Genomic DNA, 57,671 nt, shown 5'->3' on the forward strand with positions numbered 1-57,671 from the left:
CCGATGTAAAGAAATCGACCCAGAAGGGGTCATATGCTTATAAAAAACCAACAGAATAGTCAGTATTCGACCCCGAAGGAGTCATATGTTTATATAAATCCAACAAATTAGTCAGTATTCGACCCCGAAGGGGTCACATGTTTATAGAAATCCATCACAATAGTCAGTATTCGACCCCGAAGGGGTCGTACATTTACATCAAAATTCTCTTTTTATAAAATAAAATTCCTTCGGAATGGGAATCGACAAAGTGATATAAAAAAGACCTTGAAAAAAGTGTCAAATGTTTATGATAAAACAATCCAATGTAAAGAATTCGACCCCGAACGCGTCATATAAAAAAAAATTCCTTCGGAATGGGAATCGACAAAGTGATATAAAAAAGACCTTGAAAAAAGTGTCAAATGTTTATGATAAAACAATCCAATGTAAAGAATTCGACCCCGAAGGGGTCATATGTTTATAAAAATCCACCAGAATAGTCAGTAATCGACCCTGTAGGGGTCGTACATTCACATCAAAATTCTCTTTTTATAAAAATCAAATTCCTTCGGAATTAAAAAGAACAAAACAAAAACCTTGAAAGGGTCACATCAGTCTGCATATACTCACTCGCATAAAAATTGCAATCCTTACAATTATAATGGATTTACAAATTCATCATTTCTATTATGGAAACATCAAATTGTTTATTTTAACCACCAAAATCTTACACCGAACAAAAATAAATAAATGAAATCACGCAATTCTACAAATAGATTTCGGAAATTGACAATAGCTTACTATTTTTGTCAAGCAATTGGGGTCTTTGCCCAAAATTAAATTATTTATAAGCCAAAAATGAGAGAAATTCAATTTAGAGATGCTGTAAAGGAAGCGATGTCAGAAGAAATGCGTCGTGATGAAACAATATTCTTAATGGGTGAAGAAGTAGCTGAATACAATGGAGCCTACAAAGCCAGTCAAGGAATGTTGGATGAATTTGGACCCAAAAGAGTTATCGACACGCCAATTGCTGAACTAGGTTTTGCTGGTATAGGTGTTGGTGCTGCTATCAATGGTTGTCGTCCGATTATTGAATTCATGACTTTCAACTTTTCACTTGTTGCTATAGATCAGATTATCAACAGTGCAGCCAAAATAATGGCCATGTCTGCTGGTCAATATTCTTGCCCAATCGTGTTTAGGGGTCCAACTGGTAATGCTGGACAATTAGGAGCTCAACACTCTCAAAACTTCGAAAATTGGTTTGCCAATACGCCAGGTCTTAAAGTTGTGGTACCATCTAGCCCATATGAATGTAAAGGACTTTTGAAAGCATCTATTCGTGACAATGACCCCGTTATTTTCATGGAGTCTGAACAAATGTATGGTGACAAAGGAATGATTCCAGATGGCGAATATATATTGCCAATTGGGAAAGCCAACATAATTCAGGAAGGAAAAGATGTTACGATTGTATCGTTTGGAAAAATGATTCCTAGAGTGGTTTTACCAGCAATCGAGCAACTTGCCAAAGATGGAATCAGTGTTGAATTGATAGACCTTAGAACAGTAAGACCTATTGATTATCAAACAGTTGTAGATTCTGTAAAGAAAACCAACAGATGTGTAGTTGTAGAAGAAGCTTGGCCATTGGCTGCTATTTCATCAGAAATAACTTATCATTTGCAGCGATATGCTTTTGACCATTTGGATGCTCCGGTTATCAGAGTTAACAACATGGATATTCCTTTACACTACGCTCCTACGCTAATTGAGGCTACTTTGCCAAACGTGGCTAGGACGATTGACGCTGTAAAAAAGGTTTTATACAAAAAATAATATTTACGATAAATACTATAAAAAAAGGAGCATTCGCTCCTTTTTTTTATTTTAGTGGATTAAAAATCAAATCCCTGTAATCTTCCATTGATTTTTTAATGACTTCTCCAGCTCCTTGTTTACCATATTCATATGCTATTTCGCAATGTTGAGGTTCTCCTGGCAGATTTTTGTAGGTTAGAAAATAATGCTTTAGCTTTTCAATAACACCACCAGGCAATTCAGAAATATCGTTAAAGTTGCCGTAAATCTGGTCGCCTGTTAATACTGCTATTATCTTATCGTCGGCCTCACCTTTGTCAATAAAACAAAATCCGCCAATTGGCTTAGCTTGTAATAATATATCGCCATGAGGTATATGATGCGACGATAACACACAAATATCTAAAGGATCCCCATCACCCACTTTAATGCTTGTTGCACCCTTTTCTCTTGCAAACTCTGCCACTTTATCACCACAATAGGTCTGCGGAATAAATCCATACAAAGCTGGAACGATATTAGAATATTTTTGTGGTCTATCTATTTTTAAGAATCCTGATTCTTTATCAATTTCGTATTTAATGGTATCTGAAGGTACTATTTCTATAAACGTCGTTACGACTTCAGGGGCGTCTGGTCCAACCGAAATACCATGCCAAGGATGTGCTTTATATACTGGTTTCATTCTGTATTTTTTTTTGCAAATATAATCTTCAATCAGGCTAAAATCAGGAATTAAAAATATAAATATTAAAACCAAAACAACTTTTTTACGGTTTTGAACGTAAACTCAATTAAAAATTGAAAAATATTTGGACTTAAATTAAATTTTGCACGATTTTAGTGTTTGAATTGAACTGTAAGATTTATTTGAATGTAATATTTCTTGAGACTTTAATCCAATCTAACGTTTTTCTAAAACTAAAAATATGAACAAACCTAAGGCCATCAAAGATTATTCGAAGCTTTCAGATGATATGCAAGAAAGAATAAAATTGTTCTATCCAAATGGATTTTCAGAGCATTTGATAAGATTCACAGACAAAGATGGCAAGTATGTGAGTGCTTTGCCATTCGAAACGGATGATAAATATTATCTAATTAGAATGACCAATGTACAAGCTCAGAAAATCATTAAGGATGACACCGATTATGACGAAGAGGGCAATCTGAAAGAAGACATTAAAGATGACTATGAGGATAAATACACCGACTTAGACACCATGAGAGTAGGTGGTTCAAAAAGATCTGATGAAGATGAAGACTATGATTAAAGTTAATAAAGTGTTAACAAATCAAATATTGGTTTAATTTTTGCCTGATTAGCGTTTTAGAAATAGAAATTTAAAAATTAACGATGAAAAACATTTTTGTATTGGTATTCTTGGGATTGTCAGTTTCTGCATTTTCTCAAGAGTCTGGAATAAAGTTTGAAAAAACCTCTTGGAATCAAGCACTTCAGAAAGCAAAAGCTGAAAACAAAATAATATTTATGGATGCTTACACCAGCTGGTGTGGACCTTGTAAATCTATGCAAGCAAGGGTTTTTCCAGATAAAAAGGTAGGAGAGTTTTTTAATGAAAACTTTATTAATGTAAAAATTGATATGGAGCAAGGTGAAGGGCCTGCCTTGGGTATGAAATACCCTGTAAGAGGTTATCCGACGCTTTTCTTTATTGACCCTAAAACTGGAAAAATTGTAAATCAGGCCTTGGGTTATAAAAGCACTGAACAATTAATTCAAATTGGTGAGCAAACGCAACAAAAGAAGAAATCATCTATTTGATCTATATTGTTAAGAATATTGAAGGAGTAAGCTAAAGTTTGCTCCTTTTTTTGTGTTCAATTTGGTGATTTTACTATTCAACTAGAGAGATTTTCTTTAAATATTAACATCTGCATTCAAAAAACTAAGTACGTAGCTTATATTTGGGTCAAATTAAAAGAAATATGAAGGAGGTATATATCGTAGCCGCCAAACGCACACCCATCGGTAGTTTCGGAGGAGTTTTTTCAAATGTTTCAGCTGTAAAACTCGGAGCTGATATTGTTAAAAATACTTTAAATGATTCTAAAATAGCTGCAGCAGAAATTGATGAGCTATACTTTGGATCTGTTGTCCAAGCAAATCTAGGCCAAGCTCCCGCCACTCAAGTAGCATTAGGAGCTGGTTTGCCCAATTCAGTCCCAACAACACTCATTAATAAAGTTTGTGCCTCTGGAATGAAAGCTACCATGTTGGGAGCTCAGAGTATAGCTTTGGGGCAAAATAATGTAGTCATTTCTGGTGGCATGGAAAATATGTCACAAATTCCGTTTTATCTAGAAAAAGCAAGATATGGTTATGGATATGGAAATGGCGTTTTGATTGACGGTCTTGCAAAAGACGGTTTAACAGATGTCTATCAACAAAAAGCAATGGGTTGTTTTGCAGATGCAACGGCTTTGGCCTACAACATTTCGAGAGAAGAGCAAGACGAGTTTGCTATAAATTCCTATAAAAAGGCTGCTTTAAATACCTCAAATGGAAATTTTGCCATTGAAATCTCTCCTATTGAAATTACTGATAAGAAAGGAAATGTATCTTTAATAACTGAGGATGAGGAATTTAAAAAAGTGAATTTTGAGAAAATTCCAAGTCTAAAACCTGTTTTTAGTAAGGATGGAACTGTTACTGCAGCCAATGCATCAACGATTAATGATGGAGCCGCCGCATTGATTCTTGTATCGGAGGATTATTTAAAAGAACATAACCTTGAGCCATTGGCTAAAATTGTATCCTATGCAGATGGGGCAAGAGAGCCTGAATGGTTCACTACAGCACCAATAATTGCAGCCGAAAAAGCCCTTAATTCAGCAAATCTAAGCATAACTGACATAGACTTCTTTGAAGTAAATGAAGCGTTTTCAGTCGTTCCAATGGCATTTGCCAAGCATTTTAACATAGACAGTGACAAATTGAATATTTTTGGAGGAGCAGTAGCCATTGGCCATCCACTTGGCTGCTCCGGAGCGAGAATCTTGGTTACGCTACTCAACGTTTTACAAAATCAGAAAGCCAAATATGGTATGGCGGCTATATGTAATGGAGGTGGCGGTGCGAGTGCAATTATTGTTGAGAATCTACGATTCTAATCGAACAGTCACTGCATTTTTATGAGCAAACAATTGTTCTGCTTCAGCCATTATTTCTACGATAGGACCTAGGTTTTTAATACCCTCTTTACTTATTTGTTGGAGGGTAATTTTTTTGACAAAACTATCCAAAGAGACTCCGCTATAAGCTTTTGCATAGCCGTTGGTTGGCAAAGTATGGTTTGTCCCAGAGGCATAATCTCCGCAAGATTCTGGTGTATAATCACCCAAAAATATAGAGCCAGCATTGATAATTTTCTCAGCAATATCTTCTGGATTTTCCACTTGAAGTATCAAATGCTCTGCTGCATATTCGTTGAGTATATCTACCGCTATTTCCATATTTTCAACCAAAATAGCCTTTGAGTTTTCAAGAGCAAGTTTTGCTATTTCCTTTCTTGGAAGATTTTCTAATTGCTTTTTTACCTCTATCAAAGTTGATTTAATGATAGCTAAATCATCTGCAACAAGGATTACCTGGCTATCAGGGCCATGCTCAGCCTGTGACAACAAATCAGAAGCAATGAAAGCAGGATTTGCTCTATAGTCAGCTAATACAGCTACCTCTGACGGTCCAGCCGGCATATCAATGGCTGTTCCGAACTGATTAACCAATTGTTTGGCTGAGGTTACATATTGGTTTCCTGGTCCGAAAATTTTGTACACCTTTGGCACGGTATCAGTTCCAAATGCCATGGCTGCTATGGCTTGTGAACCACCAACTCTGAAAACATCGATAATTCCGCATTTATGGGCAGCGTAATAAATAGCGGGGTGATTGCTAGGCGAACACAACACCACTTGTTTACAACCAGCTATAAAGGCGGGAATACCCAACATCAAAACTGTAGAAAACAAAGGAGCTGAGCCACCAGGAATATATATGCCCACTTTTTCAATACCCACGCTTTTCCTCCAGCATTTTACGCCTGGCATGGTTTCTAATACACTTTCTGTAATTTGTTGGGCTTTGTGAAAAGTATAAATGTTTTCAAATGCTTGATCTATGGCATTTTTAAGCTCCGCATCTAGCAATTCACCCGCATTTTGAATTTCAGGTAAGTCAACTCTAAAATTATCGATAAGAATATTGTCAAATTCTAGAGCATATTTCCTCAACGCTTCATCACCTTTATTTTTAACTTCGAGAATGATGGGTCTAACTTTTTGCTCTATTTCATCGAACGCTAAAGTTGGTCGTTTGAGAATATCGGCATACTGATCTTTACTTGGAAACTCAAAAATATTCATTTATTAAAGTATCATTTTTTCAATTGGAATCACCAAAATTCCTTGTGCACCAGCATTTCTCAAAGCCTCAATTTTTTCCCAAAACGCCTTCTCTTCCAATACCGAATGTACTGAACTCCAGCCTTCTACCGCTAATGGCATAACAGTTGGACTTTTCATACCAGCTATGATGTTAATAATTTCAGGTAGTTTTTCGTTGGGAGCATTCAACAATATATATTTGTTGTCTTGTGCTTTTTGTACTGCATTAATTCTGAAAAGAATCTTTTCTAAGATGCTTTTATTTTCTACAGAAAGATTTTTATTCCCAATCAATACAGCCTCAGACTTGAATATCTCTTGAACTTCTTTTAAGCCATTGCTCAATAAAGTACTTCCAGAACTCACAATGTCGCAAACGGCATCAGCTAAACCTATGGATGGAGCTATTTCAACCGAACCGCTGATTTCATGAATATTGGCTTTAATGCCATTTTCTTTTAGGTATTTACCCAAAAGTTTTGGATAAGACGTTGCAATACTTTTATCCTGCAAAGACATAGGACCATCAAAACTATCCTCTCTTGGAATAGCGATTGAAAGTCTGCATTTCGAAAAACCTAGTCTTTTCACAAGGTTAACTTTTTTGGCAGATTCCACCAAAACATTTTCTCCAACAATTCCTAAATCAGCTACCCCGTCTTCTACATAACCTGGAATATCATCGTCTCTTAAGAACAAAAATTCTGCATTAAAGTTGGAAGAAATGGATTTGAGCCTACCCTTGCCCATGTCCAGTTTTATGCCACATTCTTTAAATAAATCTATTGAATCTTCACTCAATCTACCAGATTTCTGTATGGCTATTCTTATATTCTGCATTAAAATCCCCTGTAATGTTATATTCTGGCACAAAATTAGTTCTGAATTGTCAAAGTAATTTATAAAAAAGAAAATATTTTCTTTCAATTATTTTTGAAAATTCAAATAGTATAAATATCTTTAACGCAAGTTGTGCATCCTAATAAAATATAATGAAATGAAAGACCTTAAATTAAACTATCACAAGGCAAAAACGCCTAGTTCAATTATCAATCACTGGTGGTTCAAAATCCTTAATCTAATGCTCATTCTTAGCCTAGTTTTTTTTGGCATAATGAATTTCTAAAAAGCCCAAGTTCAAGCTATCTGGATATTGGATTGAGTTTATGTTAATTTTTGTTCATTTACATCGATTAATTATTATTTTTGGATAATTAATTTAGATTTGAATGAAGAATATTATTTTCTTTTGTTTTCTCAATCTCCTTTCCACTTCTTTTGTAAATAGCCAAAATCGCTATTTTGTTTATCTGAAAGATAAATCGAATTCTACTTTTAGTATATCCGCTCCAGAGAAATTCCTCTCCAAACGCTCCATAGATAGACGTAAAAACCAAAATATAGCTATCAATTCTTTAGATATTCCTGTCAACCTAAATTATATCAATCAATTAAAAACGGCTGGTGCAAAAATAATTGGCACATCCAAGTGGCTCAATGCAGTTTTGATTGAAACAAATCCTGAAATTTTAGCTAAGATTAGCAAACTAGATTTTGTAAAAAATATAGATGGCAACCAAGACATCAGAGGTGCCAAAGTGGCTACAATTTCCAAGATGACGGGTACAATCGATAAATTTGGCAGCTATGAAGAATTTAACTATGGAAACTCACTGAACCAAATACAACAATTGGGTGTGGAGGAAATGCATAAAAAAGGTTTTACAGGAAAAGGCGTTTTGGTTGCAGTTTTTGATGCTGGATTCGACAAAGCCCAAACGATGGATGCTTTTAAACATCTATTTTCGGCAAAAAAAATCGTAAAAACTTATGATTTTGTTTCAAACGATACAACTGTATTTGAATCCCACTGGCATGGAACAGCTGCTATGAGTTGTATTGGAGCTAAGTTAAATGCTCAGTTAGTAGGAACTGCACCAGATGCTGATTTTGCTCTTTACAAAACTGAAGATGTAGGTTCTGAAACAAGGATAGAAGAAGTTTACTGGTTATTTGCAGCTGAAAATGCCGACAGCTTAGGTGTAGATGTAATAAACTCTTCCCTAGGGTATTATTCTTTTGACAACCCGTCAACAGATTATAAGTTCGAAGACCTCAACGGTGACAAAACAATTTCAGCCCGTGCTGCTGACTATGCTGTAGCAAGAGGCATTATTGTGGTCAATTCTGCTGGAAATGAAGGTAATAATAGTTGGAATCACATTGTTACGCCCGCTGATGCGGACTCCGTAATTTCGGTTGGAGCTGTGGATGCGATAGGAAATACGGTAGGTTTCAGTTCTCCCGGACCCAACGCAAAGAATACCTTAAAACCAGAAGTCTCAGCTCGTGGGTCTCAAACTACTGTTGCAATTTCCAACCCGAATGCAAGTTCTTCTTCAGGAACTTCATTCTCCTCACCACTAATTGCTGGCATGGTTGCAAGTTTAAAGCAACAGTTTCCTCAATATAGTGCGATGAAAATTAGAGAGTTATTGATAAAATCGGCTAGTAAATACGAAACACCAGATAATAAAATCGGGTACGGAATTCCAAGTTATAAACGTTTTGTGGAACTTGCTCAAAACCTATTGGCTATTGAAAATTATTCTGAAGAAACAGTCATTTTTCCAAACCCGATAAATAATGAGCAAGCCATTAAAATTAAAATTAATGGGATTGAAATTTCTGATAATCAGCATATAGAAGTATTTGACCTGAATGGAAGACGTATTTTTGAAAATACAATTACAATGGACGAGTTTAGGACAAACCTGTCCAAATTTGGCTCGGGAACATACAGTATAAAAGTCCAGGTTGCAGATAAAATGCATACTAAGAGGTTTATTAAACTCTAGGCAGCCAATAAAATCAAAAAAGCTCCAATGATGAAGCTTTTTTGATATCCAGAACATTACTTAATTCTTTCCTTGATCTTGTTTTTCCTGTTCCTTCAGATGGTTGGTCATTTGCTTACATGCATCTTCCAAAATAGATATCATCTTTGGGTCTTGGGTGGAATCTTTTAGCATTTGTGAAAGATTACCTACAATATCAACTGCAAAATGTCCCATTTCGTCCACCGGCATATCTTTTGTCCAAAGATTTATACCTAAAAGACCTTTGTGATAATGATCCCAAATGCTGATAAATATCGCTTTTGTTTCGTTTATTCCTTCGTTTGGATTTTCAGTAGCGTCCCAAAAAATTTTCTCGGGAATCCTACTTTGGTCCAAGTCTATCGTAAAATTAATTTCTGATTTTAACATTTTATTTCTATTCTGATTAATAAATACTGATTATTGGTTACTTCCAAAAACTCTTTTAAGTAGCTCTGAGGTTCTTGCTAGTGGATTTTCTCTAATTTTGGCTTCTTCTTCTGCCACCAGCAAAAACAAACCGTCTACAGCTCGCTGAGTGGCATACCCTTTGAGGTCTGGATTGATTTTTGAAACAAATGGCACTTTATTATACACATTTGCTAGATCACTATAATATTTAGTGGCATTGGTATTTTCCAACGATTTGAGCATGTGAGGTTCGAAAGCTTGTATTAGTTGAGCTGAAGTAGTTCTTTTCAAAAACTGTGTTGCAGCATCTTTCTCCCCTCTAAGAATATTTATGGCATCTCTAATGGTTAGCTGCTTAATGGCGGAAATAAAAATAGGCTTGGCCTGTTGGGCGGCATTTTCAGCACCTCTGTTTAGAGCCAAAATAAACTTATCTACCTCTCCTCCAAGGCCAATTCCTCTCAAGGTAGTCTCTACTTTTTGAACTTCCGGAGGAAACGGAATTCTAATTTTTGGATTTTTAAAGTAGCCATCGATGGCAGAGGCTTTGTCGGCTCCCAAATTTATCCCTACAGAAAGAGCCTCCTTTAGTCCCTCTCCTACCTCTGCTTCGGTAAGGGGGGCACCTGCTAATACAGAATTTACGATTTTCCCAAAATTTAATTTCTGACCACAAGAAATCAAACCGAATAAAAAGAAAATCGAAAGCAATGCAAATTTTTTCATTTATGTAAATTTTATATAATTGGATTTGTCCTTTTATTTGGAGAAATTCGGACGTCTTTGTATTTGAACGCAAAATTAATGAATTTTGTAACAGCAAATAATAAACTTTTTTAGATGAAAATAATTTATGCCGAAGTAATAACCATTGGTGATGAAATACTTTATGGGCAAATAACTGACACCAACTCAAAATGGATATCGGAAGAATTAGATAAAATCGGTATAAAAACAATCAGAAAATCTTCGGTTGGCGACCAAAAACAACAAATCCTGAACATTCTCGACGAAAGTCTTCAGAGAGCTGACATTGTGCTGATTACTGGTGGTTTAGGGCCAACTAAGGACGATATTACAAAAAAAACATTGGCAGAATATTTCAATGATGAGTTGGTAATCAACCCCCATGCTGAAGAGTTTATTAGAGGCTTTTTCGAGAAAAGAGGAAGGCCATTTACCGAACTTAATAGACAACAAGCAGCAATACCTTCTCAATGCACTTATTTGCACAATGCCACAGGTACAGCCCCTGGAATGTTGTTTGAACACAATGGAAAAGTGATTGTCTCCATGCCAGGAGTTCCGCTGGAAATGAAATATTTGATAAGTAATGAAGTTATACCAAGAATAAAATCAAAATTTGAATTACCCGAAATTGTTCATAAAATAATCAGGACGATAGGTCTGGGAGAATCATTTTTAGCAGAAAGAATAGAGAATTGGGAAGATAGCTTACCAGAACATATCAAACTGGCCTATTTACCGAGCTTTGGGGAGGTAAAATTGAGATTGACTGGAATGGGTGAGAACAGATCAAAAGTAGAAGAACAAATACAGCTCGAAGTTAATAAGCTAATTCCATTAATAGAAGAACACATTTTTAGTTTTGAAAATGAAGAGATTGAGAAATCTGTTGGAAAAATATTAAATGAAAGTGGAACGTCGCTTAGTGTTGCGGAGAGTTGCACTGGAGGCTATTTGTCCCATTTGTTAACCTCTATTCCTGGAAGTTCGGCTTATTTTATGGGGGGAGTAGTGAGCTATTCAAACGAAGCAAAAATGGATGTTTTAAAGGTAAAACAAGAAACATTAACTAAATTTGGGGCAGTAAGCGAACAAACTGTTATTGAAATGGCCGAAGGCGTTAGAAATGTTATGAAAACGACCTATGGAATTGCAACAAGTGGAATAGCTGGACCTGATGGGGGAACAGATGAAAAACCAGTCGGAACAGTTTGGTTAGCAGTCACTGACGGAAAACAAACATTAACAAAAAAACTAAGCCTAGGCAAAATCAGAATTGTAAATATAGAATACAGTGCCAAAGCTGCTCTTAATTTTTTAAGAATATTAACCAAAGGTAAGTAAAGATATTTATGGCAAAAGTAGAGATATTAATGCCCAGCATGGGTGAAAGTATTTTTGAATGTACGGTTCTGAAATGGTTGGTCAACGAAGGCGACCATGTGGAAATTGACGATATGATTTTGGAAGTTGCCACCGATAAGATTGACACTGAAATTGGTTCTTCGCACAGTGGTTACATTACCAAATTCTTGGTTAACGATGGTGACGTGGCACTAATAGGTAGGCCAATTTGTGAAATAGAGACCGAAAGCGATGCTGTTGTTTCGAAACCTACAGAAAAAGCTCCTGCTATTATTGAGGATGAATATGTGGAGCAAATAGAAAAAGCCTTTGAGGAAGTCATTACTTCTCCAAGCCTAGTGGCCAGCACTAATACCAAATTTTATTCTCCTTTGGTACTAAATATTGCAAAAAAAGAAAATATTTCCCAAGCTGAACTAGATAATATCAAAGGTACTGGATTCGAAAAGAGAGTTACCAAAGATGATATTCTTAATTTTCTGAATTCCAAAAAGCAACCAAAAACATTTGTATCTGAGGCTCCTGTAATTAGTAGAACGGGCGAAGATCAGATTGTAGAAATGGACAGAATGCGAAAAATGATTTCGCAAAGAATGCTGGAGTCGAAAGCCATTTCTCCGCATGTGACCTCATTTATGGAGACTGACATGACGTCAGTGGTAAATTGGAGATTGAGAATCAAAGACAGTTTCATAAAAGAATTTAAAGAAAACCTCACTTTCACCCCTATTTTAATTGAGGCTGTGGTCAATGCCATCAAAAAATATCCAGGCATAAATATTCAGGTTAGCGGCGAAAATATCATTTACAAAAAAGACATTAATATAGGTATGGCAGTGGCTTTACCGAATGGAAATTTGATTGTACCTGTCATCCATCAAGCAGATAAATATTCTCTCAGCCAATTGGCAGTAAAAGTCAATGATTTGGCTAAACGAGCAAGAAACAACCAACTCAAGCCAGAAGAATTATCTGGCGGAACTTATACCATTACCAATATTGGAACATTCGGAAATTTATCTGGCACACCCATAATTATGCAACCACAAGTGGCCATAATGGCATTTGGTGTTATCAGAAAGTTGCCATCGGTAATTGAAACACCAGAAGGCGACTTAATCGGCATTAGACAAAAAATGGTGATTTCTCATTCGTTTGATCACAGGGTGGTTGATGGCTCTTTGGGTGGTTTATTTCTGAAAGAAGTGTCTGACTTTTTTGAAAACTTTGATACCAAAAGAGTCTTAAATTAAGAGATATGCTTTTCAACTCGTTCGAATTCATACTTTTCTTCCCAATAGTAACTTTCCTTTTTTTTGTATTTCCATACAAATACAGATGGATGTTATTGTTGACTTCAAGTTGTGTTTTCTACGCTTTTTTTAAGTGGGAATACATATTTATTCTTTTATTTACTATCATAATCGACTATTATGCAGGTATTTGGATACACAAAACACAGGGAGTAAAACGAAAATGGGCTTTGGCAACGAGTTTAGTTGCCAACATAGGTGTACTGGCTCTTTTTAAATATTACTATTTCATAATTGACAATTTTAATGCGGTTAGTTACAAAATAAACCAAACGCATTATGATCCACTTTGGCATTTTATTTTGCCGATAGGACTTTCTTTTCACACTTTCCAGGCTATGTCATATACCATTGAAGTGTATAGAGGCAATCAAAAAGTAGAACGAAATTTTGGTATATATGCCTTATATGTAATGTTTTATCCACAGTTGGTAGCTGGGCCAATTGAACGCCCTCAGAATGTGTTGCACCAGTTTTATGAAAAGTTTGACTTTGACTATGATCGTGTAAAATCTGGTCTGAGACTTATGCTTTGGGGAATGTTTAAAAAAGTTGTCATTGCAGATAATTTAAGTGTATTTGTAGATCAGGTCTATGGCGATTTGGGCAAATACCAAGGTACACCGCTTTTGATAGCCACCTTATTTTATTCTATTCAAATATTCTGCGATTTTTCGGGCTATTCGGACATTGCTTTGGGTTCTGCTAGAGTGATGGGATTTAAACTCATGAAAAACTTTGATAGGCCTTATGCAGCAAAGAGCATTTCTGAATTTTGGAAAAGGTGGCACATTTCTCTATCTACTTGGTTTAGAGACTATTTATACATTCCGCTCGGAGGAAACCGAGTGAATACCTTTAGAAAATATTTTAATCTTTTTCTGGTATTCATGGTCAGCGGACTTTGGCATGGGGCCAGCTGGAATTTCGTCATTTGGGGAGCATTACATGGATTTTACCAGATAATGGGACAATTGACAAAGAATTTTCAAACCAAATTTTTTGGACTATTTGGAAATAAACTCAGTGCCATATTACAAAATATCATAACAATCGCCCTGGTTGTATTTGCGTGGATATTTTTCAGAGCCACCAAGTTTTCCGATGCTAAATATGTTATCAAAAACATTTTTGCTAGCAGCAGTCACAGTTTTAAAGAAATCATCGCACTTATCGGTACTCAAAATCTAATCGTGGTTCTAATAGGAATATTGATTCTAGAGTTCGTTCACAGAATGCAAAACAAACAAGGTATGGGTCGTTGGGTTGAAAATAGACCTAAATGGCAGCGTTGGAGCATCTATTATTTCTTTTTGTTCTTTATAATTACTTACGGTTATTTCGGGGAGGTTCAATTCATCTATTTCCAGTTTTAAGGCATGCAATTCACTTTTAAACAATTCATTATAAGACTTTTAATTTTCGGGAGCCCAATTTGGTTTTTGATAATAACTTATATTGTTTTTGATCCATTTCATGTAATCTACAGCTATGATGCCTACGGAAGTAACTATCTGAAAACCTACAATAGGAATAAAATCAGTACGGAAACCTTCTTAAAAAACAACCAAAAATATAATTTCAGCTCATTTATTTTCGGCAGTTCTAGATCAAGTGCATTTCTCACTCAAGATTGGTCTAGTTTTATAAATGACCCAAAACCTTATCATTTTGATGCTTTCAATGACAACATTTCTGGAATAGCCGGGAAAGTTAAATATATTGAGAAGCAAGGAAACAAAATATCAAATGCCATTTTAGTAGTTGATAATGACACTTTTAACGAAAGTTTCGAAAAGTCTGAATCCATCGTTCACCTAAAAGATTATCGGTGGGAAGATTCTTCGAATGTCTTTCAATATCACTTGATTTTTTTTAAAGCGTTTTTTAAAAAGCAGTATTTCGTTTCATTTTTCGATTTGAAAATATTCAAAACATTTCGTCCTTACATGGATGAATTTTTTAAGTTTAAGTACTTTTATACCACACCAAATAATGATTTTCTTTTTCCAGAAAACATCGAGTTGCTGAAGAAAGACTCTTTGTCCTATTATAAAAATGATTGGTTTCCACATAAACCAGAAAATCCTAAAATGTATGAGAAAAGTATCAAGGAGCATCATTTAAAGGATTTGGAGCTTGTAGCAGACGCCTTTAAAAGAAATAAAACCAACTACAAAGTTATTATTGCACCACTTTATGATCAAAGGGTTTATAACTTAAAGGATAAAGCTTTATTAGAGAAATATTTCGGCAAAAACAATGTCTATGACTATTCAGGCAAAAACGAATTGACCAACTATTTGGGTAATTATTATGAAGGATCTCACTTCAAACCTGTAGTTGGCAAGAAAATAATGCAGGAAATTTATCAGTAATTTGAGAAAGCAAATTGAACCAAATTAGCTCCCATTTTTAATGCTTCTTGTCTTACACTCTCAGAATCATTGTAAACCGATGCATCTTCCCAGCCATTTCCTAGGTCACATTCATAGCTGAAGAAGCAAACCAATTTACCTTCGTGAAATATACCAAAGCCCTGTGGTGGTTTATTATCGTGTTCATGAACTTTAGGTAAACCCTTGCTAAACTGGTATTTCTGGTGATAGATAGGGTGAGAAAATGGAATTTCGACAAAATCATGTTCTGGAAAGACCTTTTTCATTTCCCTTCTGATAAACTGATTCAGTCCATAATTGTCATCAATATGTAGAAAACCACCCGATAATAAATAATTTCTAAGATTTTTTGCTTCGCCTTCATTAAATATCACATTACCATGGCCTGTCATGTGAACGAACGGATATTGGAAAATTTTTTTATCTCCAGGTTCAATGATATCTTCCTCTGGAAACAGATTAGTCTTCAGATTTTTATTACAAAAATTTATCAGATTAGGCATGGAGGTTTTGTTAGCATACCAGTCGCCACCACCGCCATATTTCAATTTAGCCACTTTGACAGTATACACTTGCGAAAATGAGCTAAATGATATCAAAATCACTATTACTAAAAAAACATTCTTTCTTATCATAATAAATTCAAAATACTTACTGCTACGACTCCTGCAGTCTCAGTTCTTAATCTGTTTTCACCTAACGTAACGGTCTTAAAGTTATTTTCTTTGGCCAATTTAAGTTCTTCCTTGGAAAAATCACCTTCAGGGCCAATTAATATCAATAATTCAGCATTCAAGTCTGTTTTGGTGATTTCCGTTGCTTGATTATCCAAATGTGCAATCATCTTTTGAGAAAAACGACTACTTTCTTTCAAAAAACTATTAAAACTGACCATTTCACTTATTTCAGGCATATATGCTTTCAGAGATTGTTTCATTCCTGAAATGGCTATTTTCTTAAAACGCTCTAAGTTGATTTTTTTAGGGTAGGTATGTTGTGTTTTTATGAAAAATATACCACTAATGCCGATTTCAACACTTTTTTCGATAAAATATTCTATTCTATCTGCGTTTTTTGTCGGACATATCCCAACAAATATTCTTCTTTTAGGAGCTTTATAATCTTTCTCGAAGTCAATAATATCGAATTTACAAGCTTTAGGATTGGGGTCTGATATCGAACATCGATACCAACCCCCAATTCCGTTGGTTACTTGAATAATATCACCTTGTTTTTTCCTGAGAACCTTTACTGCATGCAAGGAATCTACGGAATCAAGACATTTACTTTTTTCAATTTCTGGACTGTAAAACAAAAAATCAATCTTCGTCGAATCCATGCTTAAAGCTGTAGGCTGTCTTATCTAATTTTAAAGTACCATTGTTAAAATCATTGATAAATTTCTCAATAACCTCAACCGTAATTTCCTCAACATTTAATGCAACATCTAAACCAATACCATACTCAAAGTCCATATCAATCTCACAGAATTCGGCCACTTTCACAGTTTCCTCGTCTTCCATTTCTTCAATAAGTTCTTCAATCATCTGCTCGGCTTCCTCATTTACTTTCGAGCCTTCTACCCGATCTTCAAAAGGCACATAGTCTTTGTAAAGTTTAGCCACTTTTGTCTCAGCCTCTTCATACAACAAACTACTGTGATGCAACGACAATGTGCTCAAAAGTGCATCATAAATCACTTCCTTGCCTTCGTGCTTACCAACAAACTGAAAATGAGCAAACTCATTTTCATCGGACATATCTTCTTCGTCTTCTACCAAGACAAAAATTTGTTCCTCTTCTTCACATTCAGCTTTTAGCTGTTCGATTTCCTCTTCTTTGTATCCGTCGTTCATTATCTTATGTATAAAAGTTCCCTATATTTGGTTAATGGCCAATCCTCATCGTCAATGATGAGTTCTAATTTATCTACACTCTTTCTAATCACGTCAAAAAACGATCTCACTTCATTGGAATAAATATTCGCTTTTTCTTTTATTTCCTCTTCATTATTCGCTTTTTTACGAGCCTCAGTCATATCTTTTACATTCTTCGAAATTACATTTACATGCTTAGATATTTCCCTGATTATATTCAAAATAGGTTCCGCTTCTTCTTTCATCTCCATGTCTATCAATGACTTAGCCGTTTGCACAAGTCTAGTCTGATACTTTATGGCTGTAGATACCACATGATTTTGAGCCAAATCTCCGATAACTCTTGATTCTATTTGAATTTTCTTGATGTAATTCTCTAGTCTAATCTCATACCTTGCATGCAACTCTCTTTTATTCAGCACTTTCATGTTTTCAAAAAGCTCCACGGTTTGGTCAGAAATATAGGCTTCAAGAGCTTTAGGAACATCTTTAATGTTTGATAAGCCTCTTTTTGCGGCCTCGTCTTCCCACTCTTTTGAATAGCCATTTCCTTCGAAAAGAATATTTTTCGATTCTTTGATATATCTTTTAAGAATCTTCAAGATGATTCCTTCTTTTTTAGATGGATCCTTTTCTCTTTCTAAATCATATTCTTTTCTGAAAGATTCCAATTGTTTAGCCACAATGGTATTTAAAACCATCATGGGAGTTGCAGAGTTCGCAGAAGAACCCACTGCTCTAAACTCAAACTTATTTCCTGTAAAAGCAAAAGGAGAAGTTCGGTTTCTATCCGTATTGTCTAACAAAACAGATGGAATTCGATTCAAACCGAGTTTGATGTAGGCATTTTCACCTTTTTCAATTTCTATAATCTCCTTGTTTTCAATATCTTCCAAAACTTTCGTCATGGCGGTGCCTAAAAACACAGAAATAATGGCTGGAGGAGCCTCATTCGCTCCAAGTCTGTGCTCATTTCCTGCTGTGGCAACAGTTGCACGCAACATGTCTGCATGATCATGAACGGCCTTAACGATATTTACCAAAAATGTCACAAACCTCAGACTTTCTTTTGGCTTTGTACTAGGCCCTAATAGGTTGACTCCGGTGTCCGTTTTTATCGACCAGTTGTTGTGTTTTCCACTTCCGTTTATACCTGCAAATGGTTTCTCATGAAACATCACCTCAAAATTGTGTTTCTGAGCTGTCTTTTTCATTACATCCATCAAAAGAATATTGTGATCGCAAGCGAGATTTATTTCTTCGAAAGTCGGAGCCACTTCAAACTGCCCAGGAGCCACTTCATTGTGGCGAGTTCTAACAGGAATGCCTATTTTTAGAGCTTCAATTTCAAAATCAACCATAAAAGCGTTGATTCTTGGAGGGATAGAACCAAAATAGTGATCTTCAAGCTGCTGACCTTTAGCTGGTGAATGGCCAAAAACTGACCTTCCACACATGATTAGGTCTGGGCGAGAGTGATAAAGAGCTTTGTCAACTAAAAAGTATTCCTGCTCAATGCCACAAGTTGCCGTTACTTTCTCCACATTTCTATCAAAAATATTGGCTACGGAAGTGGCCGCCTTATCTAATACAATAGAGGAGTTCAATAATGGTGTTTTGGCATCTAAAAGCTCTCCTGTGTAAGAGAAATAAATAGAAGGAATACAAAGTGTACCTGTTCCGGAGCTGTTGTAGCTAATAAAAGCAGGTGAGTTTGGATCCCAAACTGTGTAACCACGTGCCTCAAAAGTTTCTCTTATTCCACCATTTGGAAGAGAAGAGGCGTCTGATTCTTGCTGAACCAAAGCACTTCCTTTAAATTTTTCTATGGCGTGACCATCAAACGAAATATCAAAGAAGGCATCGTGTTTTTCGGCAGTTCCACCCGTGAGCGGTTGAAACCAGTGGGTATAATGTGTTGCACCTTTTGAGATTGCCCAAGACTTCATAGCCGAAGCAACTTCGTCTGCTACATTGCCTTCTATATTGTCGCCTGTTTTAATTGCATTAGATACCTTTTTATAAGCATCAGGCGAAAGAAGTGTTTTCATGGCTTCATCTGTAAAAGTATGAATACCGTAGAAATCAGTTACTTTGCCTTCGGGAATTTGGATAACTGGAATGACGCGGTTTTGTGCCACATCAATCGCTTTCCATCTTAGTTCTGACATATTTGTTAATTTATGAGCTGTACCTTTTATATTTGAAGCAAAATAAGCATTTGTTTTTTTCTTTTTAAATAAAAACCCAAAATAAATGAGAGAGCGGTTAAGATTTATGTTAATATATTTCGCGTTTTGGTCTATATATTTTCTTGCAGCAAGAGTTATTTTTCTTTCTTACCATATTGAGGATTCCAAAACCCTAACATTAGAAACTGTTTTTGGTATATTTTGGCATGGCTTCCGCATGGATTTGTCAATGGCCGCCTATTTGTGCATTTTTCCGTTTTTGTGGGTTACCCTTTCTAATTTCCTTAACAAAAGCCTGTTTCAAAGTACCATATTTTCTTACACTTTCTTTCTGATCTTTATTATAACACTCATAATTGTAGTTGATTTAGAAGTTTATAACATTTGGTCATTTAGATTAGATGCTACCCCCCTAGCCTATCTAAAATCACCAAAAGAGGCCTGGGCCTCTGTTAAGAATTCCCCAGTTATTCCGCTTATAATCAGCACTATATTATTGGTAATTGTGGCCAGTTCGATAGTTTACAGAATTATAGCCAACAAAATTTATGACTGGAAACACATCAAAAACTTTCCATTCATTATTTATGGGATATTAATGGTCGTCGTTTTGATCATACCTATTCGTGGTGGTTTTGGGATTGCACCAATGAACCACAGCACTGTATATTTCTCCAAAGTAAATTTTGCGAATATCTCAGCCATAAATGCTCCTTGGAACTTTTTTAGCTCTATAATTCACAATTCGTCAAATAAAGTTAATCCTTACACTTATTTGCCAAAAGAAAGCTTGGATACGACCATTGCAAATCTTTATAAAAACGCGTTACCAAGAAAACAAATACTGAATTTTAGCGGTAAAAAACCAAACGTTTTAATCATCATCTGGGAGAGTTTTACCAAAAAGGTGGTTGATCAAAAACACAAGGAGATTGAAATAACACCTAATTTCAATAAACTGAAGACTGAAGGCATTTATTTTTCTGATTTTTATGCCATGGGAGATCGTACCGACAAAGCCATCACGAGTATTTTGAGTGGATTTCCAACGCAACCAACGGAGTCTATCATAAAATATCCAACTAAAACTGCAAGCCTTCCCGTTTTGAGTAAGGAATTCGGTAAAAATGGCTTTTCTACTCAGTTTTATTACGGCGGCGATACAGAATTTGCAAATATCAAATCGTATTTGTTTAATGCCAATTTTGAAAAAATCGTAGACATGAATGACTTTCCAGCCGAACTTTCTACTTCGAAATGGGGTGTGCATGACGAATATATATTTGAAAAATTTCTAGAAGACCACAAAGTACCCGCTGCTAAACCTTTCTTTTCAAGTTTATTGACTTTGAGCAGCCATGAACCATTCGAAACTACCGAAGAACCAAAAATTAAAGGAGATGCTACAGTAGATTTGTTTATGAATTCGCTAAACTATTCAGACCAATGTTTAGGTAATTTTATAGAAAAAGCAAAAAAAACAGATTGGTGGCAAAATACACTAGTCATAATTGTGGGAGACCATGGCCACAAACTTCCTGAAACCGGAAATCGTGTGGACGATTTCAAGATTCCGATGTTGTGGATTGGAGGTGCTGTAAAAACGAATTGGGAATATAAAAATATAGCTTCACAAATTGACATTTCAGCCACTTTACTTGGTCAAATGAACTTTGATGCTTCTGCATTTTATTGGAGTAAAGACTTATTTAAGACCAATACCCAACCTTGGGCATTTTTTGTATTTAATGATGGGTTTGGCTTTATAAAACCAAAAAAACAAATCCTATTTGATAACAAAGGTAGAGTTTTGATCCAAAATCAGGAATTGCTGAAATCAAAAGAACTTATGGAAGGCAAAGCTTTGCAACAAAAAAGTTATCAAGATTTCTTGGCAAGATAATTACCAACCTTATTGATTATTTAATTGAATATTTACGAAAAGGGTTTCACGTAATTCAAGAATCAACTTGAATGTGGCTGTTTTCGAAACTAGTAATTTGCATTATCTCAAATGAGAATAATGCAATTTCTTAAAAAATAGCAAAATCCAAATATTATGTTTGAATTTAACCCAAATATGCCTCAAAAAATATAAATCAATAGATTTTGGATTCGATTTTATAGAAATTATTAACACAAAATCATTTTTTAGCCAATTTTTAGTGAATTGTGCACCTCAAAAGGAACTCAAATCTCATTTTTTTTACAAATAGTTGTATTTTTCAAATAAAATAGAATAAAATCGATACTTTTTTTTGATTAAAGAAATAATATTTTGATTTCGCCAATATATTTGTAACATAATTCTTTAAGAAAAACAGAATCAATATAAAATTATTACAACAATGGCAAAAGCGAAATTAGAGTACATTTGGCTAGACGGTTACAAACCAACTCAAAGCCTAAGAAGCAAAACCAAAATAGAAAACGATTTCTCTGGAAAGTTAGAAGACTGTGATATGTGGTCTTTTGATGGTTCATCAACTGAGCAAGCACCAGGCGGTTCATCTGACTGTCAACTTAAGCCAGTATATATTTGTAAAGATCCTGAGCGTTCGTTATTAGGAACTCCTTCATACCTAGTTATGTGTGAGGTTTTAGACGCAAACGGAGATCCTCATGAGTCTAACGGTCGTGCTACAATCGAAGACGATGACAACGATTTCTGGTTTGGCTTTGAACAAGAATATTTCCTTTATGACTGCGATACCAACCTTCCTTTAGGATTCCCTACAAACGGATATCCACGTCCTCAAGGACCTTACTACTGTTCAGTTGGTGCTAAAAATGCATACGGTCGTCATATCATCGAAGAGCATTTAGAGTACTGTTTACAAGCTGGATTAAATGTAGAAGGTATCAACGCCGAGGTTGCCGCTGGACAATGGGAATTCCAATGTTTTGCAAAAGGAGCTAAACAAGCTGGTGACGAAATTTGGGTAGCTAGATATTTATTAGAAAGAACTTGTGAGAAATATAATGTTTGGATCAACTACCACTGTAAGCCATTGGGCGACACTGACTGGAATGGTTCAGGTATGCATGCTAACTTCTCAAATACTGCATTAAGAACAGCTGGAGACAAAAATGTTTATGATATCATTTGTCAGTCATTTGCTCCATTTGTAAAAGAGCACATTGCAGTATACGGTGCTGATAACCATTTAAGATTAACTGGAAAACACGAAACTCAATCTATCGATCAATTCTCTTACGGAGTTTCTGACCGTGGTGCTTCTATCCGTATTCCAATAGCTGCAGTACAAAAAGGATGGAAAGGATGGTTAGAAGACAGACGTCCTAACTCTGCTGCTGATCCTTACAAAGTAGCGGCTAGAATTATCAAAACTGTAAAAACAGCAAAATTGTAATTCTATTTTTAATAGATAAATAGCTTATTTATTGATATTGAACCCTCAGAACTTTTGTTCTGGGGGTTTTTTGTTCGTAATTTTATGGCTTAATTGATTCTTAATGAAGAAAGTTGCATTTTATACTTTGGGTTGTAAGCTCAATTTCTCGGAAACTTCTACAATTTCCCGAACTTTTGAGGACAAAGGCTTCAAAAAAGTAGGTTTTCAAGAAAAGCCTGATATTTTCATAATAAACACCTGCTCAGTTACTGAAAATGCTGATAAGAAATGCAAGAAAATTGTCAAAGAAGCTCAAAAAATTAATCCAGATGGATATGTGGCCATCATTGGATGCTACGCACAGCTGAAACCACAAGAAATAGCTGAAATAGAAGGCGTTGACGCTGTACTAGGTGCAGCAGAGAAATTTAGATTACATGAATTACTGGGTACTTTTGAGAAGTCTCCTTCGACGTTAAAACCTGTGGATAAAGTTTTTGCAACTAATATTAACGAAACTGTAGATTATCATACTTCATTTTCTTTAAATGACAGAACTCGGACATTTCTAAAAGTTCAAGACGGCTGCGATTATCCTTGCTCCTACTGTACTATACCTCTGGCTCGTGGTGCTAGCCGCTCGGACACCATCGAAAATATCGTAAAATCGGCTCAAGAAATAGCTAGAAACGAAGTAAAAGAGATTGTTCTCACCGGAGTTAATATTGGTGATTTTGGTATAATTAAAGGCGAAAGAAAAGAAAGTTTCTTAGATTTAATAAAAGCCTTAGACGAAGTTGAAGGAATAGAACGGTTCAGAATATCGAGTATTGAACCTAATCTACTAACCAATGAAATTATTGAATTTGTTGCCCAATCTAAGCGTTTTGTGCCTCATTTTCATATTCCATTACAATCGGGCTCTAGCAAGGTTTTGGCACTTATGAAACGCCGATATAAGCGAGAATTGTATCAAGAAAGAGTGCAGAAGATAAAAGAGATTATGCCGAATTGCTGTATAGGTGTGGATGTAATTGTGGGGCATCCGGGCGAAACTGACGAAGAATTCAAAGAAAGCTATAACTTCATAAATGACTTAGATATTAGCTATTTGCACGTATTTACTTATTCTGAAAGAGAAAACACTTCAGCTTTGACGATTAAGCCGATTGTGCCTCAAAACAAACGTGCGGAAAGATCTAGAATGCTTCATATATTGTCTGACAAAAAAAGAAGATATTTTTACGAAAAACACCTTGGCACAATACAGGATGTTCTGTTTGAATCTGAAGAAAACGAAGGTTTTATGACTGGCTTTACTTCCAATTATATTAAAGTTTCTTCCAAATACGACCCATTGTTAATCAATGACATAAAGAGAATCAAACTTAGCTCTATCAATGCTGAAATGCTCGTGGAGATTGAAGAACAGGAAGAAGAATTGGCACATTAAAATAAACCTAATTTGTTTCTCATAAAAAAAGCAACGACCTCAAATCGTTGCTTTTTTTGGTTTTTGCTCAAAAGAAAATACCCATCAAAAGACGGGTATTTTACCAATTGGAGTACAACAAAACCACAATAAATTGTGATTTTTTTGTAAATATAATAAGTTTTAGGCTTCTAATAGTTGTTCATCGTGTTGACTAATATCCAATCCCATCGCTTCGTCTTCTTCCGAAACTCTCATTGGAACCAAAATATCAGTCAATTTCAAGATGATAAATGACATAATAAACGCAAAAGCTGAAACCAATACCAATGCAACTAGATGCTTGATAAATAGTGTAGTTTCACCAAAAAATAAACCTTGGTTGGTAACTGCTCCATTGATAGCTGATGAAGCAAAAATACCTGTGAACAACATACCTACCATACCACCAACACCGTGACAAGGAAATACATCTAATGTATCATCCAAGGCAGTTTTAGTTTTGTAGTGAGCCAAGTAGTTAGAGATAATTGAAGCTACAACACCAATTACCAATGCATGAGGTATAGAAACAAATCCTGCTGCAGGGGTGATAGCCACCAAACCAACTACAACACCGATACAAAATCCTAATGCTGAAACTTTCTTGCCACGAGCTGCATCAAACAATACCCAAGCAATACCAGCAGCACCAGCGGCCGTATTTGTGGTAGCAAAAGCTACAGCTGCTAGAGAATTTGCTCCAAGAGCCGATCCAGCGTTAAAACCAAACCATCCAAACCAAAGTAAACCAGTTCCTAACAATACATAAGGAATGTTTGCTGGAGGTAGGAAACTTCCCTCTACGTGAGATCTACGTCTTTTAAGATAAATAGCACCTGCCAAAGCAGCCCAACCAGCAGACATGTGTACAACAGTACCACCAGCAAAGTCAAGAACGCCCATCTCAAATAAGAAACCACCTGAAGCCCAAGTCATGTGAGCCAAAGGAGCGTAGATAAACAAGCTAAATAGTATCATAAATACAACATAAGACTTGAAATTGATACGCTCAGCCATTGAACCTGTAACTAAAGCAGGTGTGATAACCGCGAATTTTAATTGGAAAAATGCAAACATGATAGCTGGGATAGTTCCCCATGGTTTAGCATCCAAAACTCCTTTCATCATAAAGTGAGTAAGTGGATTTCCAACAAACCCTCCTACACTTTCTCCGAAAGCAAGGCTGTAACCTACTACTACCCAAACTATTGAGATAACTCCCATAGCTATGAAACTTTGTAGCATTGTCGAGATCACATTTTTGGCGTTTACCATACCGCCATAGAAATAAGCAAGGCCTGGTGTCATGATCAATACCAATGCAGATGCAACTAACATCCACGCGGTATCTCCTGTGTCAACGCCTTCTGTAATGATAGCACCAGGTATAGAAGGAAATACCAAGGCCAAGATAACTACCGCAGCCAAAATGGCTATCGGAACATAAGACGGTTTAATTTTCACTGTTTCGCTCATAATTGAAAATAATTAAGTGTTGTACAAAAAGGGTTAAATTAGAAATAAAAGATTAGGGCTGCTCCCAATGTTGATTGAGATTTCTTTGTCAAACCGCCGTCTTTATCATATAATTGAAAAGTACCAGCTGCGTTTTTATATGAATCAAATCTGTATTCTGGCTTGAATTTAAGATTTGGAGAAACATCATAATTTCCTGTCAAAGTAATTCCAGTTGTAGAAACACCAGCACCGTCTGCATCCACTAAATAAATTCCACCCTTGCTGTTGTCAAAGTACTCAATACGAGTTCCTAAGCTAAATTTTTCAGACACTTTACCATTTAAGTAAAGAGCCGCTCCACCCCACGAACCTGTGGTATTTTTTCCTGTTACTGCGTTCAAGCCAACAAGCATTTTTTCTGTTACTTGATAAGAAGTAGTTAAATCGAACCACGAAGTCATATTTTTCTCATCCACACCTTCGTCAGAACCGAAATAGTTCAAATATACGCTCCATCCGTCTACTGGTTTTATCGTAATTTGTCCTTGAAAACCTTTGGCTTTGTTGTTATCGTCTTTGCTATCCAAACCATTGGTAATACCCAACATAAAGGCAAATTTGTCAGATGCGGCCACGTCCAATTTTACGCCAGTGTGATAGAAAGGACCGTTTCCAAACATGTTTGAAAGCGAATAGTTAAAGTTTACAGGAGCGTCAATTACTTCGTAACCGACGTTAGTACCATACTGACCACCAGTTAATGAAACTTTGTCTGACATTTTCCAAGTTAAATATGCTTGTTTAATGGCAAGACCGGTACTTCCAAACTCTGCTCCAAGTGGACTGATTGGGTTTCCGTAGTTTCCAAGATCGCCGTGGTTACCAAATGTAAGGTCAATTACACCTGTTACTTTATCTGTAGAATAAGTAGTTTTTAGCTGAGCCAAACCTACTTGAAAATTATTTGCTTTTTGGTCGAAAATTCTTTCGAAACCTGAAGCACCTAGGTTAGATTGTACACCGTTGAAATTTGCAAAATAGTAAGTATCTACATACCCACTAAAAGTTAAAGGATTTTTTTCCTCTTCTACTACAGCCTTTGGAGCTTCTGTAGAAACCTCAACTTTTTTTGATTGATTTTTTTCACTCTTACCTGGTTTTGTTGGATTTTCGGTTGCCGATACTACTAGAGCCGAAACAAGGCCGAAAATTGTAAAATACACTTTCTTCATAATTTTCTTTGGTTTAATTAACAAATAAGTATGTTATATTTTTCAACAAACTTCTTTCAAAAAAATACATAAATCAAATTTTTAAGTGTGAATTTTATCACATTTCTTTAAAAAAAATATATTTTCTTGAAAAAGTGATATAAATATCCACGCAAATTTAGTTTTTTTTATATTTTTCTATAAAATTAAGTTTATTCTGCGTTTTGCATTATTAACAAAATAATATTTCGATATGAAGTAAATCTTTGAAACTTAATGGAGGAATTTTAAGGTTTACAGTAAACTCAAAATCGTAACAAACTGATTATTTGACCTTAATAGACTGTGGAATTATTAAAATAAGCCAATTTCTGAATTTTGGAGTTCAAGCTGACACCTAAGGTCTGAATTTTACTACCGAAAGGTTTAATTCTATAAAATATATGGTAAGGAAAAGATAAGGGTAAACTAAAGGAAGGTTTTGAAAAAAAAAGAGATTGAATACGAACAAAAATTTACTTTTTCCAAGAATTAAAAATCTGTATGGACATAAAAAAAGCCGCAAACTCTTTTGCGGCTTTCAAATTTTTACTCCCCGTGGAGCCAAGCTTTTTTGGCTTGAAGAGTTTCGAGATCCTCCACATTGTCAGGATCCGGAACGCAGCAGTCCACAGGACAAACTGCAGCACACTGAGGTTCTTCATGAAAACCTGTACATTCAGTACATTTATCGCTAACTATATAATAAAACTCATCAGAAACTGGCTTCATGTTGGCCGTTCCTTTAATAATAGTACCATCTCCAAAGTCAACTTCCGAAAGCTTAGTTCCGCCGCCATACGTCCACTCTATACCGCCTTCGTAAATAGCAGTGTTCGGGCATTCTGGTTCACAAGCTCCACAGTTTATACATTCGTCCGTTATAATAATTGCCATCGCGATTGAATTTCTTTTGTTTTCAAACTAAATAACAAATATAATTCTTCAAAGTTTACCAACCTTTGTATTTTTGTATTGAATTTGGGATAAGGGTATTTTTTTATAAAAAAAATGAAATTAGAAGAAAGAATAGTACTATTTAGTGAGTTAGGAAAGTCATTAAGCCAAAAAATAGAAACCGATGCCTTTGAAGAGGTTTTGACTTTTGCAAAATCAAAAAACGGCTGGTTTACCTTAGACAATTTAAAGAAATCCATACAAACGATTATTGATAAATATTTAAATGAAAGCGAGTTAAGAAACTTTATTGCTAAATATCCAAAACAATTCTTTGATCCAAAAGAATCTAAGAAAGTAGGCATTATTGCAGCGGGAAACATACCTTTAGTCGGCTTTCAAGACTTGATTCATGTTATTTTAGCAGGACATAAATCGGTTTATAAAGCAAGCACGCAAGACGAAATACTCATACAATATATTATTCGAGAACTAAAGTTCATCAATCCAGCGATTGAAGAATATTTGATACTTGCTGATCGACTAAACAATCTGGATGCCTACATTGCCACAGGAAGTGGTAATACCTCGCGATATTTCGACTATTATTTTGCAGCTAAACCTCACATTATTCGTAAAAACCGCACTTCAGTGGCTGTATTGACAGGTAATGAAACCAAAATAGAGTTGGCAGACCTCGGAAATGACATTTTCTCCTATTTTGGGTTGGGTTGCAGAAACATCGCTAAATTATTTGTTCCCGTAGGCTATGATTTCACTCCATTTTTTGAAGCCATAGAATATTGGAACACGATTTCAATGCACTCCAAATACAACAATAACTATGATTACATGAAATCTATCTATTTGGTAAATGGCGTTCAACACTTAGACAATGGCTTTTTATTATTAAAAAACGATGAAACCCTAGCCTCGCCCATTTCTACGCTATTCTATGAGAATTATGCCGACTTAGAATCACTGAAGCGGAGATTAGAATCTCAAAAGGATGAAATCCAAGTAGTGGTGAGTAAGCTACCTATTTCACAGAACAGTTACGATTTCGGAGAAAGCCAATCACCCAAACTAGCCGATTATGCTGATAATGTGGACACTATGGAGTTTTTATCCACTATTTAGTACTAAAAACCCATTCTAGAAACTCAGGAAACACATTTTTCCAGGTATTGAAATTATGCTCTCCTCCTTCAATTTCTACATACTTAATATCTGTGTCTTGGTAACCAATAGTTTTCAATTCTGTGATAATATCCAAAGTATCTTCAATAGAATCTATGATGCCGTTGTTGTTTCTGTCTGCAGTTTCGTCTGCAGTACCACATTCGAGCCAAAACTTTAATCCAGTTTTGTACTTCGAATTTCGGATTTTCTTGTGCATGATTCTGTCTAAATCGTCACTGTAGCCTTCCTCATAACCTTTATCTCTCCACCAGAATGAACCACTAAAAACTCCGATTTTGGAGAAAAGATGGGGATTTTCCCAGGCTATGTCCATAGCAGAAAGTCCACCTAGTGAAAAACCAAAAAAAGTATTGTCAATGGCCAAAAATGAGCTAGAAGTTTCTTTTCTTATTAGAGGCTGTAATTCCGAAACTATAAAGTTCATATAATCCGTTGCCTTATTTCCTCTATTTTTATAATCCGACTGAAAAGAGGTCCCATATTCAGAAAGGCGTCTTTCGTTGGTATGAATTCCTACAAAAATAAATGCTTGACCACCTTTGGTATAGTGATTCTGTATAGTTTTCAATGCATCTAATTGGTCAAAATCCTGCCCATCATTCATATATATGGTAGGATACAAGAGGTTTTTGTCCATATTCTTTGGCAAAACCAAATCGTAAACCACATTTCTATTCAAAATGACTGAATGAATATTTTTATTTCTAAATACCTCGAATGGTTGTTGTTTCAAGTTTTTTCTTTTTGGTTAATTTCTAAAAAAAATGGATGTTTATTTTGATTAGTAGAAATTTATTAGGATTTTAATTTTTCAAACTAAAATACAAATTTAAGAAACAATGCAAGAACGACACATACATTTTTACTCACACATAATTGGAAAGTCGCTCGATTTGTTTGTAACGGGGCATTGGGGCCACCCAATTTTGATGTTTCCGACTTCCATGGGCAATGCCCACCAAAACCGCGACATGGGTCTTCTAGGGAGTATCAGCAACTTTATTAATGAGGGAAAAGTAAAAACTTATAATATTGGCAGTATTGATTTTGAGACTTTCTATGGAAAAAATATTTCTCCACATGACAGGGCATACAACTATGAACTTTACACCCGATTTCTTGCCTACGAACTGATTCCAGAGATACAAAAAGAGAACAGCGTGCACCGAATAGGTGTTGCAGGTTGTAGTTTCGGGGCTTATCATGCAATGAATTTGGCCTTCAAAAAGCCTGATTTAGTGGATTTTGCAATAGGAATGAGCGGCTCCTACGACATCAGAACATTTATGGAAGGGTATTTTGACGACAATGTATATTTTAATAATCCGGTAGATTTTGTTCCAAATGCCGAATCATGGACATTTGAGCACATGAAGGTAGTTCTGGGTACTTCCGACTGGGATATATGTCGTAACGAAACTTTTAGATTTTCACAAATTTTAAACCATAAAAATATCAATCACTGGTATGACGAGAAAAAATGGGCCAGTCATGACTGGCCTCTTTGGAATCATGCTTTTCCAGAATATTTATCAGCAATAATTAATTATTAATATCATGAAAAAAATAGGAATTCTTTTTGGGATGGAAAACACTTTTCCTTGGGCATTTATTGACAGGGTAAATCAAAAAACTGGAGGCAGAGATATTATTGCCGAGCCTGTATTAATTGATAAAGCCGAACAAGGCGTTCCATCTGAATATGCAGTCATCATAGATAGAATTAGTCAAGATGTGCCTTTTTATAGGGCATTTTTAAAAAACGCAGCCCTTTGCGGAACTGCAGTGATCAATAATCCATTTTGGTGGAGTGCTGATGAGAAGTATTTTAACAATTGCTTGGCCATAAAATTGGGGGTACCAGTTCCAAATACCGTGCTCTTGCCATCCAAAGAAAGACCAGATGATACGGGTGATCAGTCGTTTAGAAACTTAAAAATGCCGCTTGATTGGCAATACATGTTTGATAAAATAAAATTTCCTGCCTATATGAAACCTCACTCAGGAGGCGGGTGGAAAAGTGTTTATAGAGTGGATAACCCAGACGACCTTTGGCAGAAACATAACGAAACTGGCCAGTTAGTTATGATGCTACAAGAAGAAATCATCTTTACTGATTATTACCGCTGTTATTGCATTGGAGGCAAATACGTGCAAATTATGCCTTACGAACCACGCAATCCGCATCATTTGCGTTATGCTACTCAGCCAAAAACACAAGGAGAAGCCCACAAAAAATTGATGTCATTAATTACCGATTATGTTTTAAAATTAAACCATGCACTTGGATATGATTTTAACACCGTAGAGTTTGCTATTAGAGATGGAATACCTTATGCCATAGATTTCTGCAATCCAGCACCCGATGCCGACGTGAATTCTGTGGGGCAGGAAAACTTCGAATGGGTAGTTGAAAATGCAGCAAACTTTGCTATAGAAAAGGCTAAAAGTCAGGTATTTGGACAAAACAATTGCACTTGGGGCACATTTATAAGCAACTCTTCTATGCAAACTGCAGAAACACCGAAAGTAAAAAAAACTGAAACCATAAAAAAACCAAAAAAATAATGGGATTATTTACGCTGGGAATCGAGGAAGAGTTCCAAACTATTGACCCTGAAACTAGAGAGCTGAAATCACACATGTCAAAAATAGTGGAAGGTGGAAAAACTATTTTGCAAGAGCGAATAAAGCAAGAAATGCATCAGGCGGTAGTGGAGGTTGGAACAAATATTTGTGAGAACATTCAAGAAGCACGAGAAGAAGTCACTTATCTGCGAAAAATGCTCTTGGATTTGGCACAAAAACAGAATTTACATATTGCGGCGGCCGGCACTCACCCATTCTCTGATTGGCAACATCAACTGATTACAGAGGATGATAGATATGACAAATTGATTGATGAGATGCGAGATGTGGCACGTGGCAATTTGATTTTTGGTTTGCATGTACATGTAGGAATTGAAGACCGCGACGATGCTATCAATATTATGAACCAGGCGAGGTATTTTTTACCTCATATATTTGCGTTATCTGTAAATTCACCTTTTTGGTGTGGCAGAAACACAGGGTTTCATTCTTACCGGGCCAAAGTTTTTGACAAATTCCCTCGCACTGGCATTCCTGAGCATTTTAAAACCGCAGCAGAATATGATTCCTATCTGAATTTACTCATAAAAACCGGCTGTATAGATAATGGTAAGAAAATTTGGTGGGATTTAAGACTCCATCCATTTTTTCCAACGATAGAATTCAGGATTTGCGATGTGCCGATGCGGGTAGACGAAACCATTTGTTTGGCAGCAATAATGCAAGCTTTAATAGCTAAATTATATAAGTTGAGGCAACAAAATCTAAGCTTTAGGCCATATCCAAGACATCTTATTAATGAAAATAAGTGGCGAGCAGGACGTTATGGCATCAATTCAAAATTGATAGACTTTGGAAAAGAAGCCGAAGTACCTTATAATGAACTGGTTGACGAACTTTTGGATTTCATAAAAGACACAGCAGATGAGTTGGGTTCAACAAACGAAGTGAATTATGTGCATCAAATACTTAAAAATGGCACTGGAGCAGATAGGCAACTCAAAGTATTTGAAGAAACTAACGACTTTAATGCCGTAGTAGATTACATAGTAAATGAAACAAAATTCGGACTTTAAGAGTAATTTGACGAAATTTGCAGTCATCTTCAAACAAACGAATGTCAGATTTTAAAATAGCTATTTTAGATATGTATGACAACGCTCCCAATGAAGGAATGCGTTGTATAAAAACTTTAGTGGAGAGTTTTCTCCAATCTAAAGGAATAGCCGGATCCAATTATTCCATTTTTAATGTAAGAAAAACCGTCACTTTGCCTTCATTTGCAGATTTTGACGTGTTTATATCTACGGGTGGCCCTGGAAGTCCTATACTTGAAAACACTGAATGGGAAAGAAATTATTTTCAACTCATAGAAGCTTTGTTGGAACACAATAAAAAGTCTGAAATCAAAAAGCAATTATTTGCAATTTGTCACTCTTTTCAGTTGCTCTATCAATACTTTGAGTTGGGCGTAGTCAACAAAAGAAAATCAACTTCTTTTGGGGTTATGCCCATCCACAAACTTGAGCCTGCACTTCACGAAGGGATATTCTACGGTCTTGAGGAACCTTTTTGGGCAGTAGATTCTCGTGACTATCAGGCCATTATGCCAAATAAAAAGAAATTCAAGGAAATTGGGGCGAGAATTCTTTGCATAGAAAAAAACAGGCCGCATATACCTTTAGAGAGGGCAATAATGGCCATAAGGTTTACCCCCGAAATAGTGGGCACGCAATTTCACCCCGAAGCCGATGCAGAGGGTATGCACAGATACTTTAAAACCGAAGAAAAAAAGCAAGCTGTCATCACGAATTTTGGTGAAAAGAAATACCACAGCATGATAGAACATTTAGAAGATCCTGATAAAATCATGTTCACAGAGTCTGTTATATTGCCCAATTTCTTGGAGCACGCTTTCCAACAAAAATTTGAGATAATTCTAAACTAAAACAATGGTAAACGAGCCAAGAAAATACTTTAACGATTCTTTTTCAGCCGAAAAATATCAATCCATGTTGGCTGAGATAGAAAATGAATTTCCAGAAACGTTGGAATTTCGCGTAGCAGAGTCTCCAGTTTTTGTCAATAAAGAGCTAAAAATAAAGATTTTAAGTGCTTGTGGCTCCATAATTGATGAAATAAAAAAGGAAGGTTTTATAGAAAAAACTAATCGTGCTATTCCTTCAGAGCATTTTGTGCCGAATGAAAATCAAAGACCAGATTGCCTGGCCATTGATTTTGCGATAACTAAAAATGCAGAGGGAGAGTTTGAACCGCAATTGATTGAGTTACAAGGCTTTCCTTCATTATTTGCCTACCAGAGCTATCTTTCTAGCAAATTCAAAAAGCATTTTAATGTACAAAAAGGTTACAGCGAGTTTTTTAATCGCCTAAATACCATGAGTTATATGCAAGAAATGCAACAATTTTTCTTGAATGGGAGTCATCCAAAAAATACGATTTTACTAGAAATATTCCCTGAAAAGCAAAAAACTAGAATAGATTTTGCACTGACAAAGAAGTTTTGGGGCATAGAACCCCTTTGCGTTACCAAACTACGCAAATCTGGTGATGAATTATACTATGAGCAAGATGGAAAGAAAATTACCATAGAGCGTATTTACAACCGATTGATTTCTGACGATTTAGATAGGAATTTTTCAAATATAAAACTGGATGTTGATTTAAAAGAACCGCATTCAGCAAAATGGATTTCGCACCCCAATTGGTTCTACAGAGTTTCAAAATTCAGTCTCCCTTTTTTCAAATCCAAATATATTCCTGAATCAAATTACCTTTCGGAGTTCGCCAAAGTTCCAGAAGATTTGGAAAATTATGTACTAAAACCCTTGTTCTCTTTTGCGGGAGCAGGTGTAAAAATTGATGTAACCAAACAAGATTTAGATAGCATCAAAGACCCAGAGAATTATTTATTACAAAGGAAAATCGCCTATGAGCCTTGTATCAAAGACATTAATGGTGAAGGAATAAAATGCGAAATAAGGATGCTATATATTTGGCCTGAAAACGCTAGTAATCCAAAATTAGTAACCAATTTGGCCAGATTGAGCAGAGGCAAAATGATTGGTGTAGATTACAACAAAAATTTTGACTGGGTGGGCGGTAGTAGTGCTTTTTTCGAAACCAATTGATAATCAGTGGATAATAGACAATTATTTCTAAATAATCTTGCCCAAACCTCAGACTTTCCTTTGGCTCTAGAATTCGTTTATGCTGAAGGGAGTTTTCTTTTTGATAAAAATCACAAAGCATATTTGGATCTTATTTCAGGCATTTCGGTGAGTAATGTTGGGCACCGGCATCCGAAAGTTGTAAAAGCCATCAAAAATCAAGTGGATTCATATCTGCATCAAATGGTTTATGGCGAATATATTCAAAGCCCACAGGTACAACTTGCTCAAGAATTGGTCAAATCTTTAGTAGGTTTTGAAACTTTGTCTGGAGAAAAAATCAATAACGTCTATTTTACAAATTCTGGAACAGAAGCGGTAGAAGGTGCCATGAAATTGGCCAAAAGATACACCAAGAAATCTGAGGTTATTGCCATCAAAAACTCTTACCACGGTTCTACGCACGGTGCATTGTCACTAGGCGAAGAACATTTCAAAAGAGGTTTCAGACCGCTCCTACCTGGTATAAAAAAAATTGAAAGAAATAAAATTGATGATTTAAACCTGATAACAAAAAATACTGCTTGTGTAATAATTGAGCCAATTGGTGCTGAAAGTGGAATTATTGAAACTGAAATAGTTTTCATGAAAAAATTGGCTGAAAGGTGTCGAGAAAAAGGTTCTTTGTTAATTTTTGATGAAATCCAAACCGGTTTCGGACGCACGGGAACATTTTGGGCTTTAGAACAATATGGTTTTGCACCTGATATTTTGCTATCAGCAAAAGGAATGGGCGGCGGTATGCCAATCGGAGCATTTATGGCTCCTATGGGCATAATGTCAGTTTTGAAAGATAATCCAATTTTAGGTCATATCACCACATTTGGTGGTCACCCAGTAAGTTGTGCTGCATCTTTGGCTACGTTGAAGGTGATTCAGGATGAAATAAATCATGAAGCATTGTTTCGAAAATCCGAAAGAATCAAATCAATTTTCTTAAAACATCCATTGGTAAAATCTGTGCGAGGAAAAGGATTTATGTTGGCAGCCGAATTTGAGAATTTTGAGGTCCTAAAAAGAACAATTGATAGATTTATAGAAAATGGACTCATCACCGATTGGTTTTTGTATTGTGACAACGCCATGAGAATTTCTCCACCACTAAATATCTCGGATGCTGAGTTAGATTTAGTAGAACAAATTGTTCTTAACTAAAAAAGACTTTAAAGTTCCTACCTTAAAGTCTTTTCTATAAATATATTACGATTTAATTAAAGTGCTGCCTCTAGCTTCTGAGCTAAAATATGTTTTGGCACTGCACCAACAATTTTATCGACCATTTCGCCATTTTTGAAAATCATCAAAGTAGGTATAGAACGAATGCCTAAGCTTGAAGGGGTAACGCTGTTCGCGTCAACGTCCATTTTGCCAACTATTGCTTTGTCTAAATATTCACCAGCCAATTCTTCTACAGTTGGTCCAATCATTTTACATGGCCCACACCATTCTGCCCAAAAATCAACCAAAACTGGCTTATCCGATTTGATCAATTCTTGAAAATTGGCATCATTTACTTCTATTGCGTTCGCTCCCATTTACTTATTTTTTAGATTATAGGTTACAAACATTTCTTTGGTTTTAAATAGTTCCTAGTTGAGGTTCATTTTTTTTAAAAACTTAATTTTTAAACTATAAATAACACCTCCAAACACAAAAAAAGCCGCCTTGAGGGTATCAAGAACGGCTTTTTGTAGAAAAGAATATTATTTCGATTATTTTACATTATCCGGATTCAATAGATCATAAAATTGATCCAATTTGGGCATCAAAATAATTCTAGTTCTTCTATTGATTGATCGTCCTTCTTGCGTATCGTTTGATGTCAAAGCGTTGTTTTCGCCTCTACCAGCTGCAATAAGTTTGTTAGGATCCACACCAAACTTAGTTTGAAGGGTTCTAACAACCGAAGTGGCTCTTTTAACGCTCAAATCCCAGTTGTCATCGATACAATCCGTGCTGATTTTTACATTGTCCGTATATCCTTCCACCATCATTTCAAGGTCTGGTCTGGCTAACAACATTTTCGCAACTTTCTCTAAAACTGTATAGGCTTTTGGAGAGATTTTATAACTTCCAGAAGTAAACAACATTTTGTCAGATAGGTTTACCATCACCACGGTTTTATCTACCTTTACTTCAATGTCAGTGTCATCCAGTCCTTCGTTTAGCGTCGATTTTAGATTTACCGCTAAAGCAAGGTTCATAGAATCTGCTTTCGATTTAGCTGCTTGTAAAAGACCGATATACTTATCTTTTTTCTCCAATTGAGCCAATGTACGGTTGATGTTTTCACTTGCAGTTTGGTTTAAAACTGTCAAACCACCTACTTGCTGCATTTGAGTATCTCTAACTTTTTGCAAATCAGTGATTTGAGCACGCAAATCTTTCATTTGCTCTTCTTTGGCAGCTTGAGCTGCTTTTGCGGCGTCTTCCGCTCTTTGTTTGTCTTGTTCGCAGGTAACGAGCTTGTTTTTAAAGTCGTTAACCATTTCACCACGACGATCAAGATCAGCTTTGGTACTCGCTAACTCGGTTTGTAATCCAGCAAATTTTTTCTTCGAAACACATGAAGAAAATGCTACCGCAACCGCAATAGAAAAAATTATTCCTTTGGTACTTATCATAATAATTAGAATTTGATGTTTAAGGTTCTAAATGAATTGGTAAAAGTACGATTTTTAAAAAAAAATTAAAAGAATAATTAATTTATCTTAAAATAAATCGACCATTAGTTAAAAATTTTAAATTGTCGACATTCTTATTGTAAATATAAGTGTGACAATTAAATGATTTATTATTTTCAAGCAGAAAACATTCTTTCAATTCCCTAATGTACAGAGAGTTAGAAATATCGTTGAAATTAAAGTCCTCATATTCGTCTAAGTAGGCAAGGATATCTAAACTTCCATTAAAGCTAACGATTTCACCAAAAACTTTATGATTTTCATGGGGATTGTTAGGTATTAAACCAGGGTAATAATCGACCAAAAATAGTTTTCCGTAGGTAAAAGCCTCACCTACAAACTGCGTATTTTTTTCCAAAAGTAATCTAAAGGGGTTTTCTGGGAATGTACTTAATAATGTTCCATACACAAAAAGATATTCCATTGGCAATGATTTTCAAATTTACAATTGAGAGAGTTCCAATTGTAGTTTTTTGGTTAATCCTTTAACCACCAAATCATAAGACTCAGTTATCAATAACCTTATCAAATCTTTCTTGGTGCTAAAATCTATAATTAAGTTATTCCAATGGGATTTATTCATGTGAAAAGCTCCAACGATGTTGGGATATTCTCCTCTGAGTTCAAGGTTCTTTTCAGGGGTATTTTTGATGCAAATTCTCAAATCTTCCACATCTAGTGGCAACAGCATAAACATTTTACCCATAACTTTAAAGACCACAGTTTCTGGTCCAAATGGCATTTCTTCTGTTACGCCTTTGAAGCTTAGACAAAAATCTCTGATTTCTTCAATGTTCATTCTCTGGTGAATGCTCTGATAATCATTACAATGACTGCAAATAAAAACAATAAAATCGAAACTTTATTGATCCCGTGCATCATTTTGAGGTTTGTACTAGATGGATATTTTCCATCTTTGTCTTTTTTAAAAACCCTCGTGAAATAATTAAAAACTGGCCCAACTTTGAGCATTTCTTGTAATCTTCCCATTTTATTCTTCTATTGTTTCTGGTTCGTTCCAGTTACCGTCTTCTTTAATTAAGTTAATTAACTCATCTACAGCATTTTGCGATGCAACAGAACGCTTTACTACCTCCTGACCTCTATAAAGCGAAATTTTATCTTTACCAATGCCCACATAACCGTAGTCCGCATCGGCCATTTCTCCAGGACCGTTTACTATGCAGCCCATTATACCAATCTTCACTCCTTTCAGGTGATCTGTTCTTTTTCTAATCAAGGCTGTGGTTTCTTGAAGATCAAAAAGTGTACGACCGCAAGATGGACATGAGATATATTCTGTCTTTGAAATCCTTGTTCTTGCCGCTTGTAAAATCCCAAAAGCAAGGCTATTTATTTCCTTTGGATTTTCTTTTACAGTTAGCATGATTCCATCACCAAATCCATCTAAAAATGCTCCACCTATATCTGTTGCGGCATGTAGCTGAATTTGTTCAAGGCTCAATACGCCATATCGTCTCCTAAAAATAACTGGATTTTTAATCCCTTGGTTATCAAATTCTAATAATACTTTTCTAAAATCCACGTAAGCGTTTGGTCTTTCTGAACTTAGAATTATCGATACATTTTTGTTTGACTTTAACTTTTCCAGGAGACTTTCATCAATATTTTCTGTGGAAATATCTAAAAAGTTTAGACTTTCGGAAAAATCAATATTTGTTAGAAATTCTGCTTTGCTAATTAAAGGAAAAGTATGTGTTTTGTCTTCCAGCGTTTGCCAAACTTCATAATCTAAAATTTCTTTCAGACCGTTTGGAAGCATAAATGAGATTGGCTTTTTACCAGAATATACAAAATCCACACCCAAGTCATTCATTTTCCATTTGTCAGGTAGTGGCAAATAGAAATGTCCAATACTTTTCATATCTTCAATCTCCACCTTATCTCTATCTGAAAAGTCTGCGATTACACGAGGGACATTTTGAGAACCAATATTTGCCACCTCGAATGATTTTCTTTTTTTATAAGAAAAAGGCTCAAAACTGGTAAATTCGATTGGTTTCAACTCAAAATTATTCGGATTGGGCAAATATCTGTCAATAAGTTTGCGTGCTACAGGAGATTCAAATTCAGGATCTTCTGTAAGACTAACTCTCACGGTATCTCCTAAACCATCTTCCAACAATGTCCCGATACCCATCGAAGACTTGATTCGTCCATCTTCGCCTTCTCCAGCCTCTGTCACACCTAAATGTAGCGGATAAGGCTTCATTCGTTCGTCTTCCAGCCTTTTAGCCAAAAGTCTATATGCATGGACCATCACTTGGGGGTTTGACGACTTCATAGAAATGACCACATTGAAGTAGTTTTCATCTTCGCAAATCTTCAAAAACTCTAAAGCGGATTCAACCATTCCGGCTGGAGTGTCGCCATATCGACTCAAAATTCTATCAGAAAGTGAGCCATGATTGGTTCCAATTCGCATTGCAGTCCCATACTCTTTGCATATTTTTACCAAGGGCAAAAATCTTTCCCTGATTCTTTCTAATTCTAAAGCATAAGATGCATCAGAATAATCTATTACTTCAAAACGTTTTTTGTCGGCATAGTTACCTGGATTTACCCTCACTTTTTCTACAATTCTGGCGGCCAGTTCGGCTGCATTGGGCGTAAAGTGAATATCGGCCACCAAAGGCGTAGTATATCCAGCCAACCTCAAACCTTTTTTAATGTTTTCGAGATTTTGAGCCTCTTTGACACTCGGAGCAGTTATTCTTACGATTTCACAACCACTTTCTATCATCCTGATACACTGATCGATTGAGCCTTTTGTATCCATCGTGTCCACAGTGGTCATAGACTGAACCCTTATGGGGAAATCCGAACCCAAGCCCAAATCACCGATTTTGATTTGGTTAGTAATGCGTCGAGAATACGAAGTCAAAGAAGGACAATAAAGAGGAATATAGGCCATGAAAATGCTTTTTTTATGTAAAAGTAATTCGAAAAATTCTTTTGTTAGCGTTAAAAACAAAATTGCTTACACTAGATAACACTAAACACTAATTTTCTGTTTAATTTTGCGATGAAATGCAAGAAATTAAAACAGATTTAACAGAAAAGCTGCCCATCATGGAGGCTTTTTATACCTTACAAGGCGAAGGTTTTCACAGTGGAAAGGCCGCTTACTTTATCAGGTTGGGCGGCTGTGATGTGGGCTGTGTTTGGTGCGATGTGAAAGACTCATGGGATGCAAATGTTCACCCAAAAGTGGCTGTCGAAAAACTTTTGAATAATGCCAAAAATAATCCTGGTGAGTTAATAGTCATTACTGGAGGTGAACCTTTAATGTATAATCTGGACAATCTTACAGCTGTTTTACAAAACGAAAATTTCAAAACCAATATTGAAACCTCTGGAGCACATCCTTTGTCGGGAAGTTGGGATTGGATATGTTTTTCGCCAAAAAAATTCAAAGAGCCATTGCCCGAATTTTACGAGGCAGCTCATGAACTGAAAATCATTGTTTTCAATAAATCAGACTTTGAATTTGCAGAAAAACACGCAGAAAAAGTCAATGAAGATTGTATTTTGTACTTACAACCCGAGTGGGACAAACGTGAGCAAATGATGCCATTGATTGTGGATTATATCAAAGAAAATCCGAAATGGCGAATGAGTATTCAGACGCACAAATATTTAGATATTCCGTAATTTAATAAAGTCAAAATTGAAAAAAATTTTATTTTTACTTGTTCTATTTTCGAAATTTACCATTGCTCAAGTAAATGTATCTGTTTTTGCAAAATCCAAAATTGCTAAAGTTTCTCCGTATATTTTCGGCAGAAATAACTCTTTTTCGTCAACCAATCCAAATTCTACTTTATCCTCAGAAGATTTCATTAGAATTAAAGATGCTGGTGTTCAGTTTTTTAGAGAAAGTGGCGGAAATAACTCAACCAAATACAATTGGAGAAAAAAACTTTCCTCACATCCCGACTGGTACAATAACGTTTATGTCAACGATTGGGACAAAACGGCTAAAAGCCTTCAAGAAAATTTTCCAAATGCACAAGGGATGTGGTCTTTTCAGCTGATTGGAAAAGCGGCTAAAACTTCAACTGCAAACTTCAATGATTATGTCTACAACAAATCGCAATGGTGGGAGGGCGTTAACCAAAATCTGGCAGGAAATGGAGAATTAAATCTTACAGGCAATAAAGCTAAAAAAGAAGGAGATGCCAATTTGTATCTTGAAGATTGGCCTGCAGACTCTACAGTGGGTATTCTTAAACATTGGTTTGGCCAGAATGGAATTGGACTTGACAAAGAAAAGGTTCAGTATTGGAGTATGGACAATGAACCAGAAATTTGGAATGGAACCCATGACGATGTCGTGAACAACCAGTTTACTGCAGAAGAACTTATACAATCTTACATTAAAGTGGCTAAAAAGGCCAAAGCGGCTTATCCAGCTATAAAACTTTGTGGCCCTGTAACAGCAAACGAATGGCAATGGTATAATTGGAGCAATGGGCCGATAGAATACAACGGAAAAAAATATCCTTGGATAGAATATTTTCTTTTGAGAATAGCCGAAGAAGAATCAAAATCTGGAGTTAGACTTTTGGATGTTATTGATATCCACTTTTATCCAAACAATAAAAATCCGCAAGAAATTGTTCAATTGCACAGAGTATTTTTTGACCAAAACTATGCTTATTCGGGAGCCAATGGGGTAAAAAACGTGAATGGCAGTTGGGACAATAGCCAAAACAAAGAATTTATTTTTGGCCGAATAAATGGCTGGCTTAATAAGTATTTCGGTGAAAATCATGGCAGAACACTTGGACTCACAGAACTGGGATTTGATAAAACAAATCCGAATGTCACAGCTGTGACCTATGCCTCTATCATGGGAGAGTTTATGAGAAATAATGTTGAAATTTTCACACCTTGGTCATGGGAGATAGGAATGTGGGAAACCTTGCACCTTTTTTCGAAAAATACTTTTAAGGATTTGGTGAAAACGGAGTCTGCTGATGAGTCTATTGTATCTGTTTATTCAACTATAAACGAGAAAAATGATCAAATAAATTTAATTTTGGTAAACCGATCATTAACAAGCATTCAAAAGACAAATGTTAAAATAAATGATTTCATAATTGATCAATCAGTTGCCAATAGGATTATTCTAAAAAACATTCCAAATAGTGAAACCTTCTTTTCGGAATCAAAAAACGCCAAAACTGTTTCCAAAGTAAATGTGATTAATAACGAATTATACATTGATTTAGAACCTTTGAGTGTTTCTAGTATTACGTTATCGGGTATTCTCGGCACTTATATGCAAAAAGTATTGGCAGCGGAACCTACATCAAGCTCCAAAATATCTGTTTATCCCAACCCAAGCTCAAATAGCTTTATTTTAAAGAATATTGAAACAGAAATCAGTCATTTGTATTTATCAAACCTGGGTGGATTATTGATTAACGACCAGATAAGTCTGAGTCCTGATTTTAGGTTTTCAATTCCTCCAAGTGTTAGTTCGGGTGTGTATTTGTTAAATATTGAATATACAAACAAAGATAAAACCACATTAAAGTTGATAATTAATTAAAAGCTTTTGAATTCTTGTACAAAAAAAAATCAAAGACTAGCTTTAGTGAAAGATTTTATTGTTCTAAAATTTTAAAAAAATGGAAATAAGAAAAGCCAACAAAAATGATATTCAGAGTATTCAAAACATAGCTTTCGAAACCTGGCCTTCAGCGTACGGAGATATTTTAAAAGTCGAACAAATAGATTATATGTTAAACTTAATGTATAATAAAGAAGTCCTACAAAAACAAATGGAAGAATCTCAGACGTTTATAATAATTAAGGAAGAAAATGAAGATTTAGCCTTTGTGTCTTTCGAAACAAACTATGACAAGCAAGCACAAACCAAGATTCATAAAATATATATCACCCCAGCTGCCCAAGGCAAAGGCCTAGGCAAAATACTGATAGAAGAAGCTGAAAGTCAAGCCATTAAAAAGAGAAACAACAAGCTCTTACTCAACGTAAACCGCCAAAATAAGGCGAGATATTTCTACGAAAAACTTGGCTTCAAAATCGCCTACTCAGAAGACATAGAAATAGGAAATGGATATTTGATGAATGATTATGTGATGGTTAAGGAGATTGAGCGATGAGGATATTTTATGGCTTGGTTTTTGTTTTAAAATATTCAGTTATTTAAAACATTGAATGCATACAAAATTTGCTTTTCTCTTTGCCTTTTTATTTAGTTTTCACTTTTTGTCAGCCCAGAACAAATACCTCACAGGAAATGTAATTACCAAAAAAAATGATACGCTCCAGGGTAGTATACTTTTCAAAGATTGGACATCTTCTCCAAAATACATATCCTTTAAAAACCAGCAAGGTGCAGAGTCCACTTTAGATGCCAAAGATGTTAAGTCATTTACCATAAATGAATTAAACCTACACTATGAATCACATTTTGCAAAAATCAATTATGTATCATTGGTACCTATAAGTGATATATCTTTCCTTTATTCTAAAATCGACTCTTCTTATTTTTTCTTCAAGGTTTTGATTTCAAGTAGCAAAATAAATCTGTATTCATATAGTGATTCAAGTAAAAATGACAGGTATTTCATAAAAAAAGAAAATGATTTTAATGAATTGGTAAACTACACATTTTATAGAAAATCGACAGAAAATAAAGTTTACGAGTTTAAGAATCAACAATATAGAAAGCAACTAGAGGATCTTTGCAAAGATGCATCACAATTGAAGGCAGCAATACCTGCGTATGAAGAGGGGCATTTGAAAAGGTATTTAACAAAATACAATGCTTGTTTTTTGGAAAATAACAATATTGATTTTAACAGTAAAAAAGAATATTTACATTTCCGTTTGGGATTAAATTATGGTATTGATCAATCCTATTCACCTTTGAACTTGCATAATTTTGGCGTTTCGGCTATGCTCAATTTGAAGAAAAGTCACCATAACAATTTTGTTAAACTTCAATTTGAAAACCTATACTTGACAAAAGGCACATCCAACTTCCAAGAAGTCATTGTTGCATTTGGGAGATATTTTGGTGGAAAGAAAATACAACCATATGTGAGTGCATCAACAAACTTATTCTTATATCAAAATTACGATTTGTTTGCACAGCAATATTATAGAGAATTGGTAACCTTCTATTCTCTTAATGCTGGAGTCGCTTATAAAAAGAACATTCACATAGAATTTTCGAGAATTCTTACCCTTCATGGTAAAAGTGGTGCTCCAGGCCCACAATTAACATTGATTATTATGCCAATTTTCTTTGGGAAATGATTAAAAAAGATGGCTGCCGTAAACAATTGCTTTTATTTCAAGCCTAAAAACCTAGCAATTTTATCTTTTAAAACCGTATTAATTCTGTTGTAAGATTCGAAAGTCCAGCCAGCAATATGCGGAGTGATAATGACATTTGGGTGATTTTTTAGATAGTCAAAACTCTTTTGTTGAGATTCTGAAAGTTTATTGATTTTCTCATTTTCCAAAACATCCAGGCAAGCCCCTTTTACTTTTCCAAATTGGAGTGCTTCAACCAAATCGTCTTGAACCACCAATTCTCCGCGGGCTACATTGCAGAAATAAATGTTTTTCAAGAACTTATTAAAAAAAGCTTTATCTACCATTTTGTTGGTTTCTGTAGTGAGTGGAATGTGCAAACTTAATATGTCGGCTTCTCGATATATTTCATCCAAGGTTGACTCTGTAACATATTGATTACCAAATCCATATCTATACTTATCGTAAGCCAAAATTTTACAACCAAAGGCTACCAGTCTGGAGGCTGTCGCCTCACCGTTATTTCCAAAACCTATGATGCCAACGGTCTTTCCAAACAATTCCTCTCCCCTATTTTCTTCTCTTTTCCATTGGCCTTGCTTAATTTCTAAATGAGATTTTTCTATTTTATTGAAAAGGCTCAAAAGCATTCCAATTAAATGCTCTGCCACGGCAATTCGGTTCCCTTCATTGGCCGCAAAAATCTCTATATTTCGTTTTTTACAGGCATCAATGTCTATCAAATCCAAACCTGCTCCTGCCCTACCTATAAATCTCAGTTTTGGTGCGTTCTGAAGAAAATTTTCGTCTATAAAAAACTTACTTCTTATGATAAGCCCCTCATAATCAGATACCTTTTCCAAAACTTCAGACAATGCAATATTCGGAAAATAATCCACTTCCAGACCCAATTCCTCAGGCATGTGAACTATTGACTCGTGCATTTCGTCAACTATTAGTATTTTCATGAATATGACTCTAATACAATTAATAAAACGATTTAAAAATATTTTATTGAAAGAAACTCTGACTTCAGATACGTTCAGTCATCGTTTGGCGTTTCGCTTATCTCTGACTTCGGCTCCGCACAATTTTTAAATTCGGTTACCTATGGCTTCGGCTCCGCTCAGTCATCGGTTTGGCATTTGAAAACAAATAACCTCCAGATAGCAATCGGGACACCAATAACTAGAATACCAGTAACCAATCAACTAAGCCTTCCCAATCAATGCCATATAAAAGCCATCAAAACCAGTTTGGGCTGGAGAAACTTTTTTTTCTTTTATTAGAAAATAGTCAGGGTTGTTGGCCAAGAACTTCTCTACTTGTTTTTCGTTTTCAGATGGAAGAATGGAACAGGTGGCGTACACCATTTTACCTCCAGATTTCAAAATTTTAGAATAATCTTGCAATATTGTTGCCTGCACTTGCTTGATTTCATCCAAAAACTCTGGTTTTAATTTCCATTTGGCATCTGGATTTCGCTTTAGAACGCCCAAACCAGAACATGGAACATCCAGAAGAAGCCTATCTGCTGTATCTCTCAAACGTTTGATTGTTTTTGACTCAATCAACTTGGGTTCAATATTGCTCAACCCATTTCTCTTGGCTCGACTCTTTAATTCAACCAGTTTGTGCTCTTCCACATCCAGAGCGATTATTCTACCTTTGTTTTTCATGATATTGGCCATGTGCAATGTTTTACCACCGGCTCCTGCACAAGCATCTATCACTCGCTGCTCTGGTTGAATATCCAATAACTCCGAAATCATCTGACTTCCAGCGTCTTGTACCTCAAAAAAACCTTTTTTGAACTCTTCTAAAGAGAAAACATTCATACGTTTTTTTAACAAAAGTGCCGACTCCACACCTTCAACTTCAGACACTTCCACATCTTTCTCTTGGAGAAGTTTTATCAAATCTTCCTTTGATATTTTTGTAGTATTGACTCTTAAAAATACTTCTGCTTGGTTGCTCAATGCCTCCAATTCTGCTGGCCAAGCTTCTCCTATTTCTTCCGAAATTTTTTCGTCCATCCAGTCGGCTACCGAAAACTTAATTCTTCTGTCTTTATCTGCTTCTAGCCTTCTTTCGTTGATTTTTTCTATGTCAATTTTACCAAACAAGGTACTACTTGACAAGTCATAACCTTTGAAAATCAACCAAATTCCTATTAATTCTCGGTAAGTTCCAGTCAATTTATTACTGACATCATCTTCACCATAACAATAATTTATCAACCTCCAATTTCTGACCATATCGTAGGTATTTTCGGCAATAAAACCTCTATCCCTAGAACCCCATTTCGGATTTGATTTTAATATTCCTGAAATAGCTTTATCAGCTTTTCTATTCTCAACAAAAATCTCCACCAAAGCCTTTTCGATGGCCTCTATTAAAGGTGGAAATAATTTTATAACTTTACTCATTATCTAAATTTTGTGCAAATTTACCAATAATAAGCTGTTTTATTCCTCTCAAATCTCAAAATGATTTTGATTGGTATAGAATCAAAAGTAAATTTGCTAAAACATCAACCCCTATGATTTCTAAAAAAGCCAAATACGCACTAAAAGCTCTCACGAGACTAGCTGATGGATATGAAGCTCATAAACCACTATTAATATAAGAAGTTTCTAGAAGCCATTCTTCTCGAACTCAGAAACAATGGAATACTCCAAAGTCAGAAAGGTAAAGGTGGTGGGTATTTATTAAGAATTCCGCCTGAGGAGGTTACGCTCTCCAAAGTCATTAGGATCATTGACGGGCCTATTGCACCTGTTCTGTGTGTCTCTTTGAATTTTTATGGAAAATGTGATGATTGTAGCAATGAGGAGAAATGTAAAATAAGACCTGTTATGGCTAGAATCAGGGATGCCAATTTATCGGTTTACGACAATGTGACTTTAAAAGATATGCTAAATGACGTTTAAAAGTATAAATCCTGCAAATGGTGAGGTTATAGCGAGTTTTGAGGAAGATGCAGATTACGCTTTAAAGATAAGATTGGGAGAAAAGAGTTTCGACAGGTGGAAAAAAACGGGAATTGAGGAAAGAATAAAGCTAATACTGAATTTGGCCGTAATATTAGAAGCTCGAAAGGCAGAATTAGCCAAAGAAATAAGCCTTGAAATGGGCAAAACTTTGAAATCGGCCACTGCCGAAATAGAAAAATGTGCTATCACGGCGAAGTATTATTGCCAAATAGCTGAGGAACAACTGGGAAGTATCGAAGTGAGTAACTACGCTCACAAGGCGTATTATAAGTATGAACCCCAAGGCGGTATATTGGCCGTAATGCCTTGGAATTTCCCCTATTGGCAGGCCCTAAGGTTCGCAATTCCTACAATTTTGGCCGGAAATGTAGTTTTACTAAAGCATGCTCCAAATGTATTTATGTCGGCCACAACACTGGAAAAACTCTTCATCGAGGCCGGGTTTGAGAATGGAATTTTTCAAAATCTTTTAGTTGGTATTGACAAAATAGAATCAATTGTAGCCGACCCTTTCATCAAAGGCGTAACCCTGACAGGAAGCAATTTGGCGGGTTCGTCATTGGCTAGTTTGGCAGGTAAATATTTAAAAAAGTCAGTTTTGGAACTTGGAGGTTCTGATCCTTTTGTAGTTTTGGCAGATGCAAATATCGAAAATGCAGCTACTTTTGCCGTAAAGTCTCGTTTTCAAAATGCAGGACAAACTTGCATTGCGGCCAAAAGATGGATTGTTGTAGATGAGGTTTATGAGGAATTCCTGAATAAGGTCTCAGAAAAAATAAACAAACTTAAAGCTGGTGACCCATTTAATACAGAATCCGACTTTGGACCTGTGGCAAGATTAGATTTAGCCGAAAAAATTGAAGGCCAAATTAATTTCCTGGTAAAAAAAGGAGCAAAAAAACTGATTAATGGAGTAAGAAAGGGTTGTTTAATCACGCCAACTCTTCTAAATATGAATAGGGATTTGAGTCATTCATTTACAGAAGAATTGTTTGGGCCAGTAGCCTGTATAATTAAAGCCAAAAACACGGATGAGGCCATAGAAATCGCCAATGAAACCAATTTTGGTCTTGGGGCAAGTCTTTGGAGCCAGAATTTGGAGGAAGGAGAACATCTGCTACAAAAACTTAATGCGGGTTCTGTATATCTCAACTCCATGGTAAAATCTGATGCATCTATGCCTTTTGGGGGTATAAATCAGTCGGGATATGGACGCGAATTGGGTGTTTATGGATTCTACGAATTCTGCAATGTAAAATCCTACATAATCGAAAAATAAAATCGTTTGGTGATTATTAAACTTATATCTAAATTTAACTTTTAAAAATTTAACCCTTATCCGAAATATGGAAAATATTAGACCTACATTTCTTACAGTTTTGTGTGTGCTAACCTTCTTGGGTAGTGCATTTGGTATTTATAATGCCATGACAACTTATTCTTCGGCAGGTATTGCCACTGGCCTCACGCAAGAAGCTATGGAAAATGCTAAAGACCAAATAGACGAGCAAGCTCAAGATGAAAAATCTGCTGAGATGGTGAATAAAATCATGGATTCTGTAAGCAATGACTTATCAGAAGAAAAAATAAAAAATGGAGCCCTTGCTAGTGGATTAGCAAACATTCTAACCCTAATCGGAGCTGTGCTTATGTGGGGTTTAAATAAAAAAGGCTTCTTTGTTTACATAGCAGGAACTTTAGTAGCCATAGTTGCACCATTGGTTATTTATGATGGATTTCTAGGCTTTGTAGGTAGCGGAATGATTGCCTTTGTAGGCATTATATTCTGCGTTCTTTACTTCCTGAATGTCAAGCACATGGCCTAAAAATAACATTAATTCTCATTCCTAAAAGCCTACTCGTTAGGCTTTTTTTATTCTTTAAAAATGTCCAAATCACTATCTTTTGCTGAACTTTTAGTCAATAATTTCAAACATGCACCTACCGCAGGGCAATCAAAATTATTTGACTTATTAGATCAGTTCATCAACGATGAGGAAGAAAGAACCGTATTTGTGTTAAAAGGATATGCAGGAACCGGAAAAACGACCATTCTGAGTTCATTTATCAAAACGCTTCCGACCTTTGGATGGAAATATTCTTTACTAGCTCCAACAGGTAGAGCCGCCAAAGTAATGTCTAATTATACCAGAGGAAAAGCTCAAACCATTCACCGCAAAATATACAAGCAAAAAGAGGATAGCTACTCTGGAAACCTGGTTTTTGAACTTCAAGAAAACAAGGAAGAAGGTACCATATTTATTGTAGATGAGGCCTCTATGATAGCCGATACGAGAGAATTTGGGAGTAACGGTCTATTGCATGATTTGATAAACTTCGTTTTTAAAGGTACTGAAAATAAACTGATGCTCATCGGTGATGAGGCCCAGCTTCCTCCCGTCTCTATGCCTTTAAGCCCAGCTTTGGATATCGCACATGTGCAAGATTTTTATTATTCTAAAGTTTACACTACCACCCTAAAGGACGTCATGAGACAAGAGGCCAACTCAGGAATACTGACCAACGCCACATTATTGAGAGACCAACTCCAAGTAGAAAAACCTGAAATACAACTCATTACCAAGGGATTTAAGGATATCTTCAAAATGACCGGTGAAAAACTGGAAGACGGCATCCGTTATGCTTATGACAAATATGGCCCTGAAAATACCATTGTACTTACCCGTTCCAATCGCAATGCAGTTCAATACAATAGGTTGATAAGAAACCAAATAAATTATTCCGATTCAGAATTGGATAATGGAGATATTTTGATGGTGGTGAAAAACAATTACACGGTTTTAGATGAAGAATCTCAGGCTGGATTTGTGGCCAATGGAGAATTCGCCATCGTAAAACGAATTGGCCGTGAAGAAGAAATGCATGGGTTTAGGTTTCAAAATGTTACACTACAGCTGATAGACTATCCCGAAGATCCTCCATTCGAAACTTTGATCTTTTTGGATACATTATATTCCAACTCACCGAGCTTAAGCCAAGAGGAAAACAAGAAACTTTATGAAAGTGTCTCTCAAGATTATTTTTGGGTTAAAGCCAAAAGAGAGCGTAACAAAATGATTAAAGAAGATAAATACATGAGTGCATTACAAGTAAAGTTTGCCTACGCACTTACTTGTCACAAAGCACAAGGTGGTCAATGGAACGCCGTATTTATTGACCAAATTTATTTACCCAATCAGGAAATTGACTTAGAAATTGTCAGGTGGCTTTATACTGCTATCACGAGAGGAATAAACGAAGTATTTTTTGTAAATTTCCAGCCCACTTTTTTTTTGGAAAGCAAATAAGTTAAATTTTATGGGAAAAGTAAAACAAAAAAATAGACCCAAAACACCCAAGCACGAAGTTTTTTCCTCAGCAGGAACAGCCAAATATATTGGAAAAAGCATAGAGGGAGAATCAACCATAACTATAGTAGACTATAGTGTTGAAGGAGTTTTGATTACCCAAAATCCAGCAATTGAGGAAATAAAAGACCTTTTGGCTTCACAAATGAACCACTGGATAGACATCGAGGGAATTCACAATAAAGAAAATATTGAGAAAATCAGCAAAGTATTTGAACTTCATCCTTTGATGATGGAGGACATTTTAAATACCACCCAAAAAGCGAAACTAGATTACTACGAGAAGAATAATCAAATGTTTTTGGTTTTGAAAATTCCATTTCGAAACAAAGAAACTGCGGAAATTGAAACAGAACATGTTTCCATAGTTTTGGACGAAAAATATGCCCTCAGTTTTCAGGAATTAGATAACCACAATATTTTCAAGCCCATTTTGCTCAGAATGGACAGAGAAAATAGCAAAACCAAAAGAAGCAAATTAGATTATTTGTTTTACTCTTTTATAGACATTGCTGTTGACAATTATTTCGTTGTTCTTAACGAAACAGAGGAAAAACTAGAAGCACTCAGTGACCAAATATTGGCCAATGCCAAGTCGATACATCAGAACCAATTGTTCTATATAAAACGGGAAATAAATGCCCTCAGAAAAGCCCTTTTCCCTTTAAAAGATATTATAAATCAGCTAGTTAGAGATGAATATAACCTAATTCATTCTGAAACAAAAGTATATCTAAAAGACGTCCTTGATCATGTGTTGGAAAATCTCGAAGCGATAGAAACTTTCAAAGACGAAATTGAGAACCTCTTGGTTAATTATCATTCACAACTGAGCAACCGAATGAACTCCGTCATGAAAACCTTGACCGTTTTCACGGCCATATTTATGCCGCTGACCTTTATCGTAGGTATATATGGCATGAACTTCGAACATATGCCAGAGCTAAAAGAACCCAACGGTTACTTTTATACACTCGCATCAATGTTTGTACTATCTATAGGACTTTGGATTTACTTTAAATGGAAAAAATATATTTAAACAATTTCCTCCGCAATAAACCCAATCCGTTTTAACTTATTTACTATTTCTGAAGGAGTAATATCATTATTGGAAACCTCCAATATTTTGGCTGGATTATCAGTATCAACTTTCCATGCGTTTTCTCCAACCAAGCCATCCAGTGTATTTTTCACTTTAGCCACACAGTTCTGACAATTAATATTTGATTTGAATTTCATTTTTTGTTTGTTTTATTGAACACGGATTTAAAGGATTTGATACAGAAATAAATCATTAAAATCCATTAAATCTTTGATCCGAAATGTACTTATATTTTCTTAAACTTTAACCTCAAACTGTTACTAACCACACTTATCGAACTCAAAGCCATGGCTGCACTTGCCAGCATGGGCTGCATCATAAACCCTGTGCTGATGTATAACACACCTGCTGCCACAGGTATGGCCAAAATATTATAAATAAAAGCCCAGAACAAATTTTGATTAACAACAGCCGTGGTATTTTTAGATAATTGAATGGATGAAATCACTCTCGATAAATCATGTCCAAGAATGGTAATATCGGCCACCTCTTTGGCGGCGTCGGCTCCATTGCTCATGGCTATTGATACATCAGCTTGGGTAAAGGCTATGGTATCATTTATTCCATCGCCCACCATTGCCACCACCGCATTCTTTGATTTTAAAGAATTGATGTAATCTGCCTTTTCTTCAGGCAAGACCTCGCCTTTAAAGTTCAAAACCCCAAGATTATTTGCCATCTTACTGACAGCCAAAATATTATCTCCTGATAAAAGATGTACTTTTATATGGTTGGCAGCCAAAGTTTTTAGGTGTTTTTCTAATTCAGGTTTTAGCTCATCTCCAATTTCAATAATTGCCAAAAGTTCTTTTTCGTTTGAAAAATAAACCAAAGAGTTCTCTGAATCTTGGGCGTAGTCAGTCTTAACTGCAATTCCTTGATTTAGGATAAATTGTTTTTTACCCGCAAAAAAGGCTTGACCACCATAATACCCTGAAATACCCATTCCAGAGAAATTTTCAAAATTCTCAATTTTTACCAGTTCAAGTTCTGAATAATATTGACATATGGCACGAGCCAGAGGATGTGTAGAATTGCTCTCCAAAGAAGCTAAAATATTTAGTCTGGCCGCATCAAAATAATGGGTTTTTATTACTCTTGGCTCACCCGTGGTAATGGTTCCAGTTTTATCTAATACCAAGTCGGTGATTTTTCCAGCATTCTCGAGCGATTGTGCATTTTTTATAAGTATTCCATTTACTGCTCCTTTTCCTATGCCTACCATAAGAGCCGTGGGTGTCGCCAAGCCCATTGCACATGGACACGCTACTACCAAAACAGTAACGAAAGACAGAAATGCCATGTTGGAATTATACAAAATGAAATACCATATCAAAAAACTTAGGACTGCAGTTACAATGACAATAGGTACAAAAACGCTTGAAACTTTATCCACTTTTTTCTGTATGGGTGCTTTTGAAGACAAGGCCTCCTCAACTTTGCTGATAATTCCTGCCAAATAGGTCTCCGAATGCACTTTTTTGACTTCAAAATCTAAAACACCCTCAACATTTAGTGTTCCTGCAAAAAGGTAATCACCAAAGCTTTTGGTCTTTGGCAAGGGTTCGCCAGAAATCATGCTTTCATTTACGCTTGAGCTTCCGCTCGCCACCACACCATCCAGAGGAATTTTTTGTCCAGGCAGAACCCTCAACATCTCGCCCGTATTAATTTCTTGAATTTCCTTTTCCACAACATTATTTCCCCTGACAACCTTTACAGTTGTTTCTTCAAGATCCATCAATTTTTTTATAGAATCTGATGCTCTATTTTTTGCGGAATCCTCTAAATATTTACCTAAAAGAACAAAAAAGATAACTATCCCAGCCGATTCAAAGTAAATTTGTGCATGTTGATGCTGATGAAACAAATGTGGAAATAGTAAATTAATTAGGCTAAATACATACGCTACTCCAGTGCTCAAAGCCACCAAAGTATCCATATTAGATTCTAACCTCCTGGCTTTTTTCCAAGCATTTATAAAAAAATGCCTTCCAAAATAAAACACTAAAGGTGAACTCAAAAACCACATTAGATAATGGCCCATTGGCCAATCCATGAAAAACATCCCAATCAAAAAAAGAGGTAGAGCAAATAATGCAGAAAGCATTAGCTCTTTTTTTTGCATTTGGATTCGCTTTGAATTGGCTTTTTCAAAGTTCTCATCCATTACCAAATCAAAACCAATTTCCTTAAGGCTATTTTTAAATATTTCAGGATTGGTCAATTGAGGTAAATATTCAACCGTTACAGAATGATTGGCATAGTTTGCAGAAGAATAAATTACGCCATCCACATATTTTAATATGCTTTCAGCACTGTTTGCACAAGATGCACAACTGTACCCAAAAACCTTAAAAGTCTTCTTTGTGAATTCCAATTCCACCTTATTTTTTCTGAGAATTCCAACTAATTCGGGTAAATAGTCACAGAGATCATCTACTTCAAGGTTTACAGAAGAATTACCAACTTGGTAAGGATGTTTAAGGAGATTATTTAAATTTTCAAGAAGGCTGTCGGAGATTTTTTTTAAAAATCTAATTTCGTACTTTGCCATATTTTAAAGCCAGTAGCTTTATTCACAGTTTATTAAACCCTTCGTGATTAGAAAAGGTAATAATACATATAAGGTGAGTCCTTTTATTAAAAAAAAGAAAAAACCAGCCCAACCGAGCTTTTTTAAATATGCTAATATCTTATCTTTCTTCGTCATCGCTTGTGTTTAGAACAAACAAACCGCTTAATAAGTTGGCTTTTGTACTTTTCTTTTTCTGTATTGATTTAATAATATCTTGTTGAGTTGCCTCGACACAAAGGCCGAGCCAGTTCCTAATAACGCTCCAGCCAAAACATCTGATGGATAATGAACTCCCAAATGAAGTCTCGAATATCCAACACCTCCAGCGTAAAGTGCAGCGGGTGCAATAATATACCATTTTGGATAGCTCAATGAAAGAGATGTTGCCGCCGAAAAAGCCACTGCAGTACTTCCTGACGGAAATGAACTATCGTTTTCAATTTTATAATTCTGCAAAATAGGATATGGAACATACGGTCTATTTCGGTTTATGGATTTTTTAAGCATGTAACCCACACCATAAGTGCCTATTACCGCCATGGCCGCATTCATTCCTTCTTTCTTAAAAGCAGCGTCATTTTTTATAAAGCCAACCGCCAATAATGCTGCAGGTGTACCAATAGCCACAACATCTGAAGTATTGGTTAAAAACTGCATATGAGGGTCAAATTTGCTGTTTCTATTTAGATTGACTTCTTTTAAGAAATCAATATCAAAATTTTGACTAAAAACTTGACTGGAAATAAAAAAAAGAAATATGAATTGTATTCTCATCAATTTAAGAAGCCTTCTTTTTTCATAGATTCTATCAACTGGGATCTAAGACCATCCGTTGCTTTTACTAAGGGCAATCTCACTCTGCCATCACAAATTCCTCTTATTTCGCAAACCATTTTTATACCTACTGGATTAGACTCCACATACAACAAAGTATCAAAATCAAGGAAACGTTCTTGGATTTTTGAAGCTTTTTTGAAATCACCATCCAAGGCAGCGTGTGTCATTTCAGCGAATTCTTTGGGAAATCCATTGGCAATAACAGAAATAACGCCTCTATAACCCAAACTTATTTGAGGTGTAACCAGATTATCATCGCCTGAAACCAACAAAAACTCTGATGGAAGTTTCTTTGAGAGCTCAAGGGCGATTTCCATGCTGCATGAAGCATCTTTCAATCCTATGATGTTGGGATATTTACTTAGCTCCATTATGGTACTCACTTGCATAGAAGTAACCGTTCTTCCTGGTACATTGTACAAAATAACAGGAAGTGGTGATGCATCTGCAATGGCTTTAAAATGGGCAATAATGCCTGCCTGAGAGGGTTTTACGTAATATGGACAAACCGACAAAATAGCATCAACGCCACTCAAATCTGTATTTTTAAGTTTATAAATAACCTCAGCGGTATTGTTAGAACCAATGCCGTAAACTATCGGAAGTTTTTTTGAATTATTCTTCTTTACGAAGTCTAAAATGGCCAATTTTTCTTCATTTGTAGTGGTGGCTGACTCTCCAGTTGTACCATTCACCACGAAATAATCTGTACCATTTTCAGAATTATAGTCAATTAGCTTTTTTAATCCTGCAAAATCTACTGTATTGTCTTCATTAAATGGGGTTATCAAAGCCACCCCTACTCCCTTAAGGCGATGTTCCATCTATTATATTTTTTTACAAAAATAAGGATTTTTTTAAAACGATGGGGAAGAATACTGTTTATGCTTCTCAAATATTCGATATTATTGAAACATTTAAATATATTTGTTGAGTCGCGAATATATTGTGCGAAAACCCAAAATCACAAAATGCCTGAGCCACTAAAAATCCTGATTGTTGAAGACCATAAAATTTTGTGCGAAAGTTTAGCCCTTTTGGTTGGAACCATTGATGGTGTAGAAGTAATAGGCAAAACTGCCAATGGAAGAGATGCATTGTTGTTTTTAGAAAAACAGATTCCTGACCTCATCATGACCGATATTGGAATGCCGATCATGAACGGCATAGAACTAACCCTAAAAGTAAGAGCCTTATATCCGGCTATTAAAATGTTGGTATTATCGGTATCTGAAGAAGGTGAAACCATAAAAGATGCCTTGCGAGCTGGAGCCATGGGTTATATTTTTAAAAGTGCCGAAAAAGAAGAATTAGAAGCTGCGATTTTTAATTTGGCAAAAGGGAAACGCTACTACAATGACCTTGCGATGGACAAATTGGCCGAAATCCAGAATGAAGAAATGGCCAACGAACTACCCAAAGTTGAACTTTCTCAAAGAGAAATTGAGGTTTTGAAACTCATTGTTGCTGAAATGTCGGGCACAGAGATAGCAGAAAAACTTTTTATTAGCCCAAGTACAGTAGAAACACACAGGAAGCATTTGTTTCAAAAAATTGGTGTAAATTCTTCAGTAGGACTTGTGAAATTTGCCATAAAGTTTGGAATTATTTGAAAATCCTCAAATTTGGGGATTGATGAAAGCATAAATACGTATGAATTTTACATAAAAAAAATAACACCATGATCAATGACACTGTCTATTTAAGGTTCAAAGGAGAGGTTTACCATAGCCCAAATGAAGATTTCATATCCATTTTTTTGGAAAACACCAAACCATTTTTAAAACCAAAGGAGTACAAAATTCCAAAAAGTGCTGTTTTGTTTTATGTTCCGGGCAAAAAATCAACTGATGATGAAATACTTATTTCCCTTTCAGATGAGGATTATAAAGCATTAAAAATGCCTAAATTTAAAAAATTTAGAGTGGGGTCGAAAGGTACTGAAAATATACCCCCAAGATCTCCATCGGTT

At 35.7% G+C, this 57,671-nt stretch carries 54 protein-coding genes and 1 pseudogene (1 of these 55 running past the window's edge); 30 read left to right on the plus strand and 25 right to left on the minus strand.

The features are described from left to right. Positions 1-840 precede the first annotated feature (840 nt). Positions 841-1,824 (plus strand): pyruvate dehydrogenase complex E1 component subunit beta, encoded by a 984-nt coding sequence (locus tag EGI24_RS09115; RefSeq protein ID WP_255048067.1) that lies wholly within the window; start codon positions 841-843, stop codon positions 1,822-1,824. Positions 1,825-1,870: 46 nt separating this feature from the next. Here the strand turns inward: EGI24_RS09115 and EGI24_RS09120 are convergent, their stop codons facing one another. Continuing rightward, the gene (locus EGI24_RS09120) at positions 1,871-2,491 is read right to left on the minus strand and encodes an inorganic pyrophosphatase (RefSeq protein WP_255048068.1); all 621 of its coding nucleotides are present in this window, start codon (positions 2,489-2,491) and stop codon (positions 1,871-1,873) included. A 244-nt stretch (positions 2,492-2,735) separates the two neighbouring features. On the opposite strand from EGI24_RS09120, the gene EGI24_RS09125 reads away from it, so the two are divergent. From EGI24_RS09125 to EGI24_RS09135, 3 genes are all read left to right on the plus strand, one after another. Continuing rightward, entirely contained in the window at positions 2,736-3,080 is a 345-nt protein-coding gene (locus EGI24_RS09125; protein ID WP_255048069.1) for a hypothetical protein, read from the plus strand. Positions 3,081-3,163: 83 nt separating this feature from the next. Next, complete coding sequence (locus EGI24_RS09130; protein WP_255048070.1) at positions 3,164-3,592, plus strand: thioredoxin family protein; 429 nt, start codon at positions 3,164-3,166, stop codon at positions 3,590-3,592. Between the two features lie 164 nt (positions 3,593-3,756). Continuing rightward, positions 3,757-4,941 (plus strand): thiolase family protein, encoded by a 1,185-nt coding sequence (locus tag EGI24_RS09135; RefSeq protein ID WP_255048071.1) that lies wholly within the window; start codon positions 3,757-3,759, stop codon positions 4,939-4,941. Here the strand turns inward: EGI24_RS09135 and hisD are convergent. After that, positions 4,930-6,192 (minus strand): histidinol dehydrogenase, encoded by a 1,263-nt coding sequence (hisD, locus tag EGI24_RS09140; protein ID WP_255048072.1) that lies wholly within the window; start codon positions 6,190-6,192, stop codon positions 4,930-4,932. The two genes, EGI24_RS09135 and hisD, sit on opposite strands and share 12 nt — an antisense overlap. 3 nt (positions 6,193-6,195) lie before the next feature. Continuing rightward, complete coding sequence (gene hisG / locus EGI24_RS09145; RefSeq protein WP_255048073.1) at positions 6,196-7,053, minus strand: ATP phosphoribosyltransferase; 858 nt, start codon at positions 7,051-7,053, stop codon at positions 6,196-6,198. Positions 7,054-7,442: 389 nt separating this feature from the next. Here hisG and EGI24_RS09150 point away from each other — a divergent pair, with 389 nt between their 5' ends. Further along, on the plus strand, positions 7,443-9,071 hold the full coding sequence (locus EGI24_RS09150) for a S8 family peptidase (protein ID WP_255048074.1): 1,629 nt from the start codon (positions 7,443-7,445) through the stop codon (positions 9,069-9,071). A 60-nt stretch (positions 9,072-9,131) separates the two neighbouring features. Here EGI24_RS09150 and gldC read toward each other — a convergent pair whose 3' ends face one another. Continuing rightward, positions 9,132-9,482: a gliding motility protein GldC gene (gene gldC, locus EGI24_RS09155; RefSeq protein WP_255048075.1), complete on the minus strand. Its 351-nt coding sequence runs from the start codon at positions 9,480-9,482 to the stop codon at positions 9,132-9,134. Between the two features lie 30 nt (positions 9,483-9,512). Further along, the gene (locus EGI24_RS09160; RefSeq protein WP_255048076.1) at positions 9,513-10,229 is read right to left on the minus strand and encodes a DUF4197 domain-containing protein; all 717 of its coding nucleotides are present in this window, start codon (positions 10,227-10,229) and stop codon (positions 9,513-9,515) included. 114 nt (positions 10,230-10,343) lie between these two features. Here EGI24_RS09160 and EGI24_RS09165 point away from each other — a divergent pair, with 114 nt between their 5' ends. From EGI24_RS09165 to EGI24_RS09180, 4 genes are all read left to right on the plus strand, one after another. Then, a complete protein-coding gene (locus EGI24_RS09165) occupies positions 10,344-11,594 on the plus strand; it encodes a competence/damage-inducible protein A (RefSeq protein ID WP_255048077.1) in 1,251 nt (416 codons plus the stop codon). An 8-nt stretch (positions 11,595-11,602) separates the two neighbouring features. Continuing rightward, positions 11,603-12,868: a dihydrolipoamide acetyltransferase family protein gene (locus EGI24_RS09170; RefSeq protein WP_255048078.1), complete on the plus strand. Its 1,266-nt coding sequence runs from the start codon at positions 11,603-11,605 to the stop codon at positions 12,866-12,868. Between the two features lie 5 nt (positions 12,869-12,873). Continuing rightward, the gene (locus EGI24_RS09175; protein ID WP_255048079.1) at positions 12,874-14,304 is read left to right on the plus strand and encodes an MBOAT family protein; all 1,431 of its coding nucleotides are present in this window, start codon (positions 12,874-12,876) and stop codon (positions 14,302-14,304) included. 66 nt (positions 14,305-14,370) lie between these two features. Further along, positions 14,371-15,306: a hypothetical protein gene (locus tag EGI24_RS09180; RefSeq protein ID WP_255048080.1), complete on the plus strand. Its 936-nt coding sequence runs from the start codon at positions 14,371-14,373 to the stop codon at positions 15,304-15,306. Here the strand turns inward: EGI24_RS09180 and EGI24_RS09185 are convergent. From EGI24_RS09185 to EGI24_RS09200, 4 genes are read right to left on the minus strand one after another with little or no spacing between them, the layout of a single operon-like run. After that, the gene (locus EGI24_RS09185) at positions 15,300-15,962 is read right to left on the minus strand and encodes a DUF4159 domain-containing protein (RefSeq protein ID WP_255048081.1); all 663 of its coding nucleotides are present in this window, start codon (positions 15,960-15,962) and stop codon (positions 15,300-15,302) included. The genes EGI24_RS09180 and EGI24_RS09185 overlap by 7 nt on opposite strands. Beyond that, positions 15,959-16,666 (minus strand): 16S rRNA (uracil(1498)-N(3))-methyltransferase, encoded by a 708-nt coding sequence (locus EGI24_RS09190; protein WP_255048082.1) that lies wholly within the window; start codon positions 16,664-16,666, stop codon positions 15,959-15,961. Before EGI24_RS09190 ends, EGI24_RS09185 begins: the two co-directional genes overlap by 4 nt. Next, a complete protein-coding gene (locus EGI24_RS09195) occupies positions 16,647-17,183 on the minus strand; it encodes a hypothetical protein (protein WP_255048083.1) in 537 nt (178 codons plus the stop codon). Before EGI24_RS09195 ends, EGI24_RS09190 begins: the two co-directional genes overlap by 20 nt. Further along, positions 17,183-19,375 (minus strand): glutamine synthetase III, encoded by a 2,193-nt coding sequence (locus EGI24_RS09200; RefSeq protein WP_255048084.1) that lies wholly within the window; start codon positions 19,373-19,375, stop codon positions 17,183-17,185. The genes EGI24_RS09195 and EGI24_RS09200 overlap by 1 nt, the downstream gene beginning before the upstream one ends. A gap of 85 nt (positions 19,376-19,460) precedes the next feature. Here EGI24_RS09200 and EGI24_RS09205 point away from each other — a divergent pair, with 85 nt between their 5' ends. The 3 genes from EGI24_RS09205 (at position 19,461) to mtaB (ending at position 24,205) form a co-directional block, all read left to right on the plus strand. Next, positions 19,461-21,299, plus strand: a complete 1,839-nt coding sequence (locus EGI24_RS09205; RefSeq protein ID WP_255048085.1) for an LTA synthase family protein — start codon at positions 19,461-19,463, stop codon at positions 21,297-21,299. A gap of 445 nt (positions 21,300-21,744) precedes the next feature. Next, positions 21,745-22,770, plus strand: a complete 1,026-nt coding sequence (locus tag EGI24_RS09210) for a glutamine synthetase beta-grasp domain-containing protein (protein WP_255048086.1) — start codon at positions 21,745-21,747, stop codon at positions 22,768-22,770. Positions 22,771-22,873: 103 nt separating this feature from the next. Next, a complete protein-coding gene (mtaB, locus tag EGI24_RS09215; RefSeq protein ID WP_255048087.1) occupies positions 22,874-24,205 on the plus strand; it encodes a tRNA (N(6)-L-threonylcarbamoyladenosine(37)-C(2))-methylthiotransferase MtaB in 1,332 nt (443 codons plus the stop codon). A 162-nt stretch (positions 24,206-24,367) separates the two neighbouring features. On the opposite strand, the gene EGI24_RS09220 is transcribed toward mtaB, so the two are convergent. The 3 genes from EGI24_RS09220 to EGI24_RS09230 all read right to left on the minus strand — a co-directional run bounded on the left by EGI24_RS09220 (position 24,368) and on the right by EGI24_RS09230 (position 27,831). Further along, positions 24,368-25,702 (minus strand): ammonium transporter, encoded by a 1,335-nt coding sequence (locus EGI24_RS09220; protein WP_255048088.1) that lies wholly within the window; start codon positions 25,700-25,702, stop codon positions 24,368-24,370. 38 nt (positions 25,703-25,740) lie between these two features. Beyond that, positions 25,741-26,916, minus strand: a complete 1,176-nt coding sequence (locus tag EGI24_RS09225; RefSeq protein WP_255048089.1) for a porin — start codon at positions 26,914-26,916, stop codon at positions 25,741-25,743. Positions 26,917-27,483: 567 nt separating this feature from the next. Next, positions 27,484-27,831 (minus strand): 4Fe-4S binding protein, encoded by a 348-nt coding sequence (locus EGI24_RS09230; RefSeq protein WP_255048090.1) that lies wholly within the window; start codon positions 27,829-27,831, stop codon positions 27,484-27,486. 114 nt (positions 27,832-27,945) lie between these two features. Between EGI24_RS09230 and EGI24_RS09235 the strand changes: the two genes are divergently transcribed. Then, on the plus strand, positions 27,946-28,971 hold the full coding sequence (locus tag EGI24_RS09235) for an acyl-CoA reductase (RefSeq protein ID WP_255048091.1): 1,026 nt from the start codon (positions 27,946-27,948) through the stop codon (positions 28,969-28,971). Here EGI24_RS09235 and EGI24_RS09240 read toward each other — a convergent pair. Then, a complete protein-coding gene (locus EGI24_RS09240; protein WP_255048092.1) occupies positions 28,964-29,767 on the minus strand; it encodes an esterase family protein in 804 nt (267 codons plus the stop codon). The genes EGI24_RS09235 and EGI24_RS09240 overlap by 8 nt on opposite strands. 106 nt (positions 29,768-29,873) lie before the next feature. Between EGI24_RS09240 and EGI24_RS09245 the strand changes: the two genes are divergently transcribed. The 6 genes from EGI24_RS09245 to EGI24_RS09270 are packed head-to-tail and all read left to right on the plus strand — an operon-like array spanning position 29,874 to position 35,969. Beyond that, a complete protein-coding gene (locus EGI24_RS09245; RefSeq protein ID WP_255048093.1) occupies positions 29,874-30,587 on the plus strand; it encodes an alpha/beta hydrolase-fold protein in 714 nt (237 codons plus the stop codon). Between the two features lie 4 nt (positions 30,588-30,591). Beyond that, positions 30,592-31,602 (plus strand): RimK family alpha-L-glutamate ligase, encoded by a 1,011-nt coding sequence (locus EGI24_RS09250; RefSeq protein ID WP_255048094.1) that lies wholly within the window; start codon positions 30,592-30,594, stop codon positions 31,600-31,602. Next, positions 31,602-32,699 (plus strand): carboxylate-amine ligase, encoded by a 1,098-nt coding sequence (locus tag EGI24_RS09255; RefSeq protein ID WP_255048095.1) that lies wholly within the window; start codon positions 31,602-31,604, stop codon positions 32,697-32,699. Before EGI24_RS09250 ends, EGI24_RS09255 begins: the two co-directional genes overlap by 1 nt. Positions 32,700-32,740: 41 nt before the next feature. Continuing rightward, positions 32,741-33,571 carry a type 1 glutamine amidotransferase gene (locus EGI24_RS09260; protein WP_255048096.1) on the plus strand — a complete coding sequence of 277 codons (831 nt, stop codon included), beginning with the start codon at positions 32,741-32,743 and terminating at the stop codon, positions 33,569-33,571. A 4-nt stretch (positions 33,572-33,575) separates the two neighbouring features. Then, positions 33,576-34,775 (plus strand): hypothetical protein, encoded by a 1,200-nt coding sequence (locus EGI24_RS09265; protein ID WP_255048098.1) that lies wholly within the window; start codon positions 33,576-33,578, stop codon positions 34,773-34,775. A 6-nt stretch (positions 34,776-34,781) separates the two neighbouring features. Next, positions 34,782-35,969 carry an aspartate aminotransferase family protein gene (locus EGI24_RS09270; RefSeq protein ID WP_255048099.1) on the plus strand — a complete coding sequence of 396 codons (1,188 nt, stop codon included), beginning with the start codon at positions 34,782-34,784 and terminating at the stop codon, positions 35,967-35,969. Between the two features lie 56 nt (positions 35,970-36,025). On the opposite strand, the gene trxA is transcribed toward EGI24_RS09270, so the two are convergent. The 6 genes from trxA to ispG all read right to left on the minus strand — a co-directional run bounded on the left by trxA (position 36,026) and on the right by ispG (position 40,433). After that, positions 36,026-36,349, minus strand: a complete 324-nt coding sequence (trxA, locus tag EGI24_RS09275; RefSeq protein WP_255048100.1) for a thioredoxin — start codon at positions 36,347-36,349, stop codon at positions 36,026-36,028. Positions 36,350-36,526: 177 nt separating this feature from the next. Next, positions 36,527-37,438, minus strand: coding sequence for an OmpA family protein (locus EGI24_RS09280; protein ID WP_255048101.1), 912 nt, complete (start codon positions 37,436-37,438; stop codon positions 36,527-36,529). A gap of 82 nt (positions 37,439-37,520) precedes the next feature. Beyond that, entirely contained in the window at positions 37,521-37,922 is a 402-nt protein-coding gene (locus tag EGI24_RS09285; RefSeq protein WP_255048102.1) for a gamma-glutamylcyclotransferase, read from the minus strand. Between the two features lie 18 nt (positions 37,923-37,940). Further along, positions 37,941-38,297, minus strand: coding sequence for an MmcQ/YjbR family DNA-binding protein (locus tag EGI24_RS09290; protein ID WP_255048103.1), 357 nt, complete (start codon positions 38,295-38,297; stop codon positions 37,941-37,943). Beyond that, positions 38,294-38,488 carry a DUF6728 family protein gene (locus EGI24_RS09295; RefSeq protein WP_255048104.1) on the minus strand — a complete coding sequence of 65 codons (195 nt, stop codon included), beginning with the start codon at positions 38,486-38,488 and terminating at the stop codon, positions 38,294-38,296. The genes EGI24_RS09290 and EGI24_RS09295 overlap by 4 nt, the downstream gene beginning before the upstream one ends. Before the next feature lies 1 nt (position 38,489). Beyond that, positions 38,490-40,433, minus strand: coding sequence for a (E)-4-hydroxy-3-methylbut-2-enyl-diphosphate synthase (gene ispG, locus EGI24_RS09300; protein ID WP_255048105.1), 1,944 nt, complete (start codon positions 40,431-40,433; stop codon positions 38,490-38,492). Positions 40,434-40,549: 116 nt separating this feature from the next. Here ispG and EGI24_RS09305 point away from each other — a divergent pair, with 116 nt between their 5' ends. From EGI24_RS09305 to EGI24_RS09320, 4 genes are all read left to right on the plus strand, one after another. Next, positions 40,550-41,173: a 7-carboxy-7-deazaguanine synthase QueE gene (locus EGI24_RS09305; protein ID WP_255048106.1), complete on the plus strand. Its 624-nt coding sequence runs from the start codon at positions 40,550-40,552 to the stop codon at positions 41,171-41,173. Between the two features lie 16 nt (positions 41,174-41,189). Continuing rightward, positions 41,190-43,079, plus strand: coding sequence for a glycoside hydrolase family 44 protein (locus EGI24_RS09310; protein WP_255048107.1), 1,890 nt, complete (start codon positions 41,190-41,192; stop codon positions 43,077-43,079). 79 nt (positions 43,080-43,158) lie between these two features. After that, entirely contained in the window at positions 43,159-43,656 is a 498-nt protein-coding gene (locus EGI24_RS09315; RefSeq protein WP_255048108.1) for a GNAT family N-acetyltransferase, read from the plus strand. 55 nt (positions 43,657-43,711) lie between these two features. Beyond that, on the plus strand, positions 43,712-44,818 hold the full coding sequence (locus tag EGI24_RS09320) for a hypothetical protein (protein ID WP_255048109.1): 1,107 nt from the start codon (positions 43,712-43,714) through the stop codon (positions 44,816-44,818). Positions 44,819-44,850: 32 nt separating this feature from the next. Here EGI24_RS09320 and EGI24_RS09325 read toward each other — a convergent pair whose 3' ends face one another. Both EGI24_RS09325 and EGI24_RS09330 read right to left on the minus strand, forming a co-directional pair. Continuing rightward, positions 44,851-45,786, minus strand: a complete 936-nt coding sequence (locus EGI24_RS09325; protein WP_255048110.1) for an NAD(P)-dependent oxidoreductase — start codon at positions 45,784-45,786, stop codon at positions 44,851-44,853. Positions 45,787-46,029: 243 nt separating this feature from the next. Beyond that, positions 46,030-47,247, minus strand: a complete 1,218-nt coding sequence (locus EGI24_RS09330) for an RsmB/NOP family class I SAM-dependent RNA methyltransferase (RefSeq protein WP_255048111.1) — start codon at positions 47,245-47,247, stop codon at positions 46,030-46,032. A 113-nt stretch (positions 47,248-47,360) separates the two neighbouring features. Between EGI24_RS09330 and EGI24_RS09335 the strand changes: the two are divergent. The 5 genes and pseudogenes from EGI24_RS09335 (at position 47,361) to corA (ending at position 52,221) form a co-directional block, all read left to right on the plus strand. Further along, positions 47,361-47,751, plus strand: a pseudogene (locus tag EGI24_RS09335) (RrF2 family transcriptional regulator). Continuing rightward, a complete protein-coding gene (locus EGI24_RS09340) occupies positions 47,741-49,093 on the plus strand; it encodes an aldehyde dehydrogenase family protein (RefSeq protein WP_255048113.1) in 1,353 nt (450 codons plus the stop codon). Before EGI24_RS09335 ends, EGI24_RS09340 begins: the two are co-directional and overlap by 11 nt. 67 nt (positions 49,094-49,160) lie before the next feature. Beyond that, on the plus strand, positions 49,161-49,640 hold the full coding sequence (locus EGI24_RS09345) for a hypothetical protein (RefSeq protein ID WP_255048114.1): 480 nt from the start codon (positions 49,161-49,163) through the stop codon (positions 49,638-49,640). A gap of 60 nt (positions 49,641-49,700) precedes the next feature. Next, positions 49,701-51,122 carry an ATP-dependent RecD-like DNA helicase gene (locus EGI24_RS09350; RefSeq protein ID WP_255048115.1) on the plus strand — a complete coding sequence of 474 codons (1,422 nt, stop codon included), beginning with the start codon at positions 49,701-49,703 and terminating at the stop codon, positions 51,120-51,122. A 10-nt stretch (positions 51,123-51,132) separates the two neighbouring features. Further along, a complete protein-coding gene (corA, locus tag EGI24_RS09355; RefSeq protein WP_255048116.1) occupies positions 51,133-52,221 on the plus strand; it encodes a magnesium/cobalt transporter CorA in 1,089 nt (362 codons plus the stop codon). On the opposite strand, the gene EGI24_RS09360 is transcribed toward corA, so the two are convergent. The 4 genes from EGI24_RS09360 to dapA form a co-directional block, all read right to left on the minus strand. Next, positions 52,218-52,421 (minus strand): heavy-metal-associated domain-containing protein, encoded by a 204-nt coding sequence (locus EGI24_RS09360; RefSeq protein ID WP_255048117.1) that lies wholly within the window; start codon positions 52,419-52,421, stop codon positions 52,218-52,220. The genes corA and EGI24_RS09360 overlap by 4 nt on opposite strands. 89 nt (positions 52,422-52,510) lie before the next feature. Beyond that, entirely contained in the window at positions 52,511-54,841 is a 2,331-nt protein-coding gene (locus tag EGI24_RS09365; protein WP_255048118.1) for a cation-translocating P-type ATPase, read from the minus strand. Positions 54,842-55,024: 183 nt separating this feature from the next. Continuing rightward, positions 55,025-55,519: a phosphatase PAP2 family protein gene (locus tag EGI24_RS09370; RefSeq protein WP_255048119.1), complete on the minus strand. Its 495-nt coding sequence runs from the start codon at positions 55,517-55,519 to the stop codon at positions 55,025-55,027. A 116-nt stretch (positions 55,520-55,635) separates the two neighbouring features. After that, complete coding sequence (dapA, locus tag EGI24_RS09375) at positions 55,636-56,523, minus strand: 4-hydroxy-tetrahydrodipicolinate synthase (RefSeq protein ID WP_255048120.1); 888 nt, start codon at positions 56,521-56,523, stop codon at positions 55,636-55,638. A gap of 147 nt (positions 56,524-56,670) precedes the next feature. On the opposite strand from dapA, the gene EGI24_RS09380 reads away from it, so the two are divergent. Together EGI24_RS09380 and EGI24_RS09385 are read left to right on the plus strand one after the other, a co-directional pair. Then, positions 56,671-57,312: a response regulator transcription factor gene (locus EGI24_RS09380; protein WP_255048121.1), complete on the plus strand. Its 642-nt coding sequence runs from the start codon at positions 56,671-56,673 to the stop codon at positions 57,310-57,312. A gap of 68 nt (positions 57,313-57,380) precedes the next feature. Then, positions 57,381-57,671 carry the 5' portion of a hypothetical protein gene (locus EGI24_RS09385; protein ID WP_255048122.1) on the plus strand. 48 nt of this gene lie beyond the right edge of the window, so the window shows 291 of its 339 coding nt (coding positions 1-291); it begins with the start codon at positions 57,381-57,383; its stop codon lies off the right edge, out of view.

The organism is Lacihabitans sp. CS3-21, from assembly GCF_024343675.1.
GTDB lineage: Bacteria > Bacteroidota > Bacteroidia > Cytophagales > Spirosomataceae > Leadbetterella.

Bases quoted from the DNA above. Each gene is read 5' to 3' on its own strand.
- EGI24_RS09280 (WP_255048101.1), bottom strand. From the start codon at position 37,438: ATGATAAGTACCAAAGGAATAATTTTTTCTATTGCGGTTGCGGTAGCA.
- EGI24_RS09320 (WP_255048109.1), top strand. From the start codon at position 43,712: ATGCATACAAAATTTGCTTTTCTCTTTGCCTTTTTATTTAGTTTTCAC.
- EGI24_RS09305 (WP_255048106.1), top strand. From the start codon at position 40,550: ATGCAAGAAATTAAAACAGATTTAACAGAAAAGCTGCCCATCATGGAG.
- EGI24_RS09160 (WP_255048076.1), bottom strand. From the start codon at position 10,229: ATGAAAAAATTTGCATTGCTTTCGATTTTCTTTTTATTCGGTTTGATT.
- corA (WP_255048116.1), top strand. From the start codon at position 51,133: ATGGGAAAAGTAAAACAAAAAAATAGACCCAAAACACCCAAGCACGAA.
- EGI24_RS09255 (WP_255048095.1), top strand. From the start codon at position 31,602: ATGGGATTATTTACGCTGGGAATCGAGGAAGAGTTCCAAACTATTGAC.
- EGI24_RS09130 (WP_255048070.1), top strand. From the start codon at position 3,164: ATGAAAAACATTTTTGTATTGGTATTCTTGGGATTGTCAGTTTCTGCA.
- EGI24_RS09120 (WP_255048068.1), bottom strand. From the start codon at position 2,491: ATGAAACCAGTATATAAAGCACATCCTTGGCATGGTATTTCGGTTGGA.
- EGI24_RS09370 (WP_255048119.1), bottom strand. From the start codon at position 55,519: ATGCAGTTTTTAACCAATACTTCAGATGTTGTGGCTATTGGTACACCT.
- EGI24_RS09205 (WP_255048085.1), top strand. From the start codon at position 19,461: ATGAGAGAGCGGTTAAGATTTATGTTAATATATTTCGCGTTTTGGTCT.
- EGI24_RS09125 (WP_255048069.1), top strand. From the start codon at position 2,736: ATGAACAAACCTAAGGCCATCAAAGATTATTCGAAGCTTTCAGATGAT.
- EGI24_RS09230 (WP_255048090.1), bottom strand. From the start codon at position 27,831: ATGGCAATTATTATAACGGACGAATGTATAAACTGTGGAGCTTGTGAA.
- dapA (WP_255048120.1), bottom strand. From the start codon at position 56,523: ATGGAACATCGCCTTAAGGGAGTAGGGGTGGCTTTGATAACCCCATTT.
- trxA (WP_255048100.1), bottom strand. From the start codon at position 36,349: ATGGGAGCGAACGCAATAGAAGTAAATGATGCCAATTTTCAAGAATTG.
- EGI24_RS09340 (WP_255048113.1), top strand. From the start codon at position 47,741: ATGACGTTTAAAAGTATAAATCCTGCAAATGGTGAGGTTATAGCGAGT.
- EGI24_RS09115 (WP_255048067.1), top strand. From the start codon at position 841: ATGAGAGAAATTCAATTTAGAGATGCTGTAAAGGAAGCGATGTCAGAA.
- EGI24_RS09365 (WP_255048118.1), bottom strand. From the start codon at position 54,841: ATGGCAAAGTACGAAATTAGATTTTTAAAAAAAATCTCCGACAGCCTT.
- gldC (WP_255048075.1), bottom strand. From the start codon at position 9,482: ATGTTAAAATCAGAAATTAATTTTACGATAGACTTGGACCAAAGTAGG.
- hisD (WP_255048072.1), bottom strand. From the start codon at position 6,192: ATGAATATTTTTGAGTTTCCAAGTAAAGATCAGTATGCCGATATTCTC.
- EGI24_RS09175 (WP_255048079.1), top strand. From the start codon at position 12,874: ATGCTTTTCAACTCGTTCGAATTCATACTTTTCTTCCCAATAGTAACT.
- EGI24_RS09315 (WP_255048108.1), top strand. From the start codon at position 43,159: ATGGAAATAAGAAAAGCCAACAAAAATGATATTCAGAGTATTCAAAAC.
- EGI24_RS09350 (WP_255048115.1), top strand. From the start codon at position 49,701: ATGTCCAAATCACTATCTTTTGCTGAACTTTTAGTCAATAATTTCAAA.
- EGI24_RS09250 (WP_255048094.1), top strand. From the start codon at position 30,592: ATGAAAAAAATAGGAATTCTTTTTGGGATGGAAAACACTTTTCCTTGG.
- EGI24_RS09170 (WP_255048078.1), top strand. From the start codon at position 11,603: ATGGCAAAAGTAGAGATATTAATGCCCAGCATGGGTGAAAGTATTTTT.
- EGI24_RS09295 (WP_255048104.1), bottom strand. From the start codon at position 38,488: ATGGGAAGATTACAAGAAATGCTCAAAGTTGGGCCAGTTTTTAATTAT.
- EGI24_RS09285 (WP_255048102.1), bottom strand. From the start codon at position 37,922: ATGGAATATCTTTTTGTGTATGGAACATTATTAAGTACATTCCCAGAA.
- EGI24_RS09185 (WP_255048081.1), bottom strand. From the start codon at position 15,962: ATGATAAGAAAGAATGTTTTTTTAGTAATAGTGATTTTGATATCATTT.
- EGI24_RS09200 (WP_255048084.1), bottom strand. From the start codon at position 19,375: ATGTCAGAACTAAGATGGAAAGCGATTGATGTGGCACAAAACCGCGTC.
- EGI24_RS09380 (WP_255048121.1), top strand. From the start codon at position 56,671: ATGCCTGAGCCACTAAAAATCCTGATTGTTGAAGACCATAAAATTTTG.
- EGI24_RS09225 (WP_255048089.1), bottom strand. From the start codon at position 26,916: ATGAAGAAAGTGTATTTTACAATTTTCGGCCTTGTTTCGGCTCTAGTA.
- EGI24_RS09235 (WP_255048091.1), top strand. From the start codon at position 27,946: ATGAAATTAGAAGAAAGAATAGTACTATTTAGTGAGTTAGGAAAGTCA.
- EGI24_RS09165 (WP_255048077.1), top strand. From the start codon at position 10,344: ATGAAAATAATTTATGCCGAAGTAATAACCATTGGTGATGAAATACTT.
- EGI24_RS09345 (WP_255048114.1), top strand. From the start codon at position 49,161: ATGGAAAATATTAGACCTACATTTCTTACAGTTTTGTGTGTGCTAACC.
- hisG (WP_255048073.1), bottom strand. From the start codon at position 7,053: ATGCAGAATATAAGAATAGCCATACAGAAATCTGGTAGATTGAGTGAA.
- EGI24_RS09325 (WP_255048110.1), bottom strand. From the start codon at position 45,786: ATGAAAATACTAATAGTTGACGAAATGCACGAGTCAATAGTTCACATG.
- EGI24_RS09290 (WP_255048103.1), bottom strand. From the start codon at position 38,297: ATGAACATTGAAGAAATCAGAGATTTTTGTCTAAGCTTCAAAGGCGTA.
- EGI24_RS09210 (WP_255048086.1), top strand. From the start codon at position 21,745: ATGGCAAAAGCGAAATTAGAGTACATTTGGCTAGACGGTTACAAACCA.
- EGI24_RS09260 (WP_255048096.1), top strand. From the start codon at position 32,741: ATGTCAGATTTTAAAATAGCTATTTTAGATATGTATGACAACGCTCCC.
- ispG (WP_255048105.1), bottom strand. From the start codon at position 40,433: ATGGCCTATATTCCTCTTTATTGTCCTTCTTTGACTTCGTATTCTCGA.
- EGI24_RS09190 (WP_255048082.1), bottom strand. From the start codon at position 16,666: ATGGATTCGACGAAGATTGATTTTTTGTTTTACAGTCCAGAAATTGAA.
- EGI24_RS09220 (WP_255048088.1), bottom strand. From the start codon at position 25,702: ATGAGCGAAACAGTGAAAATTAAACCGTCTTATGTTCCGATAGCCATT.
- EGI24_RS09245 (WP_255048093.1), top strand. From the start codon at position 29,874: ATGCAAGAACGACACATACATTTTTACTCACACATAATTGGAAAGTCG.
- mtaB (WP_255048087.1), top strand. From the start codon at position 22,874: ATGAAGAAAGTTGCATTTTATACTTTGGGTTGTAAGCTCAATTTCTCG.
- EGI24_RS09360 (WP_255048117.1), bottom strand. From the start codon at position 52,421: ATGAAATTCAAATCAAATATTAATTGTCAGAACTGTGTGGCTAAAGTG.
- EGI24_RS09135 (WP_255048071.1), top strand. From the start codon at position 3,757: ATGAAGGAGGTATATATCGTAGCCGCCAAACGCACACCCATCGGTAGT.
- EGI24_RS09265 (WP_255048098.1), top strand. From the start codon at position 33,576: ATGGTAAACGAGCCAAGAAAATACTTTAACGATTCTTTTTCAGCCGAA.
- EGI24_RS09195 (WP_255048083.1), bottom strand. From the start codon at position 17,183: ATGAACGACGGATACAAAGAAGAGGAAATCGAACAGCTAAAAGCTGAA.
- EGI24_RS09330 (WP_255048111.1), bottom strand. From the start codon at position 47,247: ATGAGTAAAGTTATAAAATTATTTCCACCTTTAATAGAGGCCATCGAA.
- EGI24_RS09150 (WP_255048074.1), top strand. From the start codon at position 7,443: ATGAAGAATATTATTTTCTTTTGTTTTCTCAATCTCCTTTCCACTTCT.